Here is a 57671-nt window from a genome sequence, read left to right on the forward strand (position 1 = left end):
AAGCGGATATCGAGGCGGTCATTCCTGCCAAGCGGAACCGGATCGATCCGCCGGCGCATAACGCTGAGAAGTACAAATGGCGCAATCTCGTCGAGCGCCTGTTCAACAAACTCAAGAACTGGCGACGGGTCGCTACCCGATACGACAAAACCAGAGAGTCCTATCTCGGCTTCGTCTCCATTGCAGCAATCAAACTTTGGCTACCCTTTGTCCACGAGGCCTAATAGAATTTAAGATCGCTAGGAGTTCTTTAATCCTGACCCACTCCTCCGTCAGCCGCACTACCGGCCAAGCGCTGATTGGAAAAGTTCTGTATGCAGGGATCTCTTTGATCACCGCAAGACGAGCACCTATCAAACTAGCGGCATCCGGATTATTTGACCACGTCTCGTAGGCTGCTCGCCTTAATTGAGTAGCAACTTGGTCTCGCTGAGAACTATAAAAATTACCTCTCAACGCATAGCGGTACATTCCTTCCATCACCGGATACGCGTCGCCGTAGACCGTCCCTTCGAAAGGAGGCCAATACCATTGATCGAAATCTAGCATCGCAACGATCGCTTCGACGCGTGCCGGAATTTCAGTGGGCTCGATAATAGGTTCGTCCATTCCTCTAGTTCAGATCAATTTTTGAGGCTTTTACCTTCGTCGAACCAGTCGTTTTGACTGAGAGGGTCCTTCCGCGAATTGTTATATTACCTTTCTTATCGGTCTTAATGTATCCGCCAGCGTTGCCAATGCGTATATCACTGTCGGCAGTCACGATAATTCGATCGCCGGAGGTGATGTTCGTCATCCGTTGCGACTTTAGCGTCAATCGTCGTCCAGACAGAAGATCAAGATGGGCGGTGGCCTGGATATCTAAACTGCCGCCTGCGTTTGCGCTAAAATCGTGTCCGGCGATGAGCGAAATAGCTGAAGCAGCTTGAACGCGAAATGCGCCGGTCGGTGGCTCCCAGTGACGTCTGTAGATCTCATAATCGTAAGGATGCTTCTGAAAATTTTTCGGTGTCTGCAGCAAATTTGCATTCGTCATTAAAGTACTTCGCGGCCCTACACTGATGTCCATGTCACCGTTGACTTCTGTTCGGCGATTTTCGTCCACTCTCTCGAAGAATTCTCCAACTACCCGGTGGATTCCATCGCGAAGCGCAACAGTGGTCATGAGAAGCGGATTTTGACGTCCTTGCCAAGCTCTCTGAGAAGGGCCTGAAACGGGGTTATGAACCCGAGGCATTTCCGCGGTGTCGTGTTGAGGGTGATGACGGCGTCCTGCAGATCGGCTTCGTCGATCTGGTCGAGATCGAGCCATCTTGGGAGCCATCGTCGCAAGCGACCATTGGCATTTTCGACGCCGCCCTTTTGCCAGGAGGCATAGGCATCGCAGAACCAGGTCGACATGCCGAAGATGTCGGTGAGCAGGCCATGACGGGCAAAGGCGGTATCATTGTCGAAGGTCACCGAGGATCGCAGGCCCGGCGTGATGCGTCGGAAGACGGCGGTCATGGCGGCAATCGTCTCGGCGGCCGTCTTTCCGGTGAGACGGGTGGCAAACGTCACCCTTGTCTTTCGCTCATGAAGAACGAGGACCGGCCGAGCCCTTTTGCAGATGACGAGATCGGCCTCCCAGTGGCCGGCTTCGCCGCGATCCGCGATCTCGGCGGGGCGGTCATGGATCGAGCGGCGGCCTTTTATGGTATCGCGCGAGGGGCGCGCCTTCATCGGGCGGCGGATCTTGCGACGCCGCAGGAGGTAGCGCCAGAGTTCGGCTGCTTTCTGGGAAGTTCGGTAGATGAAGGCGTAGATCGTTTCGGTGGCAAGCGAACGAAGCTTTGCCTCGTTGCCACCCTTCAGCCAGCCGGCGATCTGCTCGGGCGACCAGCCTTCGGCCAGGCGATCGGTGACGAACTGGTGCAGACGCTCGTCACGCTCGAGCACGGCATCGCGCTGCCTGCGCTCAAGATAGGCTCCGTCAGCTTGCCTCGGCGAATAGCCCCCGCTCGCCAGCGCGTTGCGGCGAAGCTCCCGACTGATCGTCGAGCGCGAGCGGCCAAGCTCTTTGGCGATGGCTGATCTCGAATGGCCGGAGGCACGAAGAATGGCGATCCGCTCTCTTTCGGCGGACGACAGATGCTCGTAGGATGACACGGTAACACTCCCAAAGGTCTGCAAGCCCAAGCCGATCCTACATCGGCAAGGGGGTGTTGCACTTCGCTTTGGAACTCAGGCGTGTTCGCGACCGAGCGCTTTTCGATCTCGCTATCGACAGCAAGCTTCGGGGCTGTGACGTCGTAAAGGTCAAGATCGGCGAACTGACGTCAGGAGGCCGGGTCCGAACTCGAGCGATCGTCGTGCAGCGAAAAACGAAACGGCCGGTCCAGTTTGAACTGCTCGAGCCGGCTCGGTCGAGCTTGCTCGTTTGGCTCGAATTGCGAGGCGGGACAATCGACGATTACGCCTTCCCAAGCCGGATCGATCGGACAGGCCACATCAGCACCCGGCAATACGCCCGTCTGGTCGACGAGTGGGTGACGGCAATCGGTCTCAGGAGAGAGGACTACGGGACGCATTCGCTTCGTAGGACGAAGGCGTCGATCATCTACAAGGCGACCGGTAATCTGCGGGCGGTTCAAATCCTCCTTGGTCATACGAAAATCGAGAGCACCGTTCGCTACCTCGGCGTCGACGTCGACGTCGAAGATGCTCTGACCCTCGCCGAAAGGACCGAGATATAGGATCGCCATAGAAGCGAAACGGCCGCTTCTGAGAAATCGTGGCGGCCGGTTCGGTGTCGATGTCGGGTGGCGAGACGACGGTCAGCTTTCGGTTCACTTTTCAGGATTTCTGCCGTTGCTGTCTGAGTTCGTAGATATGATCGCGCTCTGAAGGACATTCGACAATCTGGAGTCGGCCATCTGTGTGACGTTGAAGCGCATCCACTCCGCCGCCGTCTGACCCGCACTGAATACGTTGCCGGGCGCAAGCAAGACATTGTCGGCGAGGGCTGCACGGGCAGCCTCCGCCGCATCGACGCCCCTGGGCAGGCGGCACCAGAGATAGAACCCGCCAAGGGGCTCGACCCATGGTTCAATGTTTAAGGATGCGAGCAGCGCGGTCGCCTCGCGGCGGCGCTTCGCAAGTCGCGTACGCAAGGCCGCGAGGTGCCTGCGATAGCTGCCGTCCGACAGGACGTGCGCAACGATCTCGGCCGCCATGGGGCTCGGGCCGCCGAAGTTCGTGGCAACCTGAAGATCGACGAGTTCCTCGATCCAATCCGCCTTCGCTGCGATGTAGCCGCAGCGCACGGATGCCGACAGCGTCTTAGAGAAGCTGCCGACCCGAACAGTCCGATCGAGCCCGTCGAGAACGGCGAGACGCGGCGAAGGATCCGACTCGAAGCCCGCGAAGATGTCGTCCTCGACGATCATTAGGTCGTGACGCGACGCAAGCGTCAGAACGCGGTGCGCGCATTGGGGAGAGAGGGTCGTTCCCGTCGGGTTATGAATGGCGGAATTCGTCACGTAGAGGCGCGGACGGTGGACCTTTAGAGCCGCCTCAAACGCGGCAAGGTCCGGTCCGTTCTTGGTTCGCGGCACGCCTACAACTGTCACCCGATGCGCGGCCATCAGGGCCTGGAAGTTGAAGTAGCAGGGATCATCGAGAAGGACCGTATCGCCCGGCTGGAGAAGCAGGCGACAGACGAGATCAATGGCTTGGGTGCCCGAGGAGGCGAGCAGGATTTGGTCCGCGCCGACGCTCAAGCCTTCGTCGGCGAACTGACGGACCAAAAGATTTCGAAGGCCAAGTGCGCCGCGAGACGGCCCGTAATCGGTAAGCAAAGTCGCATCAGCCTTAGCGAGCGAGCGCATGGCCTTGCGGATTGCAGCTTCCGGCATCCATTCGGGAGGCAGCCAGCCGCAGCCGGGTCGGATCATCTCGATCCCGCCGTCCAGCGATTGGCGTGACACCCAGAGGGGATCGACCGAACGATCGGTCCGCGGAGCGACCTCCCGAAGGGCGAGGGGCAGGCTTCCGGCCGCGTAGAAGCCGGAGCCGGGGCGCGACCGGATCAGACCTTCGGCACCGAGCCGCTCATACGCCTCCGCGACAGTTGAGGGCGAAAGGCCCATTATTTTCGCCATCGCGCGGATCGAGGGCAGCTTCTCGCCATGGGCCAGCGATCGATTGGCAATGCGTCGGCGGATGGTTTCCATCACGAGCCCTATCCGGGAACCGCCTGAAGTTGTCTCCCGCTCGCTCGCGCGCATCCGTATTGCTCCTCAAGCCCGTACAGTTCGGCCCAACTGTATTCGACCATCCCTGTTCGGGCGAGTCCCGATTGCGCTATCGAGCCGGTTCAAACAGGGAGCGACGACATGGAGCGGACTTCGGCGGGATGGGGCAGTGGATTGCTTGGCGTGCTGATCTTCAGTGCCTCGCTTCCGGCGACGCGTGTCGCGGTCGGCGGCTTCTCGCCCCTGTTCCTCACCTCGGCGCGTGCCGTCGTCGCGGCGCTTCTCGCGGCTGCGCTGCTGTTCACGCTCCGGCAGAAGCGACCGGAAAGCACCGATCTTGGATCGCTGTTCATCGTGGCGCTCGGCGTCGTCGTTGGTTTTCCGCTTCTGACGGCTCTTGCTCTCCAACACATCACGGCAGCTCACTCGATCGTCTTCATCGGGCTGCTGCCGCTGATGACCGCGATCTTCGGCGTCGTTCGAGGCGGCGAACGGCCAAAGCTTCCCTTCTGGATCTTTTCCGGATTCGGAGCTGCCACCGTCGCCGGGTTCGCCCTTCTCCAAAGCAGCGACATTTCGCCGATTGGAGATGGTTTTATGATTGCCGCGATCGTCCTTTGCGGGCTCGGCTATGCGGAGGGCGCGACGCTCTCCCGGCGCCTAGGCGGATGGCAGGTCATCTCATGGGCGCTGCTAGTGGCTCTACCCGCTATGTCCATGATCGCCATATTCGTTCTGCCGACCCGCTGGAGCGACATCACCGGCCCCGAATGGCTGGGCCTCGCCTATGTCTCGATATTCTCGATGCTGGTGGGTTTCGTCTTCTGGTATCGTGGCCTTGCCCTCGGCGGGATCGCGGGCGTCGGCCAGCTTCAGCTCCTCCAGCCCTTCTTCGGCCTCGCTTTGGCGGCCTTGCTCCTCGGCGAGACCGTTCCCCCATCCATTATCGCCGTCACGATTCTGGTGGTTGCCTGCGTCATCGGCGCCAAGCGATTCGCCCGATAACCGCCTATGATCGCGGTCGATCACACGCGGCTCACGACCGCTTTCGCGGAACATCAAATCGACCTTGATCGTCTTGGAAGGGTCGGAAGGATACTGACGGCTTACAGTCATCAAGGGGCAGATAGTGTTGAAAAAGCCGTTCAACGCATCTCTCAGCGCGATTGAACAGAAAGGCGTAGAATAGCCTTTCGGATGAGGGTGTTTTAAGAAATGTCTATGCGATCCGGCTTGAATACCGCCGGTGTTTCGGAAAGCCATTCCATGCTTGCTGCGGGCAAATAACGTTAGGCGAGTTTTTCAACGGAATAGGCAGAATGCTGTCATTCAGCGGAGTGATCAACGGCATTCACTGACGAACGATTTTTCAATCGCCACCATTAACCCTTTTCTCACCAGACTTCGTCAAGGAGCGTAAGCCAGTTCTCGCCCATGATCCGGCGAATTTTCGTCTCCGACCAGCCGGCGCGGTCCATGGCAGCTGTGAGGTTAGGGAAGTCGGCGATCGAGCCGAGGCCGTCGGGGAATTTCACGTCCCAAATCTCAGTGAGCTGGCGGGCATAGCCCTTGTCGCGGTTGAGATATTCGAAAAACTTTGCGCCGTAGCCCATGGTGAAGTCGGTTCCGAAGCCGACCCGCTCCTCGCCGACGAGGTTCACGATATACTCGATCGCGGCGACATAATCGTCGATGGTCGCGTTGTTGCCAGCGGCTAGGAACGGCGGGAACATGGTGACGCCGACGAATCCGCCATGTTCGGCGATGAACCGCAGCTGCTCATCGCTCTTGTTGCGCGGATGGGCCTTCAGGCCGGCAGGCAGGCAATGGCTGTAGGCGACGGGCTTCTTGGATGCGAGAATCACATCGTGCGAGGTCCGGGCGCCGACATGGCTTAGATCGCAGAGCATGCCGACCCGATTCATTTCGGCGACGACCTCGTGGCCGAAATCCGAAAGGCCGTCGTCGCGGCTCTCATAGCAGCCCGAGCCGACCAGATTGCGGGTGTTGTAGGTCATCTGCACAATGCCGACGCCCTGCTCCTTGAAGAGTTCGACGAATTCCAGCCGATCTTCGAAGGCAGAGGTGTTCTGGAAGCCGAATACGATGCCGGTCTTGCCCTCCGCCTTGGCCTGGCGGATATCCGCGACAGTCTTCGCTTTGACGATCAGGTCGGAGTTGTCGCGGAACTCCGCGTTCCACTCACCGATCGCGAGCATGGTGTCGCGGAAATTCTCCCAGACCGAGCAGGTGCAGTTGGCGGCCGTCACCCCCCCAGCCCGCATCGCCTCGAAGACCGGCCGCCCCCAGTCGGAAATGATGAGCCCGTCGAAGACGATCAGATCGTCATGCAGCGTGGTCATGGGTTTGTCCCTCGTTCTTAAAGATAGATACTGCGCACGATCGCGTCGTGATCGCCCGCCATGGCGCGGACATCGCCGCCATCGATGACCGCGCCGTCACGTAGCACGATGAAGCGATCGGCAAGGCGAAACGCAAGATTGAGATTCTGTTCCACCATCAGCATCGTCACGCCGTCTTCTTTCAGGCCGTCGACGATCAGGGCGATCTCCTCGCAAAATTGCGGCGAGAGCCCACCGGATGGCTCATCGAGCAGGAGAAGGCGCGGCCTCGACATGAGAGCGCGGCCGATCGCAACCATTTGCTGCTCGCCGCCGGACAGCGTGCGCGTCACCTGCCGCCGACGCTCGTGAAGGCGGGGGAAGCGCTCGTAGAGGTCGGCAAGCGTCTTCGCCATTTCGCGCCCGCCGCGCCGCATGGCGCCGAGCCTGAGATTATCCTCGACGCTGAGATCGGGAAAGAGATCGCGGGCCTGGCTGACCTGGGCGATGCCGAGCGCGAAAATGCGATGGGGCGCGAGACCGGCTGTCTCCTGCCCCTCGAACAGGATCGAGCCGGAGTACGGCTTCACGAAGCCGCAGATCGCGTTCATCGCGGTGGATTTGCCCGAGCCGTTCGCACCAAGCAGTGTCAGGCATTCACCCGGCACGACATCATAGGAGGCGCCGCGCAGGATCGGCTTCTGGCCGTAGCCCACGTGAAGATCGCGGATTTGAAGAAGGGGCGCTGTGTCAGGCATGTCCGAGATAAGCCTCCAGCACGGCGCGGTCTTGGCGGATCTCGTTGGGCGTGCCTTGGGCAATGCGCTTTCCCGCCGCCATGACGAGAATGCGATCGGCCGCCGCCATCACCAATTCGACCGCGTGTTCGATGAGAAGGATCCCGACGCCCTTCTCGCCAGCGAGACGCCGGATGATGTCCATCATCTGATCCCGCGCGACGGGGGAAAGGCCAACGGCCGGCTCGTCGAGCAACAGGACCGGCGGATCGGAGGCGACCGTGCGCACGATCTCGACGATGCGCTGCTGGCCGCCGGAGAGATCGCCGGCAGGCGTGTCGGCCATATGCTCCATCGACATGAGCTTCAGAAGATCACGCGCCCTTGCGACATTGTCGGCCTCGGATTTGAGCGCCCGCCGTCGCCCGATCAGAAGATCGAAGAAATTCCCATCCGTCTGGGCATGCAGGCCGGTCAATACGTTTTCCAGAACCGTCAGCGCCGGAAAGAGCCCGCCATTCTGGAAGGTGCGGCGGATGCCCCGCTCGGCGATCGCATGGGGCGACAACTCAGTCAGCGGCTCGCCGTTCAGATGAACGGTGCCCGCGGTCGGCCTGACATAGCCGGAGATCGCGTTGAACAGTGTCGACTTGCCCGCGCCGTTCGGGCCGATCACCGCGCGCACCTCGCCTCCGCCGAGATCGAAGGAAACGTCTTCCAGCGCGGTGAGCCCGGAAAATCGGACGCTCAACCCTTCGACATTTAAAAGATCACTCATGACGCCTCCCGGTAGAAACGTTCGACGAAAATCGGCGATAGACGGCGAAGGAGGCTTGCGAGCCCCATCGGCAGGACGACGAGCACCGCCGCGACGATGAGGCCGAAGAAAAACTCCTCCATGCCCGGGAAGGCCCGGAGATATTCCGGTAGCGCGGTCAGGAGCACCGCTCCGAGAACTGCGCCCAGAACGGAGCCAAGTCCGCCCACTAGCACCATGGCGAAGGAGGCGATGAGATGGAGCATTCCGAAGCTTTCGGGAAAGACATGGCCGATATGACGGGCAAACAATGCGCCGGCGCAGCCCACGACGAAGCCCGACCAGATAAAGGTGACGAGGATCACCCGCGACGTTGGGATTGCGAGCGAGGCCGTCGCGACCTCGTTCTCGCGGACGGCCATCACGGCGCGCCCGAAACGCGATGCGAGAAGGTTCGACGTCGCTTTCACCAAAAGCACCGTAACGGCGAGGAAGATGTAGAATTTCAGCGTGTCGTCGGTGAGCGAAACACCGAACACCGTTTCGCGCGGCATGGGCAGGCCATCCGTTCCCCCGGTGAGCGGCTTGGCGTGGAGATAGGTCCAGCGCATCAGTTCTCCGAAGGCGAGAGTGATGATGGCGAGATAGTAGGAGCGGATGCCGCGGAGCGCGGCGGCCGAAGCGAGAAAACCGCCGATTGCGCCGAAGGCACCGGCGATCGGGATTGTCAGCAGCCAGGGCACACCGAGCTTCACGGCGAGCACCGCCGAGCCATAGGCGCCGATGCCAAAAAAGGCGGTGTTGGCAAAGGCGAGTTGGCCGAGATTGCCAATGACGATGGTGAAGCCCAGCGTCACAAGCGTCGAAATCAACATGCCGTTGACGATGAACTGGGTGTAGGGGTTGGTCGCGAGCGGCAGGAGGAGAAGAAGGGCCGGCACGGCCCAGAAGAGGATGGTGCGCAGTCGGCGTTGACGAGAGTTGGGCATCTGCATGGCGTCACACCTTCACCACGGCCTTGCGGCCGAGGAGCCCTTGGGGACGGACGAAGAGAACGAAGACGATGATCACGTAGGCGGTGATTTCGATCAGGGCGCTGTCGAGATAAGCGCCCGCATATTGCTCGCCGATGCCAAGGAGCACGCCGCCAAGAACCGCCCCGCCGAGTGAACCGAAGCCACCAAGCGTCATAGCGGCGAAGCCCTTGATCAGAAAGGATGCGCCAAGGTCTGGGTGAAGCAGCGTGACCGGCGCAACCAGAATGCCGCCCAGCCCGCCGAGCGCAGAGCCGATACCCCAGCTCATATCGTTGAAGCGATCGACGTTGAGCCCGATCAGTCTTGCGCCGCGCGGGCTCTGATAGACCGCCTGGACCATCTTGCCGAGATCAGTCAGCGCAAGAAGACCGAAGAAGCAGAGAAGGAGGACGAGAACCGTCGAAATGATGACGATTGCATCCCCCGTGATCACCAACGAGCCGAAGAAGATCGGCGGCATGTCGAAGACCGGCGGCATAGGCAGCACCTCCCGACCCCAGACCATACGGGCGATGCCGCGCAGCACGTAACCGCCGGCGATGCACATGAGCGCAAGCCCGATATGCGGGCCGCCGAGGATGGGCCGGATAAGCCCGCGATTGAACAGGACACCGAGCACGAACATGGCAATGACGGCGAGCGCGGCCGCCGGCAGAAAGGCAACTCCGGCCAGCACCACCAGCACATAGGACAGGAAAGCCCCCGCCATGACGAAGTCGCCATGGCCAAAATTCACCACCGTGGTCGAACGATAAACGACCGTGAGCGAGAGGGCGATGAGCGCGTATATCGCGCCCTGGGCGAGCCCGCTCAGGGTGAGCTGCAGGAACATGCGTCTCTCCGTCGGCAAGGCCGGACGCCGAAAGTGGCGCCCGACAAAATGCGATTAATCGAAGCTTGCGATTAGTAGGGCTGGTCCCAGGCCTTCAGGACCGTCGGCTTTTCGTCGACGAACCCCGCAACGGCCGAGCCCTTGACCCCCTGATGGTCTTCCGGGGTCCAGGTGATCGGATCGGAAAGAACTCCCGTGTCGAAATCGTTGACCTCTTCGAGCGCCGAAATCAGCTTGGAGCGCGTGAGGTCTGGGCCGATCTTTTCGAGCGCGGAGACCAGTGCCTCAGCCGAGCCGATGGACACGAAGGAGAAGGTCGAAAGCTCTTCTTCGGGATAGTAGTTCTTGATCATGTCGGCCCACTTTTTCATTTTCGGGCCGTCGAGATTGTCGACATAGGAGTGGATGACAAAGTAGTTCTTGACCGTGTCGAAATCGCCGGTGCGCTTAAGCGTGTTCTCGAGGTCGGTGCCGGCGGTTCCCATGACAGGAATATCGCCGAGGCCGTATTTCTTCAGGTCTCGGAGAAAGATCGCAGTTTCCGCCTCGTACAGCGCAGCGATGATGAAGTCGGGCTGCGCCTCGCGAAGTTGCAGAACCTGGGCGGTCGCATCGTTCTGGCCACGTTCCATTGTCAGTTCGAGGGAAGGCGTGACGCCTTGGTCCTTCAGATAATCCCGCGCCGGGTCCGAATAGCTGTGGGCCCAATCGTTCGAATGTTCGATGATCGCGACATTCTTCGTGTCTGGCTTCGAGAGAACGAAGGACGCCATGGCGCGGCCATTGGCGCGGCCGGTGGGTACGCCGTGGAAAATATTTTCCGCTAGCGGCTCGGAGATCGAGTCACTGACGGCATGGGCGACGATCCATGGAATGCCGGCTTCTTCGACGACCGGCCGGATGGCCAAGGCGACACCCGAGCAGGAATTGCCTTGAAGCATGAAGACTTCATCCTGAGAAATCAGCTTCTTGGCGGCTGCGAGCCCCTTGGCGCTGTCGCAGGCGGTATCCTCCTGTACGGCGACGAGTTTGCGGCCATGCACGCCGCCCTCATCGTTGACCTGCTGATAATAGGCCATCATGCCCACCATCGCTTTGCTGTAAGACGAGGCGTCGCCCGAAAACGGCCCCATGACGCCAATTGAAATAGAATTATCGGTTAGACCTAGGGTCTGCGAAGCGTCATCCTGTGCGAAAGCCGGCGATGCCGTGAAGGCGAGCGCGGCGAACAGGGCGGTGAACTTTCTCATCTGCAACTCCTGTTAATCATTTTGACGAAGGTCACGACTTCTGCCGCTTGTGGTTGGGGCTTTAGGCCCGATAAAAACCGATCAGACGGTTTGTTTTTGAATCACTTCCCAATTTCAACTGGTCGAACGTGGACGGCGAGAATGGCTTTGAGTGCCGCGAGCATTTCGAGAAAATACTTCTCGTCCTGTCGCAGCACTGCCTGGACGGCCATTCCGCGAAATACGTTCATCATCAGGTTCATCGCGACGCGTTCGTTGACGATGGCGGGATCAACTGCGACGAAAGTCAGCGCCCAAGCCGCCTCGAAGCGCTCATGAAGAGCAAGGATCAGCGGCGCGAGATGTCCCCTCAGCTCAGCATCCCCCCGGGCAGCGACGATGATCTCAAGGGACGAATAGAACCACTCACCCTTAAGAACATCTGTCCACATGGCATCGAAGAAGTGGTCGTAGGTCACGCGCTTCTCGCGCAGGTCCTCGGCAAGCCGTTCGAGGTCGCCGGCGAAATTGTCGAACATTTCTTCCGTCGCGCAGACGATCAAGGCCATCTTATCCGGAAAATGATGAGTCTGCGCGCCCCGCGAAACGCCGGCGCGGCGGGCGATCCCGGCGGTGGTTGTGTTGGCGTAGCCGACTTCCATCAGCGACTGGACCGTGGCGGCGAGCAACAGCTTGCGCGTTTCCGCACTGCGTTGTTCCTGCGATCTTCGCTCGATGGTCGACACGGCAGCTCCTCATTTGAAAACAAACCAACCTGTTTTTTTGATTATGTCAAGGGCATAATGAGGTAGCGCTTATTTTTGCAGCAAAACGTCATTTCCAACTAGACCAAGCCGCAGGAATCCAAGATCCCGGCGCTAAGACAATTCAAATATTTTTGCGGCGCCAGAATCTGATCGTCCGGCCATGCCCCAGAAAAGCAGCCCACAGACGAGCGCGGCGGCGAGATAGCTCACCTGCGCCACGCCATCGGAGCGCGCGAGCGTGATGCGTTGCCAGTTGTCGACGGCGAGCACCGCACTCCAGGGGATGAACAGCCAAACCCCGGCGAGGAGCGCGGGCCGGTATTCGCCGAAGGCGAAGAAGGGCCGCTCAGGCGCTGCAAGAGTCGGCAGGCCAGCCATGCAGATCGCCATGGCGAGGATGATGACGCCAGCCTGCACAATGTCCGTTTCGACCGCCGCCCGGTAGCCGCCGATGAGGAGATAGAGCGCGATCAATAGTCCCGAAACGATGACGGCAACGGTCACATCCCCGCCGAGAAACGGAGCGGTCAGAAAACCAAGCGCTGCGAGCTGGATCGCCGATCTGAGGACGAAGACGAAGGCGAAGCAGGCAAAGACGATCCGACGCCCGGTGCGCCCCTCGCTCATCGCGACGAGATCAATGAGGCCGACCGTGCCGTGCTCGCCTGCCACCTTGCGGATGGTGCCCGCAAGCGCTGCACAGACGACGAGGCCCAGCGAATAGGCGAGCGCGATCGAAAAGCCGAGCACCGGGCTTTCGGCTGTGAAGAGATACAGCGCGACGAAGCTGCCGATGCCGATATTGCCGCTCAACGCGCCGGCAAAGGTCGCGAGCGGACCGTTGCGCCCTTGATTGAGGCCGAACTCCGCCGCCCGGTTTCCTGGTTTCGCGTCCCGGCCGAAAGCGGCGAGAACGAGCGGAAGAAGAAGCAGAGCGAGCACCGCAATGCTGGACGAAAGATCACCAGTCAAAGACTGCATCCGGCCATGTCAGGCGATCAGCCCCATGGGTCCGCGCAAGAGGCGCGCCGCGAGCTCCGTCTGGCCGTGGACGCCGGTCTTTTTGAACACCCGGCGCAGATGGGTCCGCATTGTGTTGATGGTGATGCCGAGTTCCTCCGCGACGACCTCTGGAAATTTGCCGCTGACGACGCCTGCGGCAGCCTCGGCCTCCTTGGCAGTAAGGCCAAAGGCGAATTGCAGGAGTTCCAGCTGGAGCGCTGCGTTGGTGTCCGTCGGGCGATCGACGTCGCGCAGGATGACTACCCCCGTCGGACCGCCGCGCTTGAGCGCCGATTGGGCAAGCGCGCGCGGACGGAAGTAAAAGCCGATCACTTCCGTGCCGAGATAGAGAAAGCCCTCGCCCTGCCCCAGGAGGAGCTCCTGCCGGTTCTCCTCGCGCACCATGGCCTGCAGCCGGCGCGACAGATCTGCAAGATCGCAGGAGCCGGCGAGCGCGGGCTGTGCCAGGAGCCGGGCGAGGGTCTGCGTGAAGGCCTCGTTGGCATAGGAGATCGCAAAGTCCGACGCTACGACGGCGGTGCCAATCCCCAGCCTATCGATAACATTTTCGAGGATCGCCCCGAGCGCCGCCGATTGCAGCACCTGCCGGCTGAGCCGATAGGACCGGTCGAGATGGGGCATCAGCGCCAGGAACAGCGCCTCCAGATGCTTGTCGGAGAGATTGCTGTCGGTCGAAAGCGCGAAGGCCATGCGGTAGAGGACCTCGGTCCAGCGGTCCTCGTCCTCGATGGCGTGATAGCACATCTCGACCAGCTCGTCGGCGCTGAGTTCCTGGTCCGGCTTGTTGAGGCCGTAGCGCTGGAGGACGCCGGTGGAGACCTCGCGCATGTCGACCTCTGCGTTTACCGCGCCTGACGCCGCTCCGATCGCCCTGCCCGCGCTCCAGTCGTCGATCAGCCTAGAGAGCCCGAAGCGCTCCTCCTCGATGATCAGCCCGGCGCGTCCCTCGCGCACGCAATGGGCGTCGACCGCGGCAAAACCGATCCGTTCCAGATGCGCGCGCATCGGGCCGACGAACCGGCCACTGGCGGTCATCGGGTCGTCGCCGCCGTAAAGGATGAGCATGCGGGTGTCCCGCTTTATCGTCTTTTCCGCCTGCCAGCGCCAGGCGCTTTCGATGCCGCGAAACATCTCGTGGAAATAGCCAGTGGTCGGGATGAACCAGGCAAGCGGATCAGCGATGAGCGCGTCGGTTACGGCCCGATCCGAGGAGACGACGTCGATCAGGCGATCGCGGCCCTCCAAATGCGCGCCGAGAAACGAATAAAGCTGGTGATGGGTCATCTCGTCGGGCTTGTCCGGCGCATGCAGAAACGACCGCGCCCGCGCGAAGCCGCGTCCGAGCTTCATAAGCGCCGGCTGGTTGGTGGGCGGCGTGACGAAGACGATGTTTTGCGAAAGATCAGGCCAGTCCTTCAGAACCTCCAGAACGAGAAGCGCGCCGATATTGGGAGCGACAACGAGCCGCTCCTCCCATGGCACGGTCTGGAAAGCTTCGCGCAGGGCGAGGGCAAGGTCCGCGACGAGCCGTTCCCAACCCTTGCCGATCTCCATGTGCCCGAGCGGCGCTGTACGGCCCGCAGAATGGCCGTGTCCCCGCAGGTCGGTCCCGTAAGTGGTCCATCCACGCGCGGCAAGACCCGCCATGGAGGCGCTGAGATTGCAGGTGTGCTGGGCGATGCTGTGAGTAACGAAGATGGTCCCGCGCGCCTTGACAACGGCTGGAACCTTGAAACGCGTCAAGGTCACCCCGTCCGCCGTCACGAGATACCCCGTCTGCATCCGCGATCCTATGCACCTTCTCCAGAACGCCCCTTCAGTAGGGTCAGGAGCGTCAAAAATGAATGGCCTTACAGAAAGTAACATGAAGAAGACTGCAGCGCTACGGCAATTCCCTGCCAGTATTGGCGCATTTCCGCCACGTATCCTTGAGATGCCTGAAATGCGTCACAGCCTGAACCGAGCCCATCGATCGCCGTCCGACCGCTCCGGCAGGGCGGCGTACGCAGAATTACTTACCGATATTTCCCCGAGAACAGATCGCCGATGGCGCGGCGCATGAGATAGGTGATCTTGCGGCGGGCGAAATGATGGGGGCGGTCGTGGATCATGTGGCAACGCTGGCAGAGGGCGGCGAGATTGGCCGCATCGTTGTTGGCGACGTCATGATCGAGATGAGCGCAGGCAAGGGAGGGTCTGACTCATTCTCGATGTAGTTTGGTCGCGAGCTGGTGGTTTCCTTGAGGAGATCACCATCATGCCAACGGGTATTTCGCCTTTGTCGCTCGTTCCCATTGGACTTTCGGTCGAACGCGTCGAGAACATCGACGGCGTGCTCGTCGTGACTGCGATGTCCCGAACGCGGGACGCTGAATGCCCTTCCTGCGGGTTCGCCTCGCGTCGTCTTCATAGCCGCTACGCAAGGCAAGTGGCAGATTTACCATCGGCCGGACGTCGCGTGAGGCTGTCGCTTATAACACGCCGGTTTCGTTGTGATCTGATCGGATGTCGCCGCAAGATTTTCGCTGAACGCTTCGACGACAGCATCGTCGCGGAGCGAGCGCGGCGCACCAGCAGGATGGAAGGGATCGTCCATCATCTCGGCCTGGCCCTTGGCGGCCGTCCCGGGGCGTGCTTTGCCAAAAGGCTGATGATGCCGGTCAGCAACGACACGTTGATCCGCGTCGTCCGGCGACGGGCGCAGCCGAGTTCGGAGCCTCTGACTGCCGTCGGCATCGATGATTTCGCCTTCCGCCGCAATCATCACTACGGTTCGATCGTCTGCGATCTCGAACGGCAGCGTATCGTAAGGCTCCTGCCGGATCGTGAGATCGCGACCGTCGCGGCATGGCTGTCAGATCATTCTCAGATTGCAGTCGTGTCGCGTGATCGCGGCGGCGGTTACGGAGAAGCGACGAAGCGGGCGTTGCCAAACGCCATTCAGGTTGCTGATCGCTGGCACCTGATGGAGAATGCCAGCGCGGCCTTCCTGGATGCCGTGAAGAAGTCAATGAAGCCGATCCGTGCCGCGATCGGCGCCACCGTCGTCGATCCGAAGCTCCTGACATCGGCCGAACGCCTGCAATACGAAGGCTTTTTGAGGCGAGAGGAGACGAATGCCGTTGTCGCTAGCCTCGCCGCCGAGGGCGTATCAGTGAAGGAGATCGTGCGGCGGACAGGACGAAGCCGTGGGCTGGTTCGCCAGATCGTTCGCGGCAAACGGACCGACGTCTTTCGGACCCGGCAGGGTTCGCTCGATCGGCATCTGCGCTTTCTCGACGCGCAATGGGACGCCGGTTGCCGCAACGGCGCTGAACTCTGGCGCCGTCTTCGAGATCTTGGCTTCCGTGGCTCGACCCGGGTCGTCAGCGAGTGGGCAACGCGGCGACGGAGATCGGAAACGATAACGACCGCCCGACTTCGCAAGGTCCCGTCGGCGAGATCCATCGCCCGGCTGATGACACTCAAACGAGATCATTTGACGAAGGCTGAAACGATCATGGTCGCGGCCATCGAGAACGGCGTGCCGGCCTTGGCAAGCGCTCGAACGCTTATCGATCGTTTCCAGGCGATCATCCGCGGCCGCGCCGTCGCCGATCTTGATACTTGGATTGCCGACGCCGGACCAAGCCTGCTGGCCTCATTCGTCCGCGGCATCAAGAACGATGCGGCCGCTGTCCGGGCCGCGGTTACCGAGCCTTGGTCAAACGGACAGACCGAAGGCCAGGTCAACAAACTCAAACTCGTGAAGCGCCAGATGTACGGCCGGGCAAAGATAGACCTACTCGAAGCCCGGCTTCTCGGCGCGGCGTGACCTTCATCGAGAATGCGTCAGACCCGAAATTCGACCCCGTCCGAAGCTGCGAATTCAACGAGCCCTCGGGAAAGGCGACCGAGGGAATAAATCAGATGGTCCACGAGGTGCATAGGAACGAAGATAGTTTCCCGTCGCTTATAGTCGAAGAAAAGGGGCTGGCAGCTACCCCCAACCAGAACAGGTCCGAGGAGGACGTCGACCATGCGGCGCCCCCGCCTTCCGGTGGAGAGGCTTCGCTTATCCGGCTGCCCGCACAAGCATCGTCGTTCACGACCAACCGGCCCTTTTCACTTCGCGGCTTTGGAGCTTCCAGCGACAGTCCGCATAGTTAAGTGCATGAAAAAAGGAGCGACAGTCGTATCGCGTCTACATATTCGAAGCGACCATTTCGCGACGACGTTCATGTTCTACCGCAAACCGGGCGTCACGCAAATGTCTTGGACCTCGTCACACTGCAACGCTTCTCTCTGGATACGCAGATGTTGCGGCTGGCGTCCGATGCGAACCGATGTGATAAGCGAGCGGTCAATTCGCGGTAAAGCAAGACCTCGATTTCCACGGGCTCCCCGGCCATACGCCCGTTGAGATTCGGCGCTTCGGTGGTTCATCGCAACCGCAATCTCTGCGGTCGTCCAACCACTTGACTGAGCGTTCTTTCGAAACTGATCGCGCAGTGACCGCAGAACGAGACCGGGATCGGCCCTTTCCTGTCGCAGAAGCCTGCTGAGGATGACCATGGTTTTATGAGATGAACCGGCATTCTTGAGCCGCTGATTGAGCTGGTCGGTAATCCTCCGGATATGATCTGCTGGTCCCTGACCCAAGCTAGAGAGGTCGAGCGTTCTCACCGCTACGAGCCCCCTTCCTGTCCGATCGCTGATTTTTGCAGATGGGACGTACAGAACGTCATCAACGACGAATGCAGTCGGCCACTCATAAGGTCGAAGCCCGACCATCTCCCCGAATGCCAGCAAGTCCGCAAGCAAGATTGACATCGAAGTACGCAAGGACCGCAGCTTAAGCACTGTATCTCGCAGTGCTCGGGGATCTATGCCTTTGCGACGCCCGGAGCCGCACCGATCAGGCAAATCACGCCCGTACTTGAGGGAAGGACCGTTCAATAGTCCGAGCTGAACAAGATATACGGCTATGCGTCGGAGTGTCAGTCGCCCCCGCTGAAATAAGTCCCGTAGGCCCTGCAAAATGCTCGACCTGTATTGCCGAATTGTGGCGTGCCGGAGCGTTGGTGTTACCCCGATAAAGTAGCTGATCGTCGTTGAAAGCCAAGCAGTACCCGGTCGTCCCCCAGCTCGCTTGATAAGCAACACAAGTTGATATCTGTAACGATCTTCAGTCTCCGGTCGACGTCGCAGAACAACCTCTGGTATATTTTTTAAATCGAGCTGAAGAGCTGCGAGAATGTCCTCCTCGGAGTGGTTCATGCTGGGTGCCTCCCTGTTACACGCGGTCAGGGAAGGCTACTGGAGCGCTTTGAAAGTAAGTAACGGAGATACACGCATCAGTCCTGGAGGCCCGGCTTCGCAACCGGCGCCGAGCGCATGAAACGTTGCGGTCATGACTAGGCTCTGTCAGGCTCAGATGTCGCGACAGCGAACGTCTCACCCCAGACCGGAATAAGATCGACCGCTTTCTTCAAGACGGCGATCGGGAATTCGCCATAGTGTTCGCCTTCGGTGCGCGGGGCATGGCCTTGCAGATAGTCTCGAACCTCGGCGTCCATTCCAACACGGCGTGCGACCGTCTTGAAGCGATGCCGAAAGCCATGATTCGGCGCGACGTTCGGGTCGGAAACGCCGAGCTCTCGGATCCAAGCTGCGAGGTTCTCGCCCATTTTCTTGTACGGCGTGAGCACCGCTTTTCCGGACTTTCGGTCACTCGTATAGAAGAGCGCCGACCGTCGACAGCTATGCACGAACTCGATGAATCCTTGCTCAATCAGATGTTCATGCAAGGGTACCACGCGCACTTTATAGTTTTTCACGCTACCCGCCTCGGGTGTGATGGTCAGTGACCAGATGCCGTCAACAAGAGTGACGTCGGCCTTCCGAAGCTGCGTCAGTTCATTCACACGGGCGCCGGTGTAAAGGGCAAGCCAGGGCACCCATCTTCTCGCGTCGGCATGGCAGGGGGCGAGCTTGCGCGGCGGCATCTGCCGCGTGCCGGCAAGAATCATCTCGACCTCAGCGTCGGTCAGCCCCGGCCCCCGAAGCGTCCGCCGCTTTGGGACCCTGACACTGAAACACTCAATCGGATTGGCGGTCAGCTTGCGCTCGCCGACATAGTAGCGGAACAACGCCTTGGCCGAGGCGAGATACACATCTTTGATCGTCCGCTGGGCCTTGCCTTCTGAACGAAGCCATTCGATCCAGTCGCCGACATGGTTGTCGGTAATCCGCGCCATATCGTCGATGCCGCTATGTGCGGTCAGCGTTCGAAGTGCCGGCAGCCAGCGCTTTCGTGTCGCGGCCGACAAGCTGACCGTGTTGGCATAGGTCTCGAAAGCTTGTTCGAGCTTTAAGCTCGACTTCGAGGCGGCTGTAACGGGGCGCTGGTACTTGGCTTCAGTTTGCCCGGGCGCATAATCGTTCTCGAGGATGCGTCTCGTGCGAACGCCGATCGCATCGAAGACCGCCATTGCGATTCGAAGATCCACAGCGCCTTGCATCTCTGGGGCAATCCGGATGCCACGGCTAGCGAAATACGTGTTGATCTGGTCACCGCAAAAACGGCGAAACTCCCGATGCGTGGCAACGTCATTCGGCTTCTCAATGAACTGCGCGGCGACGGACCCAAAGGCACTGTCCCAAAACGGTGACCACTGCCCGCTCTCGATCTCCTGACAGTAGGTCTGGAAGAACTCCGCGCTATAGGCGTTCATCTGTTCGTAAGTCGGACGAACGAGGCCAGCCCGAAGGTTCGACCAGCGTTCGGTGAGTTCGGCCATCGACTTCGAAAAGCGCACCCGCGCTTCGCCGACGTCCTTCGTCCGCAGAGATTGCTTCTCGACGCTCCGTCCGACCAAGCCGACGAGGTCGCCCGGGACGCGAACGCGCAGATAGTAGACGCCGCTCTTAGGATGCTTCCAGGGACGAGCCATTCGCAAAACCACTGTGTACCACCTTTGTGTACCACGCGGCGATTGCGAAACCCTTACGCTATAAGGCGTAAAGTGAAATCAATGACTTAGATTGGTTGTGGCGGAGAGGAAGGGACTCTCCCCCACAATAGCCGAAATCCCGCAAATCCAGCGATCGCCCGGAACGACCACAAAAACCTGCGATACACCGCACGATACACGACGCGATACACAGAGCCCAGCGCTATCGATGGAGCTTTGAAGATCGCGTGCGCCTCGGACGGCGCACGCCCCGGAAATCATTTCCGGACATGGTGCGGTCCGGAAAGCTTAAGAGAATCGCAGTGAGACCAGAAAACGCCGGCGCTCGTCCGCAAAGCCGGCACTCGGGACAGACGGGCCAATTGTCTGACTGGCAATAATCAATATCGGCAAGAAATTTGGCGCATCCCTCTACAATCTGCCTAATGTTGAGGCGATCGATTGGCGTGCTCAAAAACCGATTGACAGCGATGCGCCGTTCGCTAAGCTGAGATCGACATACGGCATCTGCGCCGAACGGCATTCGAGCCCCGATCTTTCTACCGCGTACGCGATAGAAAGATCGGGGCTTTTTTATTTGAAAACGCTACGGATGAAGACCAGAATCGATATCGGCATCCTCTTCTCGCGGTCCGGACCATATCGGCTCCTCGCCGAGGCGTCCTACCGCGGGGCTATGGATGCGATCGCCGCGGTCAACGCCGATCCGGAACGGACGATCGAGATCATCGGTATCGTGCGCGACCCTGCTGGCAACACCGACCGCTACGCGCCGCTCTGCGCGGACATCCTTGCGACCTCGTCGGCCCGTCACATCGTCGGTTGCACCACATCGTGGAGCCGCAAGGAGGTGATTCCGAGCCTCGAAAAGGCCGGCGGGACACTCTGGTATGCCTGTCCCTATGAGGGGTTCGAGGCGAGCGAGCACGTGGTCTATCTCCATGCGTGCCCGAACCAGCATCTCGTGCCGCTTCTCGCCCATGTGCTGCCCCGCTTCGGAAGCCGCGCATTCTTCGTCGGCTCGAACTATATCTGGGGTTGGGAAACCAACCGGGTCGCCCGCGACGTGGTCGGCGATGTTGGCGGCACGGTGCTCGGCGAGCGCTATCTGCCACTCGGCGACACGGACGTCGCCCGGCTCATCGAGGAGATTCGCGCCACGCGGCCGAACTTCATTCTCAACAACCTGATCGGTCCCTCCTCCTACGCGCTCTTCCGGGCCTATGGGGATCTCTGTCGAAGCGACCCGACCTTCTCACCACGGACCTGCCCGATACTGTCCTGCAATCTGACGGAAATCGAGCTTCCGGAGATTGGGCCGACCGCAAACGGTCACCTATCTGTCGGGCCTTGGTTCGCCGCCTCGGCCACCGACGCGGCGCCGACGCCGTCCGACTCCTCATTCTATGCCGCAGCCCACAGCGCCGTGAGCGTTCTCGCCGACCGGCTGACCGACGAGCTCCGCGGCGGCGCGGGTGCGACGGCCTTCTCGGACCGGGCATTCGAGACTTGGCTCGGTCCGATCCGGATCGATCCGAATACCCATCACACCAGCCTGCCTGTTCGCATCGCCCGAGCGCAGGACGGTCGGTTCGAGGTGATCGAGGCGGAAGACAAGCTCGTCGCGCCCGATCCGTATCTGTCGCGCTACGATCCGGCACGGCTGATGGCCCGCCGAACCTTGAGGGTCGTCTCGTGAGCGCGCGGGCCCGCATCCCCAATCTCGGAGGCGCCAAGGCGTTCATTCTCCATCGCCCGCACGCGACGACACTTGCCTTGTCGCGAAGCCTGTCGGCGATCGGTCTCGTACCGGTCGAAGCCTGGCCTGAGCTTCCAGCCGGAGGTCTTGCCGCCGACTTCGTGTTCTTCGACGCCGATCTCGGCTTCGACGAACAGTTCCCTTGGCGCGCCGGCGATGCGCCGATGCCGCAGATCGCCCTCATCGGCTCGGAGGCACCCGGCCGGATCGAATGGGCCCTAGGACAGGGCGCCGACAGCCATCTCGTAAAGCCGGTCGGCGGATCGGGTGTCTATTCGGCGCTTCTGATCGCTCGGCGCAGCTTCGATGCCCGCCGCAATCTCGCGCGGGAGGTGGAAAGCCTCAAGGCGCGGGCGAGTGAGCGCCAGACCATCGTGCGGGCGGTCGTCGCCCTCTCGGAGAGCGGTGTCGGCGAGGAGCAGGCCTACGCCCAGTTGCGCACGCTCGCCATGAGCTGGCGCGTGACTATCGAGGAAGCGGCTCGCCGGATCGTCGAGCTCAAGACGGGAGGAGCCGATGAGCGTTCCCGTTGCCTCTGAACCGGCAGCGCGCAAGGCGGCGAAGCGCCGGGGCGTCGGCGGCCAGCTTCTGCGCCGTCCGCTCGCTCTCGTCGGCCTCTTCATCATTGCCGTCACCGTCGGAGGCGCGGTATTCGCGCCCTACATCGCCGGCTACGACCCGAACGAGCAATTGTTCGACGGCCTCTCCCTTCTCGGCGAACCGATGGCGCCGGGCGGTGCCTTCCCGCTCGGCACCGATCTTCTGGGACGCGATCTCCTAACGCGTATCCTCTACGGGGCCCGAACCTCGCTCATCATCGGCATCGCCGCCAACGGCGTTGCCCTCGTCATCGGAACGCTGGTGGGCGTCACGGCTGGCTTTTATCGCGGCTGGATCGGCACGATCCTGATGCGCTTCACCGACCTGATGATGGCGTTTCCGGCTCTCCTTCTGGCGATCTGCCTCGCGGCCGTCCTCTCACCGAGCCTGTGGATCGTCGCGCTGGTGATCGCGTTGGTGAACTGGGTACAGACGGCCCGCGTCATCTTCACTGAGACGAGTTCCCTGTCGCGCCGAGAGTTCATTGAAGCCGAACGGGCGATGGGAGCCTCTACGGGTCGCATCCTGTTCAGACATATCCTGCCCCATCTGCTGCCGACGATCATCGTCTGGGGCACTCTCGGCATCTCGACGACGGTTCTGCTCGAGGCGACGCTCTCCTATCTCGGCGTCGGCGTGCAGCCCCCTACCCCCTCCTGGGGCAACATCATTTTCGAGAACCAGACCTACTTTCAAGCAGCGCCCTGGCTGGTGTTCTTCCCCGGCATAGCGATCCTTACGCTGGCGCTTGCCTTTAACCTCGTCGGTGACGCCCTGCGCGACATTCTCGACCCGACCCAGCGGGGACGCTTCTGATGGTCGCCTACATTGCCCGGCGGCTGGTTCAGTCCGCCCTCATCCTTCTCGGCGTCTCGGTCATCACCTTTGCGCTTCTCTACATGCTGCCCGCCGACCCCGTGCGGCAGATCGCGGGACGCAGCGCGACGGCGCAGACCGTTGAGAACATCCGGCGCGAACTCGGCCTGGATCAGCCCTTCATCGTCCAGTACGGCCGCTACCTCCTCGGAATCCTACAAGGCGACCTCGGACGGTCTTACCTGCAACGGACCGAGGTTTCGTCGCTGATCGCCGCGCGGCTTCCCGCAAGCCTGCTCCTTATGGCGGGCGCGATCGTCTGCGAACTGATCCTTGGTTTGACCATGGGTCTCTTCGCGGCCCTCAAGCGCGGCACCGCCACCGACCAGGCTCTCATGGTCGGCTCCTTCATCGGCGTCTCGGCGCCGCAGTTCGTGGTCGGTCTTCTGCTCCTCTATCTGTTCGCGGTCCGGCTCGGCTGGTTTCCGATCGGCGGCTACGGCACTTTCGCCCATCTGGTCCTCCCCTCGATCACGCTCGGCATCCTCGGGGCCGGCTGGTATTCGCGCATGATGCGCTCCTCAATGGTGGATGTGCTGCGGCAGGACTTCATCCGTACGGCACGCGCCAAGGGGCTCGCCCGCTCCACCATTCTCTTACGGCATGCCCTGCCCAACGCGATCCTGCCCGTCATCGCGATGATCGGCATCGATATCGGCCTCTTCATGAGCGGCATCGTGGTCGTGGAGAGCGTATTCGGCTGGCCAGGCATTGGCCAGCTCGCATGGCAGGCGATCCAGCGTGTCGACATTCCGATCATTATGGGCGTCACGCTGGTCTCGGCCTGCGCCATCGTCCTCGGAAACCTTCTGGCGGACCTCGTCTCACCGCTCATCGATCCCCGCATCAAGCTTCAATGATCCGCGAAGAAACCACCGAAAGGAAAGTGACCATGAAAGCTCTTCTCGCCTCGACAGTCGCCGGCATGGCGCTTGGTCTGTCGCTCGCAGCCATGCCGGCTCACGCGCAGGACGCCGCCGTTCCGGGCGCGGGCACGGCCCAGACGAACAATTACGAACGCGACCCGAACGCCAAACAGGGCGGCTCAATCGTCATCACCTACAAGGACGACGTCGCAACGCTCGATCCCGCGATCGGCTACGACTGGCAGAACTGGTCGATGATCAAGTCGCTCTTCGATGGGTTGATGGATTACGAGCCGGGCACCACGAACCTGCGTCCGGGCCTTGCCGAGTCCTACGAAATCTCGGACGACGGACAGACCTTCACCTTCAAGCTGAGGCCTGGCGTCAAATTCCACAACGGCCGCGAGATGACGGCAGAAGATGTTAAGTTCTCGCTCGACCGGGTGACCAATCCCTCGACTCAGTCGCCGGGTGCTGGCTTCTTCTCGATGATCGAAGGCTACGACGCCGTCGCATCCGGCGAAACCGAAAGCCTTTCGGGCGTCACGGTCATCGATCCGCAGACGGTTGAGTTTAAGCTTTCGCGACCCGATGCGACCTTCCTTCATGTGATGGCGCTGAACTTCGCCTCTGTAGTCCCCTCCGAAGCGGTCGAAGCATCTGGCGCAGATTTCGGCAAGAACCCCATTGGCACCGGTGCCTTCAAGCTTGCCAACTGGACGATCGGCCAGAGCCTCACCTTCGAGCGCAACAGCGACTATTGGCGTGATGGGCTTCCTTATCTCGACCAGATCACTTTCGAGATTGGCATGGAGCCGATCGTCGCTTTGCTCCGCCTTCAGAACGGTGAAGTCGACATCCCGGGCGATGGCATTCCGCCGGCGAAGTTCCAGGAAGTGATGAACGATCCGGACCAGAAGGCTCGCGTTGTCGAAGGCGGCCAGCTCCAGACCGGCTACATTACCATGAACACCGAGATGGAACCCTTTGACAACAAAGCGGTGCGCGAAGCGGTCAACATGGCGATCAACAAGGACCGGATCGTCCAGATGATCAACAACCGTGCGCTGCCGGCGAACCAGCCGCTACCCCCTTCGATGCCTGGTTACGACGAAAGCTACTCCGGCTACGACTACGATCCTGAAAAGGCCAGGCAGATGCTTGCCGATGCCGGCTTTGGGGATGGGTTCTCGACCGAACTCTTCGTCATGAACACCGATCCGAACCCGCGCATAGCTCAGGCGATCCAGCAGGACCTTTCACAGATCGGCATTGATGTGTCGATCCAGGCTCTCGCACAGGCCAACGTCATCGCGGCCGGTGGTGCCAAGGATCAGGCGCCGATGATCTGGTCGGGCGGCATGGCTTGGATCGCCGACTTTCCCGATCCGTCGAACTTCTACGGGCCGATCCTCGGCTGTGCTGGGGCAGTTCCGGGAGGCTGGAACTGGGCCTGGTACTGCAATCCGGACATGGACAAGCGGGCGGCCGAAGCCGACTCGATCACCGATCCCGCGAGGCAGGACGAGCGCGACCAGATGTGGTCGAAGATCTATACCGACATCATGGCCGATGCGCCCTGGGTTCCGGTCTTCAATGAACAGCGCTTCACGATGAAGTCCGAACGGATGGGCGGCGCGGACGCGCTCTACACCGATCCTGTCAACATTCCGATCAACTACGACTATGTGTACGTGACCGATGTGCAGTAACTGCGACTATACCATCCACAGCCGCCATCATCATTTCGGCTGGAACAACGGCTTCGAGCCGGTGCAGCATGTTGCGCCGGGCTCCACCATCGAGTTCGAATGCCTCGATTCCTCCGGCGGTCAGTTCACCAAGGATTCGACCGTCGAGGACGTGAGAACGATGGACTTCGGCAAGATCAACCCGGTCACCGGGCCGATCTTCGTCGAGGGTGCGCAGCCGGGCGACGCGCTCAGGGTGACGATCGAGAGCTTCAAACCGTCCGGCTTCGGCTGGACGGCGAACATTCCGGGCTTCGGTCTTCTCGCCGATCAGTTCGAGGACCCCGCGTTGACCATCTGGTCCTACGACCCGGACAGCCTTGAGCCTGCGCTCTTCGGCAAGGAGGGGCGGGTGCCGCTGAAGCCCTTCGCCGGGACGATCGGCTGCGCGCTCGCCGAGCCCGGTCTTCATTCGATCGTGCCGCCGCGTCGGGTCGGCGGCAATCTCGACATTCGCGATCTTGCCGCGGGAACGGTGCTCTACCTGCCGGTGGAGGTTGCCGGCGCCCTCTTCTCCGTTGGCGATACCCATGCGGCGCAGGGTGATGGCGAAGTCTGCGGCACGGCGATCGAGAGCCCGATGAACACGGTGCTGACGCTCGACCTCGTCAAGGACGCGAACCTGCGCATGCCCCGCTTCACGACGCCGGGACCGGTGACACGCCATCTCGACGCGAAGGGTTATGAGGTGACGACGGGAGTGGGGCCGGACCTGATGAGCGGAGCAAAGGAGGCCGTCGCCCAGATGGTCGATCTTCTGGCTGGGCGCTACGCCATGGACCCGGTGGATGCCTACATGCTGGTTTCCACCTGCGGGGACCTGCGCATCTCGGAGATCGTCGACATGCCCAACTGGGTCGTTTCGTTTTACTTCCCGAGGTGCGTCTTCGAATGAGCGAGGTGAAGGACGGTGAGCCGGCTCTCGCGAACGGACCGCGAGCCTCCGCAAACGGACGGCGGGATGGCCAGGATCGGGTGCTGGTGGTTTCGAGCCTCACCGTTCTCGTTCGTGGCGAGGACGGGCCCCGCGCCGTCGTAGAGGATCTGTCCTTCTCGCTTTCTCGGGGCGAAACGCTGGCGATCGCGGGAGAATCCGGCTCGGGCAAGTCGATGACCTCGCTCGCGATCATGGGGCTTCTGCCCAAGCCGGGCGCCCGGATCGGCGGCGGATCGATCCGGCTCGGCGACCATGAGATCGCCGGCCTTTCCGAAGGCCGGATGAAGGCGGTGCGCGGAAGGCGGATCGCCATGATCTTCCAAGAACCGATGACCTCGCTCAATCCGGTTCTCTCCATCGGGCGGCAACTGACCGAGGCGATCCTCGCCCACGAGGCTATCGGGCGGTCCGAGGCGAGAAAACGGGCGATCGCGGCGCTTCGTGCCGTTCGAATACCCGACGCGGAAGGACGGCTGAAGCAATATCCTCACGAACTGTCCGGCGGCATGCGCCAGCGCGTGATGATCGCAATGGCAATCGCTCTAAAACCAGACGTGCTGATCGCCGATGAGCCGACGACGGCGCTCGACGTGACCGTGCAGGGCGAGGTGCTGGAGCTCCTGCGCGATCTTCAACGCGATCTCGGCACCGCCGTCATCCTCATCACCCACGACATGGGCGTCGTCGCGGAGATGGCCGACCGGGTCGTGGTGATGAAGGAGGGCCGCGCCGTCGAAACGGGCGAGGTCGGTCACCTCTTCGATGCTCCGAAGGCGGCTTACACGCGCGATCTTTTGGCGGCTGTTCCGCGCATCGGCGAAGGCCGGGGACGGATGGAGACGCGCGCGCTGGAAAGTCGCGCGGCGCAGCCGCTCGTCCGGATCGACGATCTATGCGTCCGTTTCCCGATCCGCAGCGGATTCCTTTCGCGCGTTCGGGCCAATGTCCACGCCGTCGAGGGCGTATCCTTCGAGATCGCGGCAGGTGAGACCCTGTCGCTCGTCGGCGAATCCGGATGCGGCAAGTCGACGACCGCAAAGGCGCTGGCCGGTCTCGTCGACTATTCGGGCGACATCATCCTCGAAGGCCGCAACATGGCCGGTCGCACGAGCGCCGAGACGAAGGCGCAGCGCCGAAAGGTGCAGATGATCTTCCAGGACCCGTTTGCCTCGCTCGATCCGCGCATGACGGTCGGCGATCTCGTTGCCGAGCCGATGGTAATCCATGGCACAGCGCCGCGAGAGGAACGGTTGGCGCGCGTTGCCGGCCTCTTCGACCGGGTGGGTCTTTCGGCGGACCAGATGGCGCGCTATCCGCATGAATTTTCCGGCGGCCAACGCCAGCGGATCTGCATCGCGCGGGCCCTCGCGTTGCGCCCACAGCTGATCATCGCCGACGAAAGCGTCTCGGCTCTCGACGTTTCGGTGCAGGCCCGTGTGCTCGAGCTCCTGCGCGAGCTTCAGGGGGAATTCGGAATCGCCTATTTGTTCATTTCCCATGATATGGCGGTGGTAGAGAATGTGTCCGACCGCATCGCAGTCATGTATCTCGGACAGATCGTGGAGATGGGAACGCGAGACCAGATATTCGGCGACCCGCAGCACCCTTATACGAAGCGGCTGATCGCGGCCGTTCCGCGTCCGGACCCGCATGCGCGGCGCCGCGCCTTCGAACGCGCGGCAAGCGAGATCCCGAGCCCCGTGCGCATGATCGGCGACCCGCCGAACCGGCTGACGCTTAACGATCTCGGCGACGGGCATTTGGTCGCGTCCAGAGCCTGATGCCGAGACGTCGCAATGAGTTCAACGGAAGGCGACACACGCTGCTGCGCGTTGCGGAGCGATGTCGGACCTCGTGTTCAGCAACCATTTTCTGAAAGATCGAAAAGACGAAGCGTGAAACCCGACCAATATCGGGTCTCATGCCTCGTCGTACGTCAGGTGTCGCGCGGGTCGAGCGCGTCGCGCAGACCATCTCCCGGAAGGCCGAAACCGAGCACCAGAATGAAGATTGTGACGCCCGGCAAGAGTGAAACCCTCCTCGACAGGAAGGCGTCTGGTCGTTCCCGCGTCCGGCCATCGCGACGTCGACCGCGGGCCACAAGGTCATCGAGCATGGCGGTCGTCGGATCGCAGACAGCCACAGGACGGTCCGCACCTTCGAGACCATCCAGCCACCTAGCTACTACATTCCGGGAGACGACATCGAACCCGGCATCCTCGCCCGCGTGAAGGGAAGTTCCTTCTGCGAATGGAAAGGCGGGGCCGTCTACTGGAACGTGGTCATCGGCGACACCCGCTTCGAGCGCGTCGGCTGGAGCTACCCCTTTGCTGACGGGGTCCTTCGCCTGCCTGAAGGACCATGTCGCCTTCTACGCACGCGTGTTCGACGCCTATGTCGTCGACAGTCAGAAGGTGACGCCGCAGGTGGGGCCGTTCTACGGCGGTTTAATCACCGATGGCTTCGCGGGCCCCTTCAAGGGCGGACCCGGAATGAATTGTTGGTAGTCTGAACGGCGCGATGGACGATCGCGCGGGGCTGCGACCTTTCGAGCGGTCGTGAGATGTACGAACGCATGTAGCGGAACAGAACAAGGTGAGTCGTGAGCTGGTCCCATGGCCGCCCGTCGATAGATCGCATGCATCGTTCCCGATTACCTTCGGATCCTTTGTATGCTCTACGGAGAGAGACGATCGCAATCGCCCGGAACGATCCATCCGGCCGGGCAGTCTCTTTCCTTCTTCGCCAGCCCTTCTCAAAACGACGATCGGCAAGCGAGACGCCAAACGTGGTCCGGAAATCATTTCCGACGCTTCCGATCCGCTTCCCCGCACAACCAACGAATATCCTCAAATTATCGATTCTCATGCAAACGGCGTTTCTCGAACTTTCGATTCTGAAGTCAGGAGTAATGGGGGCGACCGTCAATGAAGGGCAAACGTCGTTTGATCGGACGACGCTGGATCGATTGGTTTCCAGCGGCCCGGGCAACGGCGGACCGAACACGGCTGACGACCCACCCGGAAGCAGGGTCGCTGGAGCTTGGGAGCGAACGGACTGACGTTGATGCACTGAGGGTCCCGACCGTCGGCCATGGCGATGGAGGCAAAGAACGAGTTCCGGATCAGCTCATCCCGACAGAGGCGAGGTCTGCCAGGACGGCAGCGTTCCATGGTCGGTCGTCACCTTGGTCGCCATCGGGTGACGTTCCCGATGGTGAACGCCGTGCTCATCGGTCGTCGCCGAACATCTCGTCGAAGTCGGGCTTGTCCCGCAAGTGCCCCTTGCCCCGGAAAGTCCATCCCGCTTCGTACCTGTCGTAGATCTCCTCAATCCGTTCGCCCGCCTTCGCCTTGTCGAATCCTTGCTCGACGAGGCGGGGCAGGACGGCGTTATACACCTGGCCGAAGGCGGCGGCCTTGTTGTCGGCGGTCAGGCCGCTGAAGATCCAGTGCAGAAGAACCCTGGCGACGTCGTCCCGGGACGGCTTTCGTTCGATCCGGTGACGTTCCCGTAGAGCCTGCTGGCGGGCACGCTGATCGGCGAGGCGCTTCTCTCGCGCAGCTCGCCTGATCTCGTTTTCGCGAGTGGATGATGATCGGGCCATACTGATGTTCTCGTTGGGTCCCGCCTGCGGCAGCCACGATCGAGGCGACGCTGACGGAAGGCGGTTGTTCGAAAGGGGGGAGGTCGCTAGGCGGACCGAGCATCGAGCTGGACGTCGGCTGCGGCACCACGGCATCAGGCCCCGGTCCCATCGCTCCTGCGATAGGACCGGGGCCCGTTCTCTCTTCGATCAGACGGAGGCCTGCGGCCCCGAGGCGCCGTTCCCGGATCCCGTCCTGCTCCGCGCCACGAACGGGGTCACGTTCCCCATCTCGCGCCGGGGCGTTGCGTCGTCCACATCGTCGTCGTCTTCCTCCGTCTCGCGGCGGCTGAGCTCGAGCCCGTCCTCCTCGTCCACGTCCTGGTTCTCGTTCATGGCCGCGTTCCGGGCGTCGACCTCGTCCGGCCTCGCGGCGGGGTCCGCACCGCCGTCTAGGACGAAGCCGAGCGTCGGCAAAACGTCGTCGGCGACGTAGGCCTTCAGAACGGTTGCCTCCGCCCAGTCGCCGTAGCCGAGGTGGTCTAGGAGTTTAAGCGCGGCCGCCCAGCGCTCGTCGGCGGGCGGCAGGTGGCGTAGCGCCTGGCTGCCCGAGAGCGAAGCCGGGTCGATCTCGCAGACGAGTTCGGTCAGATCGCGGTAGACGATCCGCGCGATCGGGGCGAGGCTTTCAACCAGCTTCCCCTTCTTCAGCCGCCTGGTGCCCGCCGCCTCAAGCGCCTCGATGAGCGGCTTCCGGATCGCCTTGACGTTGGCCGCGACCGCTTTGGTCTGGCGGGTTGCCTTCGCTCGCGCGAGCGCTTTCAGCTCTGCGAGACCGCCACCCGCCGCGCCGTCAACGTTCGCGTCCGGGGCATTGCCCTTCACGAGGTCCTCGACCTCCCGGACCTTCATCGGCGTTCCCGCCTCAAAGGCGCCGATGACCTGATCGACCTGCTCAGGCGTTCCCCGGGTCAGGGCGATGAGCACGGTCGGCGTCACCCTGTGCCGGATCAGGTCCTCGCGGCGGCCGCCGAGGACTCGATGCACTTTGATCCAGTTGTCGGCGCTCTTGTAGGACAGCCCACAGAGCTTCGGCACCGCCTCTTTCCAGTCCATCTCGTCCGGAATGTCTTTCTTGATGACCTCGAACTCTCGGCCGAGATCGAACGTGTTCGCGGCGGTCTTCCGTCCGATCGCGTCGATCTGGGCGACGCTCGTCAACACCCGTTCCTTCGCCTCCGCCTCGAGGCGGTCGACGTCGAAGCTCTCGCGCTTGACCTTCTTCACCTTCGTCTTCCGGGCGGGTTTCCCGTTCGCCTCCTCCTCTTCGCTCTCGCGCGTGCCACGCGCGCGGTCCTTCTTCGCCTTCCGGGCGTCGATGTTCTTGCGAACCCGAGAGGGTTTCGCCTTGCCGTCGGCCTTCCCTTTCGCTTTCGCGGGGGCGCGTGTCTTCCCCTTCCTCGCGGAGACCTCTTCCTCCGCGTTCGTCTTCGCTGCCGCGTCTTCGTCTTCGGTGTTCGCCGACACTGCGGCGTCAGCCTCCGCCTCGTCTTGGTTCTCGTCTTCTCCCTTGCCGCCGACAGTCGCCTCCCCACTGTCGGCCTCAACCACGGCCTTCGTCTCGACCACCTCGCGGGCGGTGTCGTCGCTGGCCTTGTTTGCGTTCGTGTCCGCCTCCCGGGCGCTCTCCCCGCCGTTTGCCACGCCGTCCGTCTGCGCGCTCACGCCCTCGGCTGCGTTCACGTTCATGCCCTCGCTCTCTTCCATGTCCTCTCCCATGTCCTCCGCGGCGATCGGCGTCGCGGCGGCTGCCGCGTCGTCGGTCGCCTGCGCCCGGCCTCACCCGGAGCGCTCAGGTTCTGCTCGTCCTTCATCAAGTCACCTCCTAGTCGTCGCATGCAATTTCCCGCGACGTCTTAAAGGGTGACATGGCTTTTCAGGCAAGTCCAATCGGATTCGAAATCGAATACCCGGCCGATCGCGGCGAATACATGAAGTAATATTTCGAAACGAGTATCGTCCTCCGCTTCGGTTGCATTAAAGCGCCCGAAAATTTGAGTGACACACTGTTCACGGCTTGCGCTATTCGGAGGCTTCGCAGTACCGAAAGTATTGCTTAACCCCGCAGCTCTAGGATTTTGGACATGTCAAGTGGCAGGATTCGACGCAAAATACGGGGATGGCGAATCCTCGTGCGGTCCTGCGCCCGGCGACGCAACGGCAGCCAAAACGGCGTTCAATCTGCACTGTTCGTCAATCTGCGACTGGGCGGCGGTATCGTCCTCAGTTTTGTCCATCCGGGAGTGGTCTGCGCGAGTGGCGCATACAAGGGCGATGTTGTCCCCGAACGAGGAGAGCGGCGGCGTTCCGGATCGGAACGTCCCGCCGCTGCCGTGCTGCCTCTCGTATGTCTATCTGTTGCCGTCACGCTCTGGCGCTCTGGGCTTTGGCGCCGTTCGAACGCTCATGGAGCGCAAGCGAACCGATCCTTGACGCAAACGGCGTGAGCGGTCGAATCGTAAATTCCGAGGTCTGCAACGTTTGTATCGAGTCCTGAATCGAAAATTCGAACCTATGAGTCGGAAATTCCGACATCTGCAACGCAGATGCGTAACTCATTTCAATTGATCTCAAAGTGTCCGCGACCTGAGACGGGTTGCCAGAGACCTACCTTACGATCGAAATATCCCGACGATATGGGCGCCGCAGGTCACGGCGAAGGCTGCCGTCCCGCGACGCGGTGCGGGTACAGAACGTTCGGTCCTGCGGCGGCAGGAATCGCTTCTACCAAGGAGTGAATCGCAAACTCCGAGGTCTGCAACGTTTGTATCGAGTCCTGAATCGAACATTCGAACTAAGGAATCGCATGTTCGGACGTCTGCAACGCAAATGCGTAACGTGTCTCGATTGATCTCAAAGTGTCCACGAACTGAGACAGGGTGCGGAAACGTCGGGGATCGTGTCCCACCATGCCGTGTTGCGCTCGTAGCCTCGGTGGTCCGCGGTGCCGCCGTCATCTCATCGTCTGCGTCCGGTTTCCCCATTGCCAGTCGTCCGGATGCTCATGAGGACGGATGGGAGGATCGGAACGCGCGGAAGCCGGCCCACGACGTTCGGGCCGCCTTCGTATGTTTGGAACCGTCGGCTTGCTGTCAGTTCATCTCGCCCTGCTCACCGAGCCGATAAAGACGACTGAGCGTACGGGCGTAGCCGAACTCGGGCGAGATCGCCCAAACCTCGGAGGTTCGGATCAGTCTGTGATCCGCAAGGGTCGGATGGCCAAGAACCTGACCGACCAGTGAGGGCACGGTACGGTACCCGATCCCCCAATCTTCGAGAACGGGCGCCTGCCAGAGATCGGCGGGCGAGGGTCGCCAGCCTGCCTGGATCGCCCCGAGATCGCGGAGAAGCTCACGGAGCTGGCGGACGGTCGTATCGAGTTCGTCGGACGCCCCGAATGGCGGAAGATGGACGACCATCAGGCTTCTCCGCTTTCGTCTGTCTGGTCGCCGATCGAGACCTGACTCGGCGCCGCGATCGCTTGAGTCGTTCCGTTCTCTCCACTTGTCTCCCGTTTAGGGTCTGTGTCTTCGGGCGGCGCACCGAGGATCGCCGCGATCTCGTCCGCATCGAGCGTTCCGGCTGCGAGAAGCGCGTCGGCAAGGCGGGTCAAGAGAGGCTGGTTTGCCTCAAGCGTCGTTCGGGCGAGTTCTTCGCCCGTACGCAGCCGCTCCTCGACCCGCTCGGCCAGCGGGCCGCCGCGCAGGAGAAGCCCCTGCGCCCATTCGGTGCTGCGCCAGGTCAGCGGGCGATCGGATCCGAAGCCATAGGCCGTCTCGAGCAAGACGGCGATACGCGTTGCCTGTGCGAGATCGCTCGTCTCGACGCCGCCGCTTCCCGTCGCGATACTGCCGAGAACGAGCTTTTCGGCGACACGGCCACCGAGAAGCTCTGCGATCCGTCCCATGAGCCAGCCTTCGTCCGCATCGTCATCGCCCTCATGGAGCGAGGCCGTAAAGCCGCCGCTCTCGTCCTCGATCGACAGGGCGATGACGCGGCCGAGCCTCAGGACATGACCGACGATCGCATGGCCCGCCTCATGGATCGCCATGCGGCGGCGAAGCTCCATGGGCAGCTCCTTCCGATCGCTGCCGACGACGACTTCGAGATCGGCAAGAGTGAGAGAACGTCGTGCCCTGCGCGCTCGTCCCCGTGCTTCGCGCACCACCCGTTCGACATCGGCGCCCGTCAGACCGACCATGCGCCGCGACAGACGGTCAAGCGGACTGGCCGAGGTAACGTCCGGCCCGTCTTGCTCGCCAGAATGTAGACTCGTCTGTAACCGGGCGTGTTCGGCCTCATCGTCATTGCCCGCGTCGGCACCGATCTGATCGTCGCCATCATGGCTGCCTGCGTCGCTACCTGCTCCATCGCTGCCAGGACAAACCACAGCGTTTTTGTCGCCCTCGACGACGACCGAGGCACTATCGCCCGCGATCCTATGTTGATCGTCGCCGAGATGATGGGCAAGGATTGTCATCAGTTCCGTCCGATCCGGCCTGCCGAGCGCGATCTGGCGCTCCCAGCGTCCCGACCGCATCAGGGCGGGATCGATGACCTCCGGCCTGTTCGTCGCGCCGATGATGATGACGCCCGAGGTTTTGACCGCGCCGTCCATCAGCTCCAGCATGCGATTGACGATCGCGTTCCAGTAGTCCGAGAAGTCGCGCGAGGCAGGTCCGCGTGTTCCGATGGCGTCGGTCTCGTCGATGAAGAAAATGACGGGCGCTGCGGCCTCCGCCGCCTGGAATGCTGCCGACATCCGCTTCAGCACGCTGCCGAGGTAGCTTGGCTCGAGCCATGTCTGAACAGAGGCGACGTGCAGGGGCAGTTGCAACGTGTTGCAGAGCGCCCGTGCGAAGCTCGTCTTGCCCGTGCCGGGCGGGCCGGACAGGAGCAGACGCGTGCTCATCTCCTCCCATGCGATCTCACCTGCCCGATAGGCTTGGAGATCGGTCTTCAGATCGAGGGCCCAGTCCCGCGCCGTACCGAGCCCCGCCATGGTCTCGATGGTCAGGGGACCGCGTCGTAATGGTGTGCGTGTCGGCGTCTGCTGGGATCCAACCCTGTCGTCGCCAACGCTGTCGCCCTCGCCATCGTCGCCCTTGCTGTCGCCGTCTCCGACATTGTCACTGCCGCTGACGGGATCACTGGACGCTTTTGATTTATTGGAGACGCCGCTGGTCAGATCAGCGTCGGAGCCGACTTTGTGTTCGCGATCCGTGGCGTCTTTCCGATCGCTGTCCCGCAGCGGTTCGGGGTGAATGACGATCGAGCCAGCATCCGCTTTGTTCGATCGGGTCTCGTCCTTCGGCTTCGCGGCGTTCGTCTCGGGTCGCGCCAAGGGTCTGCCTGCCCTGCCCTCGTTGCCGGGCAGATCGCTGGCCGTCCTCTCCGCCCAACTGCGCAGGTCCCGATTGGAATTGCGGTCGCCGTAGTCTGTGCCACTGCCTTTGCCGCCGCCCTCATCGTCATCGTCGTCGTCGTCAGCCTCCTTCGCAGCGGCGGCCTCTTCATCGGCAACCCTCGCGGCGTAGCGAGCCGACCGCTCGAGAAGCGTCAGAATGGTGTCGATCGTCAGACCGGGACGGATGGCGAAGGTCACGTCCTCGAGCGGCAGGGTATCGGGGCGCACGCCATCGGACGCGAGACGCGCCAGACCCTCGTCCGCCGCCGAGCGATCGATGCCCGTCACGACCTCGATCGTCCGGCTGATGATCCCAGCATCGATCGCTCCCCCATCGAGCCTGCACGTTGCCGAAAGCCGCGCGATCGGCGGCATCCGCTTCGTCTTGCCGAGAACAAAGATCGGATGACCCGAGCGCATGGCCGAGGCATATCGCTCGATCATCCGGCGCTCGGCGTCCTTGCCTCTGAAGTCCCGCGGCAGCGATCCCCAGGTCGCACCGAGAGGATCATCGAGCGACTGGACGAGGAGGCTCCAGTCACGCTCCCTGTCGGCAGGGAACGCGAACTGGATTGCCGCGCGCACATTCGTCAGGTCAAGCATGTCGACTCGGCCAGGAAGGATCGCACCGAGCGACAGGAGCTGGCGGCAAGTCTCTCCGAACCCGGTCGCATCTGCGTTGATCGCCAGCACGGTGCCGTGTCGCCGACAGAGACGCGTCAGGTCGTCGGCCGACATCGCCGCGTCTGCCATCGCTCGATCGATAAGAAGCAGCGCCGCGAGAAGGCCGCCATCGAAGCGGACCTTGTCCGGCAGGACGCCGAAGCGCGTTACGGGTCCGGCGCTCTGGACCGTTTGTCCAGTCTGCGAGCGATCGGTGTCGGCACTGGCGTTGGCAGCCGCGCTGGCCATAGTAGCCGCCCGGTTCGATGTCTCGGAAGGTTTGCGGGTCATCGGGCGCTCCTTCCAATCGTGCTCTGCCGTGAGACGCGCTTGCCAACCCATGCCTGGATCACACGGGCGGTCGGATCGCCGCGCGCGGCAAGGTCGTCGAGGGCGGTCCGCACGGGGAGCGGAAGATGGCCGATCTGACGGATGCTCATCATCGCAGCGGCGATGACGATCGCTGGATCGGGGAGCGGTCGCAATAGCGGGTGTTCCGGCTGCATCGAGCCGAAGCGCCGCGCGCCAGCGGCCTTGGCAAGTTCGGTGAGCTGGCGGTCGAAGGGAACAGGAACGAGCGTCAGGGACCGCTCACTACTGCGCTCGGACGGATGGTTCTGTTCGCGGTGGTGTTTGTCCGAGGGGTCGTCTCATCGCTTGTTCAGGCGGTCGTCGTTGTGGTCGTCGTCATGTCCGAAGGTCATGGGGGATCCTTCGCGCGTCCGGCATCCGATCCGAAGATCGGCGGGACTGCGCGTTCGATTGAGTGAACAGGTTCTATGGATTGGTGACGGGCGCGCCGACGCGCGGCCGATCGTCAGGTTCTCAAGCGTGAAGTTGCTTCAGCGTCCGAACACGCCCGCGCTCAGGCGTGAAGACGCCCGCGCGCAAAGCCGAAGCGTATTCGTCGCCCGGCTCCGTCGAAGGCGGCGTGCGAAGCGCTCTGGAAATGATTTCCAGAACGGGGCGCTCGATCGCCTGCATCGTCAGTTTGAGCTTCTGCGAAGTCGTCTGCAGCTCGCGCGGCGGCGCAGGCCGTGCACTCGCTAGAGGATGCTGCTGAAGGCGACGGCGCGAGCCGCAGGATCTCGTCCTCGATCAGGGCCTGCACCCGGTCCGCGAACCGCGCGCGCATGGCGATGATCGCGGCAGCCGCCCCCTCGATCTCCAGAAGATCGTCGATCTCGCTGAGGCTCCAGAGACCCGAGCCATGATCGCTCGTTCCGCTCGAGCCGTCGACGATGGCGATCCCGACGCTGTCGACGGCAAGCCGCTTGCGCTCCTTGTAAAGCCAGTCCGGCAGGATCAGAGAGGCCGCCAGCATTCGCGTTCGGAGCTCACTCAGACGATGGGTGTCGATATAGGAGGCGAGCGAGCGCTTCACGTCGATGACGAGGGCCGAGCGATAGCGGCGGCTCACGGTGACGAGGTCCGGCGTATAGGTCGACTTCGCCTTCGCGTCGGCATCGAACGTTAGGCCGACGAGCGCGCCCGATCGGTTATGCGCGACCGCCTCGAGGGCTGCCGCCGTCACTGGAAGCCGGACGCCGTTGCCGAGGACGACGAGATCGGGGTTCGCTGCTCCGATCGCGATCATCGCGTCCTCGAGGAGCTTGCCCTCGTGGAACGAGACAGAGCGGATGAGAGCCGCGACAGCGATGTAGCGGCCGAGGATCGCGTCCGGGCTCGGCACGGCAGCCGCGACTTGCGCCACCGCTTTGTCGACGAACGGGTCGAGGTCGGCCGCGATGGCGTCGGGATCGAGGCGGCAGGGATAGGAGTCAGGCAGGTCCGCAGGTGCCGACATCCTGTGCGAACGGTGTAAACCGGATGTGCCTCCCGCAGCCGCGACGACACCGTTGAGATCGACGGCGTCCTGGCGCTCGGACCGATCGAAACGCGGTTCGACCTCGCTAACGTCGGCGTTTGCGGTGCGGCCGCTGCCAACATCGGCAGACGAAGCGGGAGAGGTTCGCGTTTGGCGATGCCGCGAGGCGTGGTGAATGGAATGGTTGTTCATGGGGATAGCCCTTCGATGAGGGACGACCGACGTCATGCATCATGGCCTCGCCGACATTCGAACGGCGGACCGTTCCGAAAGCAGGCATGACAGCATGGGCGTCACGCACGATCGAGCCGATGAGATCTCGCGTCTCGCGAGTCTCGCCGTCAGCGATTGGTGCTGGTCGTCTCAGTGAAAGCTGGAAAGTCGAACGAGGCGGAGCGCGCCGGATAAGGCTGTCTCCGCCGGGCAGTCGTTCGGGCCGATCGGATCGATCAGGCGAACGAAACGGCGCGAGCGCGAGCTATTCGGCCTTGACCGACGCGCAGGTTCGTTAAATCTTTCCACGAAGGGGCGAAGCGGATATGGCTCGTCATAGCCTGGGACCTTCCAATCAGGTTCTGGGTCAGGCCCTCGTCTGGTGCGTCAACACCGACGGGGGCCGTTTGCTTCAAGGGCTGCGGATGACCCGGTGGTCCGCTGCCTGCCCGATAACTTGACGCCCTCAACCACCGATCGCAAGGCGTCGATATGAGCAAACTTTGAAACGTGGTTAACGGCGAGCTCGCTCCGGGCAGCGCAGTTTCCCGCTCGACCTATCGGTCATCCGAAAGCTATGCAGTCTTTCCACTCAGGTAGCAGTTATCGAAGCAGACACGGAGTGCGTCGGACATGCTCGTACTCCTGTCGTTCCTGGCGGGCATCTGGAAGGATTGGTGGTGGGTTCCGGCAAGCGCTGGCCTCGTCGGCCAGATCGCGCACTATGTCGGCTCACCGGGCTATCGTTATACCCTTCGCACGGTCGACGGCGCGCTTCTGACGGCCCTCGTATCGATGCTCGCCCTCACGGGGATCGCCTTCGCAGCGTTCGCCGCAGGTGGATGGCTCGCAGATCTTCTTTGAGATCTCGCGTCTCGCCGGAAGCCAGCCTGCCGCTTCCGCCTTGGCCGCCGAGCAGAACCAGCGTTCGCCTTGGCTCTCGTCGATCTTCGTTCGGCCGTAGTTCTGCTGGCCCGGCGAATGGTAGATGCGACCGTTCGATGAGATGTTGCCCTTGATCGGACATCCTTCGGGCTGGCCGACGGCGATGCGTTCGCTCTTCAATCGATCGCCGCGGCGCCACTCTGACGGCTCGACGAACTTGCCCTGCCAGATGCCGCGTCGAGCGGAGCGCGCTTCGGCCTCTTCCTCCGAATATCGTCCATCGCTGTATTGATCGTATTCGACGGCTCATCCCTGCCGGACGAGCTCGGCGTTGATGACGACGTTGTTCGGCGTCACGCACTCGGCAACGATACGTCCGTAGCGATCGCGATCCTCTTCGAAACACTGGACACGGCCGTTCCGCCCGATGATAGCGACAAGCGCGTCCGCGGACCGCGTTCCACACAGGTATCGCCGGCCGTTGGTATCATCGCAGGTCTGACCGCTTTCCGGCGCATCAATACCGTATAGCCTGATCCGAGCCTCAGTTCCGGAAACCCCGATCGTATCGCCGTCGATGACCGTCTCGGGTCCCGATATCTGCGCGACTGCGGGATCGGACGCGAAGGCTAAGAAGGCTGCGAAGGCGGCGCGGAGAGCGGAATGTCCAGCGAGCATGTCCGGGGGCGTAACGTGGCTACGCAGTTTCCACAAGAAGCTGACCGTCTGCTGCGGGGTGAATCGGATGAGAAGCCGCTAGTCTGGATACGACCCTTCATCGCCGTTCAGCGAAACTTTTGTCCTCCCCGCAAGCCGTCATTCGTTTTTCCGCCGGCTTACGGCTTCAGTGGGCCGAAAGCTGACCGTCGGCTCCCGGGGATAAGTCAGTGTGAAACTGCCGTGATCCTCTCCAGTCAATGGTGTGGGTTTCCCCAGTTGGGTATCCTGACCGTATCTGATTGCGATGACAGCCGGGACCTGCTCCAATCTATGGTCAGTGTCTCAAATCGGTCTCGACGGAACTTTGTTTTCGGCGAGCAGGCGCTGCAGGTTTAGCGGAAAGACCGTCAACATGATGATGAAGACGAGATAGAAGCGACCATCAAGTCGGTAATCGAGATGGAATAGTTCTCGCCTTCCTCTCCTTCGCTTCTATGCGCAACTACGTGATTGGCGATCATCGCCGGCTCTTTCGAATGATTAGCCGTTCGACACGGAAGTTCACCTCTGCTGATGCCCGACGCTATCGGCGAGATCGCGAGCGGCGCTGGACAAATCTCCGAGAAGCGGCTGCAGCTTTCCGATGGTCTCCGCGAATTCGCGGTCGACCGTCCGAACCTGATCGCGCAGACTGTCTATCTGGTTCGTCGTCGCAGTCGACAAGGTGGCAACCGTTTTAGGATTCTGCAGAACAAACGAACGACTCCGGGCGGCACGGGGGTCGATTTCGTGCGTCGATCCGAAAGCGATGCCTTCAAATGGACGCCGATTTCATGCCGCGCGAGCCGTGCGGGCTGGCGTGACGGTCTTCATCAATTCGTCGATCGATTCCATGACCTGGCCACGCATATCCCCTCTCCAGAGAGCGAACGCGACGTTTGCCTCCACGAAGCCTTCCTTCGACCCGCAATCGAAGGTTCGGCCTCCATAGGGGAAGGCGGCTATGGGCTGGGTCTCCATCAGCGTCAGCATGGCGTCCGTCAGCTGGATCTCGTTTCCAGCGCCCGGCGCCTGATGTTCGAGGATCTCGAAGATTTCCGGTTGGAGAATGTAACGGCCAGACATGTATGCATTCGACGGCGCCTTCTCGGGGGCAGGCTTTTCGACCATGCCGGTAATCTCGAACCCGTCGCCGAGCGCGCGACCCTTGCCGACGATGCCGTATTTGTTCGTGTCGCGAGGGTCGCAGGTCTCCACGGAGACAACGTTGCCGCCGGTCTTTTCGTAGAGCTTCATCATCGAGGCGAGGCAGCCGGTCTCCGACTGCATGATCATGTCGGGCAGGAGCAGGGCGAAGGGTTCGTCTCCGACGAGTTCGCGCGCGCACCAGACGGCATGGCCGAGCCCGAGAGGCGACTGCTGACGGGTGAAGCTCGTCGTGCCCGGCGCAGGCTGAAGCTCGTTGAGGACGGCGAGCTGATCGATCTTCCGCCGCATGGCGAGCGTGTTCGACAATTCGATCTGGATGTCGAAATAGTCCTCGATGACGCCCTTGTTGCGGCCCGTCACGAAGATCAGATGTTCGATCCCGGCTTCCCGTGCTTCGTCCACGACATACTGAATGACGGGACGATCGACGACGGTCAACATCTCCTTCGGGATCGACTTGGTGGCGGGAAGAAAGCGGGTTCCAAGACCTGCGACGGGAAAGACGGCTTTACGAACGGGACGCATGATTGATCCTCCAATGGCTGCGTTGGTTGTCTTTCGGGGAAAGCGAATGGTTCGGAAGAAGAGCGGCACTCAGCGCCTGAGGACATCGGCCAGGAAGGCGAGCGCTCCGGGAAGGCTCGATCGCCAGTAATCCCAGTCATGGCCACCCTCGCGGATCATGAAGCGATGGGCGACGCCGCGTTCGAGCAGCATCATGTGCAGGTCCGCATTGCCCCGGAAGAAGGGATCTTCCGAGCCACAGTCGAAATAGTGCTGGACGCTGGCGATCTCCTCAGCCGGAACCTTTGCAGCGAGCTGCAACACGTCGTTCTCGCGATATTCGTCCGTGAGGCGGGCGCGGCCCGATAGCCCGACGCCCCAGGCCCTGCCGTAGCGCCGGTCGTAGCCGGCCTGATCCATGGAGACGATGTCATCTTCGGTGCGGAACGAGCCGCTAAGGACCGCCGATCCCGCGAAGAGTTCGGGAAACTTGATGGCGAGCGCGGAGGCCGCGTGTCCGCCCATGGAAAGCCCCAGAACGGCGCGGCCGCGCTTGTTGTCCCTCACGCGATAGGCGGTCTCGACGTGCTCGACGAATTCGCCGACAAACATGTCCTCCCAGCGATAGGCCCCGTCGGCATCGTTCATGTAGTAGGTGTCGTGGTCGGCATTCTCATGCCGCCTGCCGTCCACGGAGACCGCGACCACCGGCGGCATCTCGCCCGCTTCGATCATCCGGTCGAGAAGCCGTGCGGCTTCCCCGTAACGGAACCAGTCCTCGTCTCGCCCGTCCCAGCCCCCATGCATCATGTAGAGAACCGGAAAGCGTCGATTGCCCTCGTCATATTCCGGGGGAAGATAGATCGAATACTGAACATCCTTGCCGAGAACCCGGCTGTGCATGCGCCGTTCTTCGAGAACAGTGCCGCGCTCTGCGGCGAAAAGCGGCCCCGCCGAAAAGACAAGGACAAGCATCGTCAAAAAGATCAGGGTCAGACACCCGATGGCTCGGGATTGTCCGATCGCTACAAGCCGGCTCATGGCGTGATGCCTCCGTTTGGTCGGTTCTTCTCGGGATGTTCATCTTTGCGCAAAAAAGCAAACGCGATCGATCATGCGACCTAGATGGCTCTTCGAGACGATATCTTGTCGATGATGCTTGTACGCCGACAGTAACGGCGACTGCATAAAACGGTAAGTTCCATTTATTAAAAAGCGGTGAAGTGGCAAAGGTTAAAATTGCCTGAAGCCGCGGCAGCGTTCGCGGTAACGACTTCTTGAGGCTAGCGTGAAAAAGCGGCCGCCGGAGGCTTGGTCGTCGGACATATTATAATCTTTGTTTACGACTTCGGGCGAGTTTTCGAACACCGGTCCGGAGATCGGAAAGGCGAGAAACGGCAAGACCGCTCGTCTTCAGGTCGCCGGCCTTTATTGGTCAGCCCGGCTCGCCCAAGCGCCGTCACCCCCCTGCCCGCGCGCAGCAACGAGATGATAATCATGAAAATAGTCGTAGCCGATGACGATATGAGCCAGCGCCTCTATCTTGGCGCTCTCTTGCGCATGGCGGGCCATGACGTGCTCGACGCGGAGGACGGAACGAGCGCGCTCGACCTTCTGGCCCGCACCGATGCGGCGATGTTGATCTGCGACGTCGAGATGCCGGGCATCGACGGGCTGAGCCTCGCATCGAGGGTACGTGAGGCGGCATTCGGGCGCTATGTCTACATTCTCATCGTCACCGGCGCGGAAACGTCCAGCGGCCAGCTTGGCGGACTGAAGGCGGGCGCGGACGACTTCATGACGAAGCCGGTCGATCGCGCTCTGCTCGATCTGCGCGTGGCGGCAGCGGAACGCTATGTCGCCCATGAAAGCGAGCTTCAGGCGAGCCATGCCTGCCTCGCGCGGACCTATCGTGCGCTCCAGGACGACCTGGAGGCCGCGGCCGCGGCCCAGCGCCAGCTCTTGCCGGAGCCGGTGGTCCGAAAGGCCGGTTACCGGTTCACCTCGCGCCTGATGCCGTCGAGCTTCGTCTCCGGTGACGTCTTCGGCTATTTCGACGCCGGCGAGAAAAAGGCCGGCTTTTATTCGGCGGACGTGTCCGGTCACGGTGTCAAGGCAGCCCTGACGGCGGCCGCTCTCGCCCGCCTCGTCACCGAAAAGGACTTCGGCGACGGCAGCGAGCGGGAAAGAGGCGACGGCGATCCGGACTCGCTCTCCCGGCTCGCCGCCTCCCTCGACCGCCGTTTCCGCTCCGAGACCGAGGATGCGACCTATCTCACCCTTTTTGCCGGCATCCTCGGCGAAGACGACGACGTCATGCGGTTCTGCCAGGCCGGCTATCCCTCGCCTCTGATGCTGCGCGCGGACGGAAGCGTCGAGCGGATCGGCTCAGGCGGCCTTCCCGTCGGGCTTGTCTCCGGCGCGACCTTCGAGACCGAGACCGTCGCCTTTCGGCCAGGCGACCGGATGCTCGTCTTTTCCGACGGCATCGTAGAGGCCGAATGCCCTAGTGGAGAGGCCTTCGGGGAAGATCGGCTCGCGGCCTTCTTCGCCGACAACGCAGCGCTTTCCTCATGCGAACTTCTCGACGGACTGGCGGAAGCCTTGCGCGCCCACGCGCGCCAGGACGGGTTCGACGACGACATCACCCTCATCGCGATCGAAAAGGAGAAACCAGAATGATCACGACGACCATGTTCGGCGACCTGACAGTGGCCCGCCTCGACCATCCGCGCCTGATCGCCGCCAACGCGCCGAACTTCCGCAAGGACGTTCTCGACCTCGTCGATCAGGGGCATAGCCGCCTCGTCGTCGATCTTAGCGGCGTCTCCTTCATCGATTCCACCGGTCTCGGCGCACTCGTCGCGCTCTTCAAGCATATCGGCATGCGCGGCGACCTCGCCATCGCCGGCCTCACCCCGCCGGTCGCGCAGATGTTCAAGCTGACGCGGATGGATCGGGTGTTTCGGATTTACCGGACCGTCGAGGAATCGCTCGACGGCCTGAAAGCGGCCTGAGCCATGGCGACCCTGGCTGCCTACACGGTTGAGGCGTCGCTTGAGGCGACCGACGCCGCGACGGTCCGCCTCACCGAGACAGCCAGCCGCTTTCTCGGTGAGATCGGCCTTATAGGGTTCGAGCTCGCAGCCTCCGAAGCGCTGACCAACATCGTACGTCACAGCTATGGAGGCTCTTGCGCCGGTACGATCGGCGTCACCCTGGAGACGTCGCCCGAAGACCTCACTCTGACGCTCAGTGACGAAGGCCGCGCTGCCCCGCCCGGCCTCTTCGAAAGACCCGCCGCGCTCGACCGGGTCGACCACCCGGTTCCGCGCGAGGACGGATGGGGGATCGGGCTCCTGCACCAATGCGCGCAGTCGGTCCGCTACCGCCGCGAGGCCGAGTTCAACGTCCTCGTCCTCACATTCCAGACCCAAAACTAGAAGGAAACACTGATGCTTCGCATGAAAACCCTGACTCTTGCCGCGATGGCGGCGGCCTTTGGCCTTGCCCTTGTCCATCCAACCGCCTCCATTGCCCGCGGCGGCCCGCAATTGCCGCTCGAAATCGAGGCCGGCACGAGCGAGGCCATCGTCCTCGACGGTGAGGCGCTGGCCGCCCTGCCGACGACCGGCTTCGAGACGACGACGCCCTGGACCGAAGGACCGACGCGGTTCGAGGGCGTTCCGCTCAGCGTCCTCATCGACCGGTTCGGGATTCAGGGCGAGACGATCGAGGCCACCGCCCTCAACGACTATTCGGTCACGCTGCCGGCCACCGACGAGAACGGCTTCGATCCGCTGGTCGCCTACAAGGTCAACGGCGAATACATCTCGGTGCGCGACAAGGGCCCGTTCTGGATCGTCTATCCGTTCGATTCCGACGATCGCCTTGCGAGCGAAGCCTATTATTCGCGCTCGATCTGGCAGCTGAACCGGTTGAGTGCCCGCTGAGATGAGCGCGGCCCATCAGCAAAGACCGATGCGTTGGTGGCGGGGCAAAGAACTCCGCCGCCTGCTGACGGCGCTGGTGATGGGCTCGCTCGCCTTCACATTGATCGTCCTTCTTGCTCAGCTTTCCCAGAGCTTCTCCGAATTCCGGAAGGCCCCCGCGCAGAACTTCCAATGGATGGCCTACCAGCTCGGCAAGGAATATGATCGGCTGCGGATCGTCGCGCGGGACAACAGCGACGATCTCGAAGCGATCGACGCCAGTCTTCGCCTGCGCTTCGACATTCTGATGAGCCGTTTCGCGCTTCTCGATGCGCCCGCCTTTTCCGCATTCGATCAAACGATCGAACTTGATCCTATCCGCCGCGATCTCGATGCGCTCGACCGGTTTCTGTCGCAGACACCGCTTCTTGACCGCGCGGCGCTGGACGACATCGACGCCGACCTTTCCGAGGGCCGCGCGGCCATCGATCGTCTGATCCTCGCGGTTCTCCATCATGTCGGTGAACTCTCCGATCGCCGGCGCGCCGAAATCGAGCAAACGATCGTCTCGTCCGTCCTCGTGTTCTCGCTTTTGTGTATCGCGCTTCTCGTGACGCTGCTTCTTGTCTCGCGTCAGCGCGCGCGGCTTCAACAACGCGAGGCCGATCTGGGTGAGACGACCCGGACCTTGAGCGATGCCCAGCGGATCGCGCGGCTCGGCAGCGTGACCTACGATGTGTTGCTCGACCGGCTCAAATGCTCGAGCGAACTGTCGCGCATCTGCGATATCGCTACGGACGACACCTTGAGCGCCAGAAGTCTCCTTCGGCGCGTCCATCCCGAAGATCGCCATATCGTCTTCGAGCTGATCCGTTCCTCGATCCGCGCGCGGCGAACCGAGGAACCTGTCGAACGCGATTTCGAAGTGAGGCTGAAGGACGCCTGCGGTTCGATCCGCCATGTCAGGGGCGCCATTGAGGCTCGCTTCGGGCGCTTCGACGGCCAGACATCGCTTACCGCGACGCTGCAGGACGTGACCCGCGAGGTCGCTTCCGTCCGGGCCCTCGAAGCTGCCCGCGACGAGGCGGACCGGGCCAACGGTGCAAAGAGCGAGTTCCTGGCGATGATGAGCCACGAGCTTCGCACACCGATGAACGGCGTTCTTGGAATGCTTGATGCCTTGAAGGACGACCATCTGACGAAGCCGCAGGAAAGGCTCGTGACGGTTGCCCATCAGAGCGCGAAGGCGCTTCTCACCATTCTCAACGACATTCTCGACATGTCGAAGATCGAGGCGGGCAAGCTGGTTCTGGAGGAAAACGTCTTCGAACTCCATTCCATGGTCGGCGTCGTCGGCTCGCTCTATCGGCAGGAGGCCGAGAGCAAGGAGATCACTCTCGACTGGCACATCGACAATACCTGCCCGAACTGGCTCGTCGCCGACGGCGTGAGACTGCGCCAAGTGCTTCTCAATCTCGTCAGCAATGCCGTGAAGTTCACCGCGAAGGGCGGCGTCCATATCCGGGTGCGCGAACTGACGAAGGACGAGAGCGGCCGCTCGGTTCTCAGGATCATGGTTACCGACAGCGGCGTCGGCATTCCGGACGAGAAGCGGAACCACGTCTTCGCGCCCTTCGACCAGCTGGACCGTTCCTATACACGCAGGTTCGGAGGAACGGGGCTGGGTCTTGCGATCTCGAAGACCCTCGTCGAACTGATGGGCGGCACGATCGATTTCGAAAGCGAGGTCGGCTTCGGGACGACCTTCTGGTGCGACATCCCCTTCGCCAGAGCCCTTGCGCCCGAACGCCTGACCTCGTTCGAACAATCCGCACAGCCGACAGGCCTCGACATCCTTGTCGCCGAGGACGACGCGACCAACCAGCTCGTTGCCCGCCTCGTTCTCGAAGCGCTCGGCCATCGGCCCACCATCGTCGCCGACGGCCATGCCGCCGTCAGCTTCGCGGCAAAGACCCGTTACGACGTGATCCTCATGGACATCTCCCTGCCGGGGATCGACGGGATCGAGGCGACGCGGCAGATCAGGTCCGGCGACGGTCTTTCGAGAGAGACGACGATCTTCGCCGTCAGCGCCCACACCATGGCTTCCGATATCCAGAACTGCCTTGAAGCCGGCATGAACGATTTCGTCAGCAAACCGATCGACCGGGCAAAGCTTGCCGGGCTCCTCGGGACCATACCGACGCCCGACGGAAGCGTCGGAACCGAGCCGCCGAGCGACGCACCATCCTCGGCCGCGATCGTGGATCTTGAACGTTTCCAGCGCCTGCCGATCCTTGCGAGCGAGATCGGCGAGGAGGCCATGACGGCGCTCGTCGCGGCCTGCGTCGCCGATCTGAAGAAGGCTCTCCGGAAAATGACGGATGCAAGCGCGGGTAACGATCCGGCCGCCCTGCGCAAGGCCGCGCACTCCGTTCGGGGAATCGCCGCGATGATCGGCGAGGAGGATCTCATCGCCGAGGCGACCGGGGTGATGCAGGCGGAAAGCCTCGCGATTTCAGGCAGTAAGCCTTTGGAAACCAAGATTTCGACCACGTTGAAAGACCTTGCCGCGATCACGAACGCGTGAGGAAATTGGTAAGGAGTCAAAATCAATATGGCTGATAGATCGTAAGACATACGACACCGGAGTATCCCCATGAACATGCGGCAAAAGCTGCTCGCAGGCGCTGCCTGCGTGCTGGGCGCTATTATTGTGACTGGCGTTCTGGCCAATACGACTCCCGAACGTCTCGAGCGGCAGGGAATCAAACCGGCCCAGACCGATCCTTTCGCCGCGCCCTCAGGGCTCGGGCGAAACGGCGCCCTGAGCGAGCGCGAAATGGAGATGGCGCGGGCCGCCTGGAAATATTTCGAGGTCACCTATCAGGAGACGACCGGCCTCACCAATTCGGTCGGCGCCTACCCCTCGACGACCCTCTGGGACACCGCATCCTATGTCGGCGGCCTCGTCGCCGCCCATCAGCTCGGCATCATCGACAAGCGCACCTTCGACGACCGCGCGATGAAGCTGATCGGCACGATCCGCAAGCTCGACCTCTTTCGCGGCGAACTGCCGAACAAGGTGTACCACACCAAGACCGGCGAGAAGGTGAACTATGCCAACAAGCCCGGTGAAGTGGGCTTCTCGGCGCTCGATATCGGCCGCTTCCTCGTCTGGATGCGGATCGTCAAGGAGCGCTATCCCTATCTCGCCAACGCCATCGACAATGCCCTCCTGCGCTGGAACTACTGCAACGTCATCGACGAGGACGGGCAGCTGAACGGCTCGATCCTCGGCAAGGACAAGGAGACGGTCTACGTCCAGGAGGGGCGTCTCGGCTACGAGGAATACGCCGCCAAGGGTTTCGAACTCTGGGGCTTCGACACGCGCCGGTCGCTCGCGGTCAAGCCGTTCGCCTTCACCGACATCTACGGCGTCGACGTTCCCTACGACCCGCGCGACCCGCGCGTCTTCAAAACCAAGAACTCGGTGCTGATGGAGTCCTATCTTCTCGACGGGCTCGAGATGAACTGGGACACGCCTCAGGACCGCACCGGCGAGAAGGACGTCGCCACCCACGGATGGCGCGCGGAATTCGCCTCGCGCGTCTATCTCGCCCAGCAGCGTCGCTTCGAGGAAACCGGCATCCTGACGGCCCGCTCGGAGCATCAGGTCAACGGCAGCCCGTACTTCGTCTACGACACGATCTACGGTAACGGCTATGCCTGGAACACGCTCGACCCGTCAGGCGTCTACCAGCCCGATCGCGCCGCCGTCGCGGCAAAAGCCGCCATCGGCATGTGGGCTCTTTGGGATACCGAATATTCCGATCGCCTGTTCGATGCGGTGGCCGATCTCTACGATCCAGAAAAGGGATTTTACGAGGGGATCTACGAGAACGGCGACGGCAAGATCCCGCTGCAGACCGCCAACAACAATGGCATCATCCTCGCTGCCCTTCTCTACAAGGCGCAGGGGCCGATCCTGCAGTTCAAAAACACCGACACCCAGTACTGGGACGTCGCCTTCGAGGACATGGCCCTTCGCAAGGACCGCTGCCTGCCGAAGCGCAAACCCGCACCGAACGAGGGCGCGCGCCCGACGATTATGGAAGCGGACTTCAATATCTGCCGTCCAATCCCCGGCGAGACCGGCATCGCGGCCACCGATTGCACGGTCGCCAATCTGCGCCGCCGTCCCATCGGCTCCGATGTCGAGCCGGCGTCCCCCGATCTCGTTGCAGAAGGAAGCGAACAGTGAGCGGCGTCTCGTCCAATGCCAACCGGATGACCTGGTTCGACGCGAACCGGGCCTGGGCCGCCATCGGCGTTGTTCTCATTCATTCGACGACCGATGCCGCCGGCAAGGCTTTCGCGGCCTATGAGCCCGGCGAGCGGATCGTTCCGACGCTTCTGCGCGCTTTGGCAGAGCTTTCGGGCTCGGAGATGTTCATCGTCTTCTCCCTGTTCCTGCTTGCGTCCAAGCTTGATCGCCGACGCCCCGAATATGGCGAGGCGATGCGCGATCAGGCGCGCCGGCTTCTCGTCCCCTTCGCCTTCTGGGCGGTGTTCTACGCGTTTTTCAAGTTCGTGAAGGCGTCGGCCTTCGGCTATTCAGGCGCGATCGCGAGCCAACTCGCCGAGCCTTCGTCCTGGGCCTCCTATCTGGTCCTCGGCTCCTCGCAATATCACATGCACTTCATCCCGACGCTCTTCGCGCTGATGCTGTTCTATCCGGTGATGCGCGTTGCGATCCGCTATCCGATGTTCGGGCTCGCGCTCTTTCCGATGCTCGGCGCGATGGAATACATGCAGGGCTTCGTCTGGGGATATGTCCAGGACGACTATTTGCGCTCCTACATCGTCCGCGCCGTCAAGGTTCTCGGCTATGTCGGCTACGGCTTCGCGACCTTCGCGGTCTTCAGCCTCCTGCGCGATGGCATCCCGAAGGGCGAGTCGAAGCTGATCGGCCGGATCTCGGTGTTCTTCGCACTCTTCTGCCTCGCAGCCACCCTTCCCGATGCCTTCCGCGCCGCCGAAGCCGGCTCCTATCAGGTGCGCCAGGGCTGGGGCTTCTACGCCCACTTCCTGATGCCGCTTTTCGTCTTCGCCTTCTTCATGGGCCGCCAGCATGCCGAGTGGTCGCCGATCTGGAGCCGCGCAGCGAAATATACTTTCGGCGTCTATCTCACCCATCCAATCTTCATCGATCTCTACGACATCGCCCTCGTCAAATCAGGCCTTTCGGTCTCGCCGACGACGATGGTGCTGACGAAGTTCGCCTTCGCCCTCGCATCGGCTTTCGCCGCGGCGAAACTCCTCTCGAAGATCCCGGCGCTCGCCTGGACCGTCGGTCTCGGACCGCTTCCCTTCTCGACCCGGACCGCGCCGCCACGCGCGCTTCCCGCGGCCCGAGCTTGACGACCCTTAGGATCTCGAACCATGGCCTTCTATTTCGAACGCTTCGAGGATCGGCGACCGCCCGAACCCTTGCAGCACGACGAGCGGCGGCAGCTTCTCTTCCAGTATCTGATCGTCTTCTGCCTGGTCCTCGGCGCATCCTATCTCTGGTGGCGCTGGACGGCGTCGCTGAACTACGATGCGCTGTGGTTTTCCGTGCCCGTCGCCCTTGCCGAAACCTGCGCCTATTTCGGCCTCGTCCTCTTTGCCTACAATCTCTGGTCTGTCGACGATTTCGAGATCACCGAAGGCCCCGCAACGATCGGCGAATGCACGGCGGAGGCCGACGATCCGGACCGTCAGGTGTCCGTCGACGTTCTCTTTGCAACCTATAACGAGGACCCGGAGCTTGTCCGGCTCGGCATCCGCGATGCCAAAGCGATGCGCTATCCGCATCCGATCGAACTCAACATCTACGTCCTCGACGACGGCAAGCGCCCCGAGATGGAAGCGGTCTGCGTGGAAGAAGGGATCGGCTACATCACGCGACGCACGAACGAAGGCTTCAAGGCCGGCAATCTGCGCAATGCGATGGACCATACGAGCGGCGACTTCCTCGTCATCTGCGATGCCGACACACGGCCCTTCCCTACCATGCTGGAGCGCACGCTCGGCTATTTCAAAGACCCGAAGGTCGCCTGGGTGCAGACGCCCCAATGGTTCTACGACCTGCCCGCTGGCGAGCGTCTCGACGTAGTGCTCGAAAAGCCGCTCGGCAAGGCCGGCGCCGTCTTCGGCCGCGCGGTTCAGAAGGTCTTCGGCGAGATCCGGGTCGGCGAAGACCCGTTCGTCAACGATCCCCAGATCTTCTACGACGTGATCCTGCGGCGACGGAACCGGCACAACGCCTCCTTCTGCTGCGGTGCGGGCTCGATCCACCGCCGCGAGGCGGTGATGGAAGCGGCCCTCAGGGCCTTCGGATCCCAGATCGATGCGGCCGTCGACCGCGCCGAATGCGAGGTCACGGTGGAAAGCCGCGAGCGGGACATCTCGCCGGATCTCATGGAAGCCATCCGCAGCGAGGCTGCGATCTCCGAGGCCGTGACGCCCTACAAGTTCCATGTCTCAGAGGACATCTACACCTCGATCGTCCTCCACTCCGACCGCGAACGCGGCTGGAAGTCGGTGCTCCATCCCCATGTGGAATCGAAGATGCTGTCGCCGCAGGATCTTCTCACCTGGACGATCCAGCGCTTCAAATATGCCGGCGGCAGTCTCGATATTCTCTTCAACGACAATCCGATCACGCGCTCGAAGATGACGATCGGTCAAAAACTTCTCTACGCGTCGACGTTCTGGTCATATCTTGGCGGTATCTGGAACACGATCTTCCTTCTGGCTCCGATCGTCTATCTCTTTACCGCGATTGCGCCCGTCGATGCTTATACCGGCGAGTTCTTCCTGAAGATTCTGCCGTTCCTCGTCTCCATGGAACTCGCGATGATGATCGGGATGTGGGGTGTCGCCGGCTACAAGAGCAAGGCGAGCTACATCGCCTTCTTCGCCATCAATCTCAAGGCCCTGTCCGCCGTCGTCACCGGCAAGAAGATCTCCTTCCCGGTGACACCGAAGGACCGACAGGGCGGTCGTCATCTGCGCCTCGTCTGGCCGCATCTGACGATCACCGCCTTCACCCTCGTCGGCATCCTCTTTGCCTGTCTCGCACTGGCGTTGGGGTCCGAGGCCTACACGCTCGGCGGCGTTATCGCCAACGGGTTCTGGGGCCTCAACAACATCCTTGCTCTGTCGGGCATCGTCTATGCCGCCCTGTGGCAGCCCGACGCCGAATACGGAGAACTCGCATGACCTTTCTTCAGAACCTTAAAAAAGGCCGCAGCCAGCTCGTCTTCGTGGGTGCGCTCCTTTCGGCCTCAGCCCTGATCCTCGTTCTCGAAAACCGGGGCGTCGACCTTCAGGAGGCACCAGCCATACCGAGGATCAACGCGGTCATCGCCAAGGCCAATCCACTCCCCGTCGCAGAGCCTCGCAAGATCTCCCAGAAGGAGTACGAACAGGCGCGCATCGCCTGGAAGTATTTCGAGAACAACACCAACGCCGAGACGATGCTCGTCAATTCGGCGAACGGCTACCCGTCCACCACGATCTGGGACACGGGGTCCTATCTCATCGGCCTGATCAGCGCCCATCGCCTGGGCATCGTCGATACCCAGGAATTCGACCACCGCATGAAAGGCGCGCTCAACTCGATCGCGAAGCTCGAACTGTTCGACGGCGTCTTGCCGAACAAGGCCTATGACGTACGCACGCTGAAGATGGCGTCCTACGACAACAAGCGCGACGAGCGCGGCCTCGGCTGGTCGACCCTCGACGTCTCGCGGTTTCTCGTGCCGCTCGCCTATGTCCTTCGGAACCACCCGGAGCACGCGGGCTCGGTGGAGACTGTCCTGTCGCGCTGGGATTTGAGCCGTCTCGTCAAGGATGGCGAGATGGTCGGGACCGCCGTCAAGGACGGCGAGACCGTGCTGCGCCAGGAGGGCCGTGTCGGCTACGAACAGTATGGTGCGAAAGCCATGATGATGTTCGGGCTCGATGCGGTGCAGGCGACGCAGGCCGGACGCAATGCCGATTTCCGCGAAATGCGCGAGGTCGATCTTCCGGTGGACAAGCGCTCCATGGGCGGCGGATCGGCGTTTGTCACCAGCGAGCCCTACATGCTCGACGGCCTCGATTTCGGCTTCGATTCGATCTCCCATGCTTTGGCGAGCAACGTCTACCAGGTTCAGGAAAAGCGCTTTCAGGAGACCGGTATTCCGACCGCCGTCAGCGAGAGCCATATCTCCGAAGCGCCCTATTTCGTCTATTCCACCATCTGGGGCGGTGGCGACGAATGGGCCGTCATGCGCCTCGACGGCACCCGCTACGACGAAAAGCGGACCTTGAGCACCAAGGCGGCCTTTGCCTGGGATGCACTTTTTGCGACCGACTACACCAAGACGCTCGTGCGCTCGATCAACACGCTCGCCGACCCCGAAAAGGGCTGGATGGAGGGCCGTTACGAGCTCGACGGATCGCCGAACACTTCGATCACCTGCAACACCAATGGGGTCGTGCTTGCGGCGATCGCGTTCAAGGAGTTCGGTCCCCTCATGCGCCATCGGGTGAAGTAAGATGAGCCACCGGTCCCGCGTACGCCATTCGACGGCATTGTCAGGGGTGTTGGCGCTCTGCCTCGTCGCCGACGTCGTTCGGGCGGACGGCAGGACCGAGCTCTTCGACGTTGCCAAACCCTTCGCGCCCGGCGCGAAGGTGGAAACGACCGACGCCTCGGCGGCAATGTTCTGGGGCAGCTACCAGATCGGCCATCTTGGCGGTCGGCGTTTCCGGATCTTCCCGGACGGATCGGCTTCCATCGGGCTCGGCCCTGCCCTCGACGAGGAGCGGGTGGATGTTGCCTGCGACAGCGAGACGAAGACCTGCCGCATCTCACGGTCAGACGCATCCGATCTCGTCGTCACGCCAAAGGACGGCTACAAGCTCGACCGGGCGGCCTACGACCTTCCCTCCCTCGATATCGCGAAGGGGTTTGCCAGCGAAGTTCTGGCGGTCTACGCCAAACCGAAAGCCGAGAGCGCGCCGGTCGCCGAGAAGGAGACGAAGAGCGCCTCCGCCGCAAAGGGCGAAAACGAAAAAACGAACAAGCCGAACGCCGAACCGGCGTCGAAGGGCAGCGCAGACCGGAAGATGGTTTCGCAGACGCCGAAGCCATCGCCGGAGACGCACGCTTCGAAACCGATCGAGCTAGCGAAGACTAAAGACGTGGCAAGCCCAACGACCGCGAAGTCGGACACGTCACCGAAAGCGGACACCAAGGAGCCCGCGAAGGACGACGCCGTCGCTGCGGCCGATCAAGCGAAACCCGGCACGAAGCGCGACGACAAGCCGGCGCAGGCACGCGCCGGCACGGTTGCAACCGATTGCGCGCCCAAAACCGCGAACGCAAAGCCTGCGCCGCAAGCCTTGAAAGCACCGGCAAAGGCCAACACGGCCGAGAAGACCACAGCCAGGAAGCCGGCCCCGACAAAGCCCGCTGCCACACAGCGAGAGTGTGCGCCCGAGGCGCCGTCGAAGACGCTCCCCAAGGCACCGGGCAAGTTCGCCGAAAGCGCAAAGTCCGCCATCGAGACCGCCAAGACGATCGATCTCGCCGTGCTGAAAACAGCGGAAAAATCGATCATTATCGAGGCTGCGAAGCCGTCTGGAGAAACCTCGCCGGGAGCGGAAAGAAAAGAGGCGACGGCTCCAAGTGAAAGCAAGCCGAACGCAAAACAATCAGTCGCCTTGAAGACGGCGAATGCGCCGGTCAAAGTCACCCAAGCTGCCGTGCCCGATAAGTCGGAGAGCGAGACAAAGATAGCCACCGCAGCGATCAAGCCCGCCGCGACGAAAGCGACGCGTGACGTGGTCGCCATCACAGGCGGAACGGCGGGCACTGGCGCGCCAGGCATTGTCGTTCTCGACAGGAAGCTGGACGCGAAGCCAGCGAAACCCGTCGCGATTGCCAAGGGCGGGAGTGCGCCGAAGGCAGAAACCGTCGAGGCGAAGACTGAGCAGCCAGCGTCTTCTCCGGTCGCCAAGCCGGCTTCGTCCACACCGGGCAAACCGAAGGCTGCGCCAGCCAAACCGAAGGCGGCGGCCGTAAAGCCGAAGCCCGCTGCAAAAACCGATCGGCCGATCGAACCAGCGGCGCCCGGCATCGCGGCGGCGGATTCTCTTCTGACGAAGATCGTCGCCAGTGCACCGACAGTCGAGCCAATTGACAATCGCCCCGCCGCCGCGGGACTGGATCAGGCGATGATCGAGGAGATCGCCCGGCTTCTGCGCGAACTCTCCGCAAAAAAGCCTGCCGTAGCCGTGCCCTCCACGGCCGCTCCGACGCCCAGCGATGCGCGGGTTCTGGTCGAAATCGAGGTCAAGAACGCCAAGTCCCTCGAGGAAAAGACGACCGCTGCCGCCGCACCCTCTGCAACCGCGTCGAAGAGCGCTCCGATCGATCCCTCGACCATCGGGTTTATATCGATCACCCAGCGCGAGCTGAAGCGGATCGGTGCATTCTCCGGTCCCGTCGACGGGCAACTGAACGATGCCACCGTCGCGGCAATCGAATTGTCTGAAACCCTCTCCGGCCTCGAACGTACAGGTCGTCCGAGCCTTGCTCTTCTGGAGATCCTCGCCGTTCGCGCCGATGCGAGACCCAAGGCGCAGAGCAACGCTCGGCCGGTCACCACGCAGAAGCCGTTTGCCGATACGAAAACCGAAGTGAAAGCGAAGGCTAAGGGAAAGCCGGCGGCAGCCCCGACCGAGGCCGCCGCTCCGAAGGACAGGGCCGCGCTAGAACCGGCGGCCGGAAAGACTGACACGGCCAAGAAGCCAGCCGCCGCCAAGCCGCGCTCAACCCAGCCGAACAAGGTCCAGTCACACCCGGATCGGTCAGTTCCTGGTGAGTCAGGCACAGGTGAACCGGGCAAGTCCCAGCCGCTCGCAGGCCCGGAGCGCAGCCGCATGAATTCGGCGGTGCTTGCCTTGAAACCGGTCGAAGCTCCCGAGAAGCTGTTGCCGGCCGTGAAGCCATCGCCAGCGCCGTTGTCGTTCGATTTAACGTCGCCGACGCCGGTCGAGGATGCATCCGCCGAGGGTCAAGCCTCGCTTGCCGCCGTTCCGCGTCCGCGCTGGCGCCCGGACTTCGATCGGCTCAAAAAAAAACTGAAACGCTCTTTGGGAACGCCGGCACCGGCACCGAAAAAGCGCGACCCCTGGGCTTTTCTCGGTTCGCGAAACTGACCCGTGGACCAATGCCCGCCCCGCCTGCCAATTTCGCGGAAGCCAGTAGTCCCGCCATCCGGGAGCTGACGCGGTCGGCCCGCTTTCCGGCGCCTTTTTGCGCGGGCGATACCTCGCCTTATGTCGGCGGCTGGAAGAGCTGCAAGATCGCAGATGATCAGTCCATTTCGCTTCAGGTCGGCAGCCAGCAGAAGCACGCCTCGGCCATCGCGGCGGTCAAGGACCCCGCGGACCATCACATGCCGGACTATCTGTTCCTGACCGCCAATCTGAACGAAAGCCTGCAACTGGGATATTCGCTCTGGCAGAACGACAGCGATCTTGGCCGCGAAAGCGCCAAATGGGACGCCCTCAAGAGTGGATCGTTCAGCGCTTATTACAGGCCGCCCGCGAGCGCGCTGACCGAAGCGCTCGATACAAGAACGGACGGGCTCTCGCCCTGCAAGTTCGGTGCGTCGTACGCGCCTCGCTTTTTCGACCTGAAACGGCTGGGTACGGCGCGCAACAAGGCGCTTTTCAAGATGAAATGCGATTGGAAACCCACCGAGCGCCTCACGCTGTCCGCATCGGTCAACGTCTATCCGTTCCCCGAACAGCAGCAGCCCTGGAACTCCGATTTCGAATACAAAATCGAGTACAAGGTCACCGACGAGCTGAAGGTCGGCTTTACGGATTTTAGCGGCAACCGCTTCCCGTGGAAACGGACGAAGGACGAGACGCCGATCTGGTACGGCGGAAAACTCTGGGCGTCCTTCAAG

At 62.1% G+C, this 57671-nt stretch carries 45 protein-coding genes and 5 pseudogenes (1 of these 50 running past the window's edge); 25 read left to right on the forward strand and 25 right to left on the reverse strand.

The window, feature by feature from the left end:
* Window positions 1-224: pseudogene (locus ABDX79_RS17740) on the forward strand (IS5 family transposase); the annotation flags it as partial.
* Between the two features lie 389 nt (window positions 225-613).
* Here the strand turns inward: ABDX79_RS17740 and ABDX79_RS17745 are convergent.
* Both ABDX79_RS17745 and ABDX79_RS17750 read right to left on the reverse strand, forming a co-directional pair.
* Window positions 614-1165: a hypothetical protein gene (locus tag ABDX79_RS17745; protein WP_346221645.1), complete on the reverse strand. Its 552-nt coding sequence runs from the start codon at window positions 1163-1165 to the stop codon at window positions 614-616.
* A complete protein-coding gene (locus ABDX79_RS17750) occupies window positions 1162-2148 on the reverse strand; it encodes an IS30 family transposase (RefSeq protein WP_346221646.1) in 987 nt (328 codons plus the stop codon). Before ABDX79_RS17750 ends, ABDX79_RS17745 begins: the two co-directional genes overlap by 4 nt.
* Before the next feature lie 41 nt (window positions 2149-2189).
* On the opposite strand from ABDX79_RS17750, the gene ABDX79_RS17755 reads away from it, so the two are divergent.
* Window positions 2190-2735 (forward strand): tyrosine-type recombinase/integrase, encoded by a 546-nt coding sequence (locus tag ABDX79_RS17755; RefSeq protein WP_346221690.1) that lies wholly within the window; start codon window positions 2190-2192, stop codon window positions 2733-2735.
* Between the two features lie 93 nt (window positions 2736-2828).
* Here ABDX79_RS17755 and ABDX79_RS17760 read toward each other — a convergent pair whose 3' ends face one another.
* Window positions 2829-4214 (reverse strand): aminotransferase-like domain-containing protein, encoded by a 1386-nt coding sequence (locus ABDX79_RS17760; protein ID WP_346221647.1) that lies wholly within the window; start codon window positions 4212-4214, stop codon window positions 2829-2831.
* A gap of 162 nt (window positions 4215-4376) precedes the next feature.
* Here ABDX79_RS17760 and ABDX79_RS17765 point away from each other — a divergent pair, with 162 nt between their 5' ends.
* Window positions 4377-5240 carry a DMT family transporter gene (locus tag ABDX79_RS17765; protein WP_346221648.1) on the forward strand — a complete coding sequence of 288 codons (864 nt, stop codon included), beginning with the start codon at window positions 4377-4379 and terminating at the stop codon, window positions 5238-5240.
* A gap of 389 nt (window positions 5241-5629) precedes the next feature.
* Here ABDX79_RS17765 and ABDX79_RS17770 read toward each other — a convergent pair whose 3' ends face one another.
* From ABDX79_RS17770 to ABDX79_RS19770, 10 genes and pseudogenes are all read right to left on the reverse strand, one after another.
* Window positions 5630-6598: a dipeptidase gene (locus ABDX79_RS17770; protein WP_346221649.1), complete on the reverse strand. Its 969-nt coding sequence runs from the start codon at window positions 6596-6598 to the stop codon at window positions 5630-5632.
* 17 nt (window positions 6599-6615) lie between these two features.
* A complete protein-coding gene (locus ABDX79_RS17775) occupies window positions 6616-7335 on the reverse strand; it encodes an ABC transporter ATP-binding protein (RefSeq protein WP_346221650.1) in 720 nt (239 codons plus the stop codon).
* Window positions 7328-8092, reverse strand: coding sequence for an ABC transporter ATP-binding protein (locus ABDX79_RS17780; RefSeq protein ID WP_346221651.1), 765 nt, complete (start codon window positions 8090-8092; stop codon window positions 7328-7330). Before ABDX79_RS17780 ends, ABDX79_RS17775 begins: the two co-directional genes overlap by 8 nt.
* Window positions 8089-9066, reverse strand: coding sequence for a branched-chain amino acid ABC transporter permease (locus ABDX79_RS17785; protein WP_346221652.1), 978 nt, complete (start codon window positions 9064-9066; stop codon window positions 8089-8091). The genes ABDX79_RS17780 and ABDX79_RS17785 overlap by 4 nt, the downstream gene beginning before the upstream one ends.
* 4 nt (window positions 9067-9070) lie before the next feature.
* The gene (locus ABDX79_RS17790; RefSeq protein WP_346221653.1) at window positions 9071-9940 is read right to left on the reverse strand and encodes a branched-chain amino acid ABC transporter permease; all 870 of its coding nucleotides are present in this window, start codon (window positions 9938-9940) and stop codon (window positions 9071-9073) included.
* Window positions 9941-10011: 71 nt separating this feature from the next.
* Window positions 10012-11190, reverse strand: a complete 1179-nt coding sequence (locus tag ABDX79_RS17795; protein ID WP_346221654.1) for an ABC transporter substrate-binding protein — start codon at window positions 11188-11190, stop codon at window positions 10012-10014.
* A gap of 101 nt (window positions 11191-11291) precedes the next feature.
* On the reverse strand, window positions 11292-11915 hold the full coding sequence (locus ABDX79_RS17800; protein WP_346221655.1) for a TetR/AcrR family transcriptional regulator: 624 nt from the start codon (window positions 11913-11915) through the stop codon (window positions 11292-11294).
* 132 nt (window positions 11916-12047) lie between these two features.
* Window positions 12048-12917, reverse strand: a complete 870-nt coding sequence (locus ABDX79_RS17805; protein ID WP_346221656.1) for a sodium:solute symporter family transporter — start codon at window positions 12915-12917, stop codon at window positions 12048-12050.
* A gap of 9 nt (window positions 12918-12926) precedes the next feature.
* Window positions 12927-14741 carry a serine aminopeptidase domain-containing protein gene (locus tag ABDX79_RS17810; protein ID WP_346221657.1) on the reverse strand — a complete coding sequence of 605 codons (1815 nt, stop codon included), beginning with the start codon at window positions 14739-14741 and terminating at the stop codon, window positions 12927-12929.
* A gap of 233 nt (window positions 14742-14974) precedes the next feature.
* Window positions 14975-15157 (reverse strand): annotated as a pseudogene (locus ABDX79_RS19770) (hypothetical protein); the annotation flags it as partial.
* 59 nt (window positions 15158-15216) lie between these two features.
* Between ABDX79_RS19770 and ABDX79_RS17815 the strand changes: the two are divergent.
* Complete coding sequence (locus ABDX79_RS17815) at window positions 15217-16773, forward strand: ISL3 family transposase (RefSeq protein WP_346221658.1); 1557 nt, start codon at window positions 15217-15219, stop codon at window positions 16771-16773.
* A gap of 1582 nt (window positions 16774-18355) precedes the next feature.
* Here the strand turns inward: ABDX79_RS17815 and ABDX79_RS17820 are convergent.
* Complete coding sequence (locus tag ABDX79_RS17820; protein ID WP_346221659.1) at window positions 18356-19894, reverse strand: DUF6538 domain-containing protein; 1539 nt, start codon at window positions 19892-19894, stop codon at window positions 18356-18358.
* Window positions 19895-20507: 613 nt separating this feature from the next.
* Between ABDX79_RS17820 and ABDX79_RS17825 the strand changes: the two genes are divergently transcribed.
* Genes ABDX79_RS17825 through ABDX79_RS17855 form a run of 7 tightly spaced genes read left to right on the forward strand, consistent with a single transcriptional unit; the run spans window position 20508 to window position 28485 of the window.
* Window positions 20508-21614 carry a transporter substrate-binding protein gene (locus tag ABDX79_RS17825; protein ID WP_346221660.1) on the forward strand — a complete coding sequence of 369 codons (1107 nt, stop codon included), beginning with the start codon at window positions 20508-20510 and terminating at the stop codon, window positions 21612-21614.
* Entirely contained in the window at window positions 21611-22213 is a 603-nt protein-coding gene (locus ABDX79_RS17830) for an ANTAR domain-containing response regulator (RefSeq protein ID WP_346221661.1), read from the forward strand. The genes ABDX79_RS17825 and ABDX79_RS17830 overlap by 4 nt, the downstream gene beginning before the upstream one ends.
* Window positions 22191-23090 (forward strand): ABC transporter permease, encoded by a 900-nt coding sequence (locus tag ABDX79_RS17835; RefSeq protein WP_346221662.1) that lies wholly within the window; start codon window positions 22191-22193, stop codon window positions 23088-23090. Before ABDX79_RS17830 ends, ABDX79_RS17835 begins: the two co-directional genes overlap by 23 nt.
* The gene (locus ABDX79_RS17840; RefSeq protein ID WP_346221663.1) at window positions 23090-24010 is read left to right on the forward strand and encodes an ABC transporter permease; all 921 of its coding nucleotides are present in this window, start codon (window positions 23090-23092) and stop codon (window positions 24008-24010) included. Before ABDX79_RS17835 ends, ABDX79_RS17840 begins: the two co-directional genes overlap by 1 nt.
* 32 nt (window positions 24011-24042) lie before the next feature.
* Window positions 24043-25728 (forward strand): ABC transporter substrate-binding protein, encoded by a 1686-nt coding sequence (locus ABDX79_RS17845; protein ID WP_346221664.1) that lies wholly within the window; start codon window positions 24043-24045, stop codon window positions 25726-25728.
* Window positions 25718-26662, forward strand: coding sequence for an acetamidase/formamidase family protein (locus tag ABDX79_RS17850; RefSeq protein WP_346221665.1), 945 nt, complete (start codon window positions 25718-25720; stop codon window positions 26660-26662). The genes ABDX79_RS17845 and ABDX79_RS17850 overlap by 11 nt, the downstream gene beginning before the upstream one ends.
* A complete protein-coding gene (locus tag ABDX79_RS17855; RefSeq protein ID WP_346221666.1) occupies window positions 26659-28485 on the forward strand; it encodes an ABC transporter ATP-binding protein in 1827 nt (608 codons plus the stop codon). Before ABDX79_RS17850 ends, ABDX79_RS17855 begins: the two co-directional genes overlap by 4 nt.
* Before the next feature lie 155 nt (window positions 28486-28640).
* Here the strand turns inward: ABDX79_RS17855 and ABDX79_RS17860 are convergent.
* Window positions 28641-28754: pseudogene (locus ABDX79_RS17860) on the reverse strand (ABC transporter permease); the annotation flags it as partial.
* Window positions 28755-28871: 117 nt separating this feature from the next.
* On the opposite strand from ABDX79_RS17860, the pseudogene ABDX79_RS19775 reads away from it, so the two are divergent.
* Window positions 28872-28970: pseudogene (locus ABDX79_RS19775) on the forward strand (DUF427 domain-containing protein); the annotation flags it as partial.
* A 61-nt stretch (window positions 28971-29031) separates the two neighbouring features.
* Complete coding sequence (locus ABDX79_RS17865; protein ID WP_346221667.1) at window positions 29032-29211, forward strand: hypothetical protein; 180 nt, start codon at window positions 29032-29034, stop codon at window positions 29209-29211.
* A 722-nt stretch (window positions 29212-29933) separates the two neighbouring features.
* Here ABDX79_RS17865 and ABDX79_RS17870 read toward each other — a convergent pair.
* From ABDX79_RS17870 to ABDX79_RS17895, 6 genes are all read right to left on the reverse strand, one after another.
* Window positions 29934-30311 (reverse strand): hypothetical protein, encoded by a 378-nt coding sequence (locus ABDX79_RS17870; protein WP_346221668.1) that lies wholly within the window; start codon window positions 30309-30311, stop codon window positions 29934-29936.
* 189 nt (window positions 30312-30500) lie between these two features.
* Window positions 30501-32057: a hypothetical protein gene (locus ABDX79_RS17875; RefSeq protein ID WP_346221669.1), complete on the reverse strand. Its 1557-nt coding sequence runs from the start codon at window positions 32055-32057 to the stop codon at window positions 30501-30503.
* Window positions 32058-33442: 1385 nt separating this feature from the next.
* Complete coding sequence (locus tag ABDX79_RS17880; RefSeq protein WP_346221670.1) at window positions 33443-33769, reverse strand: DUF6634 family protein; 327 nt, start codon at window positions 33767-33769, stop codon at window positions 33443-33445.
* Window positions 33769-36711 carry an AAA family ATPase gene (locus tag ABDX79_RS17885; RefSeq protein ID WP_346221671.1) on the reverse strand — a complete coding sequence of 981 codons (2943 nt, stop codon included), beginning with the start codon at window positions 36709-36711 and terminating at the stop codon, window positions 33769-33771. Before ABDX79_RS17885 ends, ABDX79_RS17880 begins: the two co-directional genes overlap by 1 nt.
* Complete coding sequence (locus tag ABDX79_RS17890; RefSeq protein WP_346221672.1) at window positions 36708-36926, reverse strand: hypothetical protein; 219 nt, start codon at window positions 36924-36926, stop codon at window positions 36708-36710. The genes ABDX79_RS17885 and ABDX79_RS17890 overlap by 4 nt, the downstream gene beginning before the upstream one ends.
* Window positions 36927-37285: 359 nt before the next feature.
* The gene (locus tag ABDX79_RS17895) at window positions 37286-38440 is read right to left on the reverse strand and encodes a hypothetical protein (protein WP_346221673.1); all 1155 of its coding nucleotides are present in this window, start codon (window positions 38438-38440) and stop codon (window positions 37286-37288) included.
* Window positions 38441-39094: 654 nt separating this feature from the next.
* Between ABDX79_RS17895 and ABDX79_RS17900 the strand changes: the two genes are divergently transcribed.
* The gene (locus ABDX79_RS17900; RefSeq protein WP_346221674.1) at window positions 39095-39325 is read left to right on the forward strand and encodes a hypothetical protein; all 231 of its coding nucleotides are present in this window, start codon (window positions 39095-39097) and stop codon (window positions 39323-39325) included.
* Window positions 39326-39349: 24 nt separating this feature from the next.
* Here the strand turns inward: ABDX79_RS17900 and ABDX79_RS19780 are convergent.
* From ABDX79_RS19780 to ABDX79_RS17915, 4 genes and pseudogenes are all read right to left on the reverse strand, one after another.
* Window positions 39350-39526, reverse strand: a pseudogene (locus ABDX79_RS19780) (sunset domain-containing protein); the annotation flags it as partial.
* Between the two features lie 126 nt (window positions 39527-39652).
* Complete coding sequence (locus ABDX79_RS17905) at window positions 39653-40024, reverse strand: thermonuclease family protein (RefSeq protein ID WP_346221675.1); 372 nt, start codon at window positions 40022-40024, stop codon at window positions 39653-39655.
* Window positions 40025-40837: 813 nt separating this feature from the next.
* Window positions 40838-41740: a UTP--glucose-1-phosphate uridylyltransferase GalU gene (gene galU / locus ABDX79_RS17910; RefSeq protein ID WP_346221676.1), complete on the reverse strand. Its 903-nt coding sequence runs from the start codon at window positions 41738-41740 to the stop codon at window positions 40838-40840.
* A gap of 69 nt (window positions 41741-41809) precedes the next feature.
* Window positions 41810-42760: an alpha/beta hydrolase gene (locus ABDX79_RS17915; RefSeq protein ID WP_346221677.1), complete on the reverse strand. Its 951-nt coding sequence runs from the start codon at window positions 42758-42760 to the stop codon at window positions 41810-41812.
* Between the two features lie 456 nt (window positions 42761-43216).
* Here ABDX79_RS17915 and ABDX79_RS17920 point away from each other — a divergent pair, with 456 nt between their 5' ends.
* The 11 genes from ABDX79_RS17920 to ABDX79_RS17970 form a co-directional block, all read left to right on the forward strand.
* The gene (locus ABDX79_RS17920) at window positions 43217-44401 is read left to right on the forward strand and encodes a PP2C family protein-serine/threonine phosphatase (RefSeq protein WP_346221678.1); all 1185 of its coding nucleotides are present in this window, start codon (window positions 43217-43219) and stop codon (window positions 44399-44401) included.
* The gene (locus tag ABDX79_RS17925; protein WP_346221679.1) at window positions 44398-44736 is read left to right on the forward strand and encodes an STAS domain-containing protein; all 339 of its coding nucleotides are present in this window, start codon (window positions 44398-44400) and stop codon (window positions 44734-44736) included. Before ABDX79_RS17920 ends, ABDX79_RS17925 begins: the two co-directional genes overlap by 4 nt.
* A gap of 3 nt (window positions 44737-44739) precedes the next feature.
* Entirely contained in the window at window positions 44740-45162 is a 423-nt protein-coding gene (locus tag ABDX79_RS17930) for an ATP-binding protein (RefSeq protein ID WP_346221680.1), read from the forward strand.
* 21 nt (window positions 45163-45183) lie between these two features.
* Complete coding sequence (locus ABDX79_RS17935; protein WP_346221681.1) at window positions 45184-45672, forward strand: putative pterin-binding protein; 489 nt, start codon at window positions 45184-45186, stop codon at window positions 45670-45672.
* Window positions 45673-45700: 28 nt separating this feature from the next.
* On the forward strand, window positions 45701-48241 hold the full coding sequence (locus ABDX79_RS17940) for a hybrid sensor histidine kinase/response regulator (protein WP_346221682.1): 2541 nt from the start codon (window positions 45701-45703) through the stop codon (window positions 48239-48241).
* A 69-nt stretch (window positions 48242-48310) separates the two neighbouring features.
* Window positions 48311-49915, forward strand: coding sequence for a DUF3131 domain-containing protein (locus tag ABDX79_RS17945; protein ID WP_346221683.1), 1605 nt, complete (start codon window positions 48311-48313; stop codon window positions 49913-49915).
* The gene (locus tag ABDX79_RS17950) at window positions 49912-51075 is read left to right on the forward strand and encodes an acyltransferase (protein ID WP_346221684.1); all 1164 of its coding nucleotides are present in this window, start codon (window positions 49912-49914) and stop codon (window positions 51073-51075) included. Before ABDX79_RS17945 ends, ABDX79_RS17950 begins: the two co-directional genes overlap by 4 nt.
* A 21-nt stretch (window positions 51076-51096) precedes the next feature.
* Window positions 51097-52920 carry a glycosyltransferase gene (locus ABDX79_RS17955; RefSeq protein WP_346221685.1) on the forward strand — a complete coding sequence of 608 codons (1824 nt, stop codon included), beginning with the start codon at window positions 51097-51099 and terminating at the stop codon, window positions 52918-52920.
* Window positions 52917-54242 carry a DUF3131 domain-containing protein gene (locus ABDX79_RS17960; RefSeq protein ID WP_346221686.1) on the forward strand — a complete coding sequence of 442 codons (1326 nt, stop codon included), beginning with the start codon at window positions 52917-52919 and terminating at the stop codon, window positions 54240-54242. The genes ABDX79_RS17955 and ABDX79_RS17960 overlap by 4 nt, the downstream gene beginning before the upstream one ends.
* A gap of 1 nt (window position 54243) precedes the next feature.
* Window positions 54244-56913: a peptidoglycan-binding domain-containing protein gene (locus ABDX79_RS17965; protein WP_346221687.1), complete on the forward strand. Its 2670-nt coding sequence runs from the start codon at window positions 54244-54246 to the stop codon at window positions 56911-56913.
* 11 nt (window positions 56914-56924) lie between these two features.
* A protein-coding gene (locus ABDX79_RS17970) for a hypothetical protein (RefSeq protein ID WP_346221688.1) crosses the window boundary here: on the forward strand, window positions 56925-57671 show its 5' portion. It continues 12 nt past the right edge of the window; 747 of the gene's 759 nt are visible here — the first part of the coding sequence; the start codon lies at window positions 56925-56927; the stop codon falls past the right edge of the window.

It is taken from the genome of Fulvimarina fulva (genome assembly GCF_039652615.1).
GTDB lineage: Bacteria > Pseudomonadota > Alphaproteobacteria > Rhizobiales > Rhizobiaceae > Fulvimarina.

What these genes read in the sequence shown, in the direction of transcription:
- ABDX79_RS17805 (WP_346221656.1), bottom strand. Translation starts at nt 12,917, where the DNA reads ATGCAGTCTTTGACTGGTGATCTTTCGTCCAGCATTGCGGTGCTCGCT.
- galU (WP_346221676.1), bottom strand. Translation starts at nt 41,740, where the DNA reads ATGCGTCCCGTTCGTAAAGCCGTCTTTCCCGTCGCAGGTCTTGGAACC.
- ABDX79_RS17825 (WP_346221660.1), top strand. Translation starts at nt 20,508, where the DNA reads ATGAAGACCAGAATCGATATCGGCATCCTCTTCTCGCGGTCCGGACCA.
- ABDX79_RS17965 (WP_346221687.1), top strand. Translation starts at nt 54,244, where the DNA reads ATGAGCCACCGGTCCCGCGTACGCCATTCGACGGCATTGTCAGGGGTG.
- ABDX79_RS17920 (WP_346221678.1), top strand. Translation starts at nt 43,217, where the DNA reads ATGAAAATAGTCGTAGCCGATGACGATATGAGCCAGCGCCTCTATCTT.
- ABDX79_RS17835 (WP_346221662.1), top strand. Translation starts at nt 22,191, where the DNA reads ATGAGCGTTCCCGTTGCCTCTGAACCGGCAGCGCGCAAGGCGGCGAAG.
- ABDX79_RS17895 (WP_346221673.1), bottom strand. Translation starts at nt 38,440, where the DNA reads ATGAACAACCATTCCATTCACCACGCCTCGCGGCATCGCCAAACGCGA.
- ABDX79_RS17945 (WP_346221683.1), top strand. Translation starts at nt 48,311, where the DNA reads ATGAACATGCGGCAAAAGCTGCTCGCAGGCGCTGCCTGCGTGCTGGGC.
- ABDX79_RS17940 (WP_346221682.1), top strand. Translation starts at nt 45,701, where the DNA reads ATGCGTTGGTGGCGGGGCAAAGAACTCCGCCGCCTGCTGACGGCGCTG.
- ABDX79_RS17810 (WP_346221657.1), bottom strand. Translation starts at nt 14,741, where the DNA reads ATGCAGACGGGGTATCTCGTGACGGCGGACGGGGTGACCTTGACGCGT.
- ABDX79_RS17900 (WP_346221674.1), top strand. Translation starts at nt 39,095, where the DNA reads ATGCTCGTACTCCTGTCGTTCCTGGCGGGCATCTGGAAGGATTGGTGG.
- ABDX79_RS17815 (WP_346221658.1), top strand. Translation starts at nt 15,217, where the DNA reads ATGCCAACGGGTATTTCGCCTTTGTCGCTCGTTCCCATTGGACTTTCG.
- ABDX79_RS17925 (WP_346221679.1), top strand. Translation starts at nt 44,398, where the DNA reads ATGATCACGACGACCATGTTCGGCGACCTGACAGTGGCCCGCCTCGAC.
- ABDX79_RS17845 (WP_346221664.1), top strand. Translation starts at nt 24,043, where the DNA reads ATGAAAGCTCTTCTCGCCTCGACAGTCGCCGGCATGGCGCTTGGTCTG.
- ABDX79_RS17875 (WP_346221669.1), bottom strand. Translation starts at nt 32,057, where the DNA reads ATGGAAGAGAGCGAGGGCATGAACGTGAACGCAGCCGAGGGCGTGAGC.
- ABDX79_RS17905 (WP_346221675.1), bottom strand. Translation starts at nt 40,024, where the DNA reads ATGCTCGCTGGACATTCCGCTCTCCGCGCCGCCTTCGCAGCCTTCTTA.
- ABDX79_RS17850 (WP_346221665.1), top strand. Translation starts at nt 25,718, where the DNA reads ATGTGCAGTAACTGCGACTATACCATCCACAGCCGCCATCATCATTTC.
- ABDX79_RS17790 (WP_346221653.1), bottom strand. Translation starts at nt 9,940, where the DNA reads ATGTTCCTGCAGCTCACCCTGAGCGGGCTCGCCCAGGGCGCGATATAC.
- ABDX79_RS17765 (WP_346221648.1), top strand. Translation starts at nt 4,377, where the DNA reads ATGGAGCGGACTTCGGCGGGATGGGGCAGTGGATTGCTTGGCGTGCTG.
- ABDX79_RS17745 (WP_346221645.1), bottom strand. Translation starts at nt 1,165, where the DNA reads ATGACCACTGTTGCGCTTCGCGATGGAATCCACCGGGTAGTTGGAGAA.
- ABDX79_RS17930 (WP_346221680.1), top strand. Translation starts at nt 44,740, where the DNA reads ATGGCGACCCTGGCTGCCTACACGGTTGAGGCGTCGCTTGAGGCGACC.
- ABDX79_RS17795 (WP_346221654.1), bottom strand. Translation starts at nt 11,190, where the DNA reads ATGAGAAAGTTCACCGCCCTGTTCGCCGCGCTCGCCTTCACGGCATCG.
- ABDX79_RS17890 (WP_346221672.1), bottom strand. Translation starts at nt 36,926, where the DNA reads ATGCAGCCGGAACACCCGCTATTGCGACCGCTCCCCGATCCAGCGATC.
- ABDX79_RS17760 (WP_346221647.1), bottom strand. Translation starts at nt 4,214, where the DNA reads ATGGAAACCATCCGCCGACGCATTGCCAATCGATCGCTGGCCCATGGC.
- ABDX79_RS17880 (WP_346221670.1), bottom strand. Translation starts at nt 33,769, where the DNA reads ATGGTCGTCCATCTTCCGCCATTCGGGGCGTCCGACGAACTCGATACG.
- ABDX79_RS17960 (WP_346221686.1), top strand. Translation starts at nt 52,917, where the DNA reads ATGACCTTTCTTCAGAACCTTAAAAAAGGCCGCAGCCAGCTCGTCTTC.
- ABDX79_RS17820 (WP_346221659.1), bottom strand. Translation starts at nt 19,894, where the DNA reads ATGGCTCGTCCCTGGAAGCATCCTAAGAGCGGCGTCTACTATCTGCGC.
- ABDX79_RS17770 (WP_346221649.1), bottom strand. Translation starts at nt 6,598, where the DNA reads ATGACCACGCTGCATGACGATCTGATCGTCTTCGACGGGCTCATCATT.
- ABDX79_RS17785 (WP_346221652.1), bottom strand. Translation starts at nt 9,066, where the DNA reads ATGCAGATGCCCAACTCTCGTCAACGCCGACTGCGCACCATCCTCTTC.
- ABDX79_RS17935 (WP_346221681.1), top strand. Translation starts at nt 45,184, where the DNA reads ATGAAAACCCTGACTCTTGCCGCGATGGCGGCGGCCTTTGGCCTTGCC.
- ABDX79_RS17885 (WP_346221671.1), bottom strand. Translation starts at nt 36,711, where the DNA reads ATGACCCGCAAACCTTCCGAGACATCGAACCGGGCGGCTACTATGGCC.
- ABDX79_RS17855 (WP_346221666.1), top strand. Translation starts at nt 26,659, where the DNA reads ATGAGCGAGGTGAAGGACGGTGAGCCGGCTCTCGCGAACGGACCGCGA.
- ABDX79_RS17915 (WP_346221677.1), bottom strand. Translation starts at nt 42,760, where the DNA reads ATGAGCCGGCTTGTAGCGATCGGACAATCCCGAGCCATCGGGTGTCTG.
- ABDX79_RS17780 (WP_346221651.1), bottom strand. Translation starts at nt 8,092, where the DNA reads ATGAGTGATCTTTTAAATGTCGAAGGGTTGAGCGTCCGATTTTCCGGG.
- ABDX79_RS17955 (WP_346221685.1), top strand. Translation starts at nt 51,097, where the DNA reads ATGGCCTTCTATTTCGAACGCTTCGAGGATCGGCGACCGCCCGAACCC.
- ABDX79_RS17840 (WP_346221663.1), top strand. Translation starts at nt 23,090, where the DNA reads ATGGTCGCCTACATTGCCCGGCGGCTGGTTCAGTCCGCCCTCATCCTT.
- ABDX79_RS17775 (WP_346221650.1), bottom strand. Translation starts at nt 7,335, where the DNA reads ATGCCTGACACAGCGCCCCTTCTTCAAATCCGCGATCTTCACGTGGGC.
- ABDX79_RS17870 (WP_346221668.1), bottom strand. Translation starts at nt 30,311, where the DNA reads ATGGCCCGATCATCATCCACTCGCGAAAACGAGATCAGGCGAGCTGCG.